This window comes from Ensifer sp. B1-9 (assembly GCF_050474445.1).
Classification (GTDB): Bacteria; Pseudomonadota; Alphaproteobacteria; order Rhizobiales; family Rhizobiaceae; genus Ensifer.
Genome location: NZ_JBCHVG010000013.1, coordinates 223,117 through 273,015 on the forward strand (window position 1 = coordinate 223,117; position 49,899 = coordinate 273,015).

Consider the following 49,899-nt stretch of genomic DNA (forward strand, 5'->3'; position numbering starts at 1 on the left):
GGGATTGGGACAATCCCGATGCGGGCTCTGCGATGGTTGAATTCGGCCGTGCTTTTCCGGACGAGGCGATCCGTGCGCTGCATTCCACCGCGGATCGGAAGGCGATATTCCTGAGGCTGCACGACGGCAAGGCGGGCTTCATCCAATCGCACGGGACGCACTATGTCTGCCATGTGATCCAGCCTGGAAAGGTGCGGGTGAACAGCTCCGAGAGCGGCCGTGGGCTGATCGTGCATTTCCCCGACTTTGCCTATCTGGACAACGCCTTCGAGTTTCAAAACGCGGGCGAGGCGGCCGAAGTTTCCTTGTGGCTGCTCGGAAGCTTCAACCCGAAATCGGAATTTACGCAGGCCGATTCCGAACCGTCCCCGACGGCGCAGGCGAGCGAATAGCGGTTTCATAGATCCATTCAAAATGAAACGGCCCGCTGGCGTCATCGCGAGCGGGCCGTTTTGTTGTCTGGCTTCCTGGTTCGCCGTCAGGCGGGCTTGCCAAGCCATGCGGCGCAATCGGCGAGGGCGCGCGACGCTGTCGCCTGCTTCTTAGCAACGGCTTTTTCCTTGCCACGGAAGCGCTTGGCGCCCTCCGGCTTGGTGATTGCGCCCGGTTCGAGCGGCGGGAACAGGCCGAAATTGACGTTCATCGGCTGGAACGAACGCTTGCCCGGCTCATCGTCGGAGACGATGTGCCCGCCGGTGATGTGGTTGAGCAGCGCGCCGAAGGCGGTAGTGGCCGGCGGTGCAGTCAATGCCTCGCCCTTGCGCTCGGCAGCGGCGAAGCGGCCGGCAAGGAGGCCGATGCTGGCGCTTTCGACATAGCCTTCGCAGCCGGTGATCTGTCCGGCAAAGCGCAGGCCCGGCCGCGATTTCAGCGTCAATGTTCCGTCGAGCAGCGTCGGCGAATTGATGTAGGTGTTGCGATGCAAGCCGCCGAGGCGGGCGAACTCGGCATTCTCCAGGCCCGGGATCATGCGGAAGACTTCCGCCTGAGCGCCGTACTTCAGCTTCGTCTGGAAGCCGACCATGTTGTAGAGCGTGCCAAGCGCATTGTCCTGGCGTAGCTGTACGACGGCATAGGGCTTGACCGCAGGGTTGTGGGCATTGGTGAGGCCCATCGGCTTCATCGGCCCGTGGCGCAGCGTCTCGCGGCCGCGCTCGGCCATCACCTCGATCGGCAGGCAGCCGTCGAAATAGGGCGTGCCTTCCCATTCCTTGAAGCCGGTCTTGTCGCCGGCGATCAGCGCGTCGACGAAGGCGTTGTACTGCTCCTCGGTCATCGGGCAGTTGATGTAGTCCTTGCCGGTGCCGCCGGGGCCGACCTTGTCGTAGCGCGATTGGTACCAGCAGACATCCATGTCGATCGTCTCGGTGTAGACGATCGGTGCGATGGCGTCGAAGAAGGCGAGCGCGTCGGCGCCTGTTTCCTTGCGGATTGCTTCGGCAAGATCGGGCGCCGTCAGCGGGCCGGTTGCGATGACGGCCAGGTCCCACTCCTTCGCCGGCAGGCCGGTGATTTCTTCTCGCACGACTGTGATCAGCGGATGGGCAGCGATCGCCGCGCTGACCGCGTCGGAAAAGCCGTCCCGGTCCACCGCAAGCGCGCCGCCGGCCGGAACCTGGTTGGCGTCGGCGGATTTCATGATCAGCGAGCCGGCGAGGCGCATTTCCGCGTGCAGGACGCCCACCGCATTGCTGGTCGCGTCATCCGAGCGGAACGAGTTGGAACAGACGAGTTCGGCAAGGCCGTCGGTCTTGTGCGCATCGGTGCCGCGCACGCCGCGCATCTCATGCAGGATGACCGGTACGCCAGCCTCGGCGATCTGCCAGGCGGCTTCCGAACCGGCAAGGCCGCCGCCGATGACATGGATGGGAGAGTGGGAAGTGGTGTCTTTGCTCATGGCCGGCTTCCTATCACGGCTCGGCCCTTCGTTCCAATGTCAATAAGTGAAAACGGCGCCCCGAAGGACGCCGTTTTGAAAGTCAGTTCGAACCGTTCGGATTAACGGAAGGAGCGAGCCGCAATGTTGTGGATGTCGTAGCGGGTGATGCCGATGTCATTGAGAGCGTGGTTCGACAGGTTGCCAAGCTCGCTGACGGTGCGGCGGTAGTTGATCCAGCTTTTTGCGATACGAATCGGGTTCATGGCTTTTTTCCTCAAAATCAGTTTGTCGCGACAGCCATCTGTCTGCGTCGTTGAGGTCCTTATACGCTTGTCTAATTAGAACGTGGAGTGCAAAGAAAATGCAGCTGCTATGCATTTGTGCAGTGCATCGCCGCATAGATGGGCACCGCTTCAAAAGGCGGCATCAATTAACGATTGATTAAAATGCTATTTTCTCTGCGCTAAGCATCTGTGTCTTAAATATTTTTTTGAAATCGTGGGCGCGCTCGCAGCACCTTTGACGAGCGTGGCACGTGTTATTCCGCCGATCGTTGTCGCCCCAAATCTCAAGTGCTTCTCGCAAGTGCGAAGGCGTGTTGGGATATCCGCAATTTGGGCAACGAAAAACGCCCCCCGGAATGAACCGGAGGGCGCTTTTACTGGACGTCGGTTGCGCTTGAAGCGCAGCCTGAATTACTTGATCGCCTGGCGAGCAACATACGGGATGTCGCCGCGGCCGATGCCGAGGTCGCTGAGCTCCCGGTCGGTCATGCGGCCGAGCTCGTTGCAGGTCTGACGATACTTGCGCCAATTGTTGAAAGAACGTGCGAGGTTCATGATCCTATCCTTTCTAGGGTCGTTTGCCAGCGCTCTATCTCTCTTGCTGGCCGTCATCTGATGATCTGAAATATAATCGTTTTGAGCAGAAGTTACAGAGATAATGCTGCATCGCACCCATGCATCAAGCGCAAGCCTCGGCGCGGTCGCAGGGCCACGAATGGCGCTCGATACGCATCGCGCAATCGGAATGTGGTGATTGAAGGTCTTGAACGAAATCAAGGGGCAAAAACAAACAACGCTCGCTGGGGGAGGAGGTCCAGCGAGCGTCGCTTTGTTCTGATCGGCAACCGGGAGGAGGAGTGTCGCCGATCCAAATCGAGGGGCGCTGGGAGGAGGAGTGCGCCGCCGCGATCGATGAGTTGAAGATAGTATGGAGCCGGGCGGAAGGGTAGAGCTGTTCCAGAATGGCACCTATGCGACCAATGCATAGCTTCGGGCGGACGCGACCGTAGTGTGCACGAATATTGTGCAATTGCTCTAGGCGCTGGCTTTCTTGTGGGGGGGAAGACTGAAAAACAATAACGCCCGCTGGGGGAGGAGGTCCAGCGAGCGTCATTTGAAGTGATTGGCAACCGGGAGGAGGAGTGTTGCCAATCTGATCGGAGGAGCGTTGGGAGGAGGAGTACGCTCGTCCGAATTCCGTCGGGTTTCGCCCGGGCCTTTCCCTGCATCCTGAGGCGGTTGGCCAGTTCCGCTGGCGATCGTCTGGCCTACTGCCTTCGTTCGCCTTTGATGATTTGAATATAGGGACTTTAAATCGATTTGTGCAGTGCAATATCTGCATGGAAGATATGCGCATCGCGCAAGCCGTTTGGCAGTCCCTATCGGTGCAGCAGTCGCGCTCGCGACAGAGCGGTTGTATTTCCGCGCCGATACGTGGTTAGTTGGTGACGAAACGGGATCATTTCAAGCATCGGATGCTTAAGGCTGAGGGCAGCATGTATCGCGCGCGTCTCGAGCGAGACTTCAAGCACTGGATCGACAAGGGCCTGCTGCAGGACAATGCCGCACGTGCCATGCTGGCCGAGTACGACGGACGGGAGTCGACCTTCCGAGCCGGGCGCGTCCTGCTCATCCTCGCCGCCCTTCTGCTGTCCGCGTCGATCCTGTTGCTTGTCGCCGCCAATTGGGAGGCGCTGCCGCGTCTGGCGCGGGTTGCCGGCATCGTCGCCCTGATCTGGGGCTTTCATTTTGCCGCTGGCTGGCTGTTGCGCGCCGGCAGGGCGGCCTTTGCCGCCGCAGCGCTGGTCTTGGGGGCGGCGGCCTTTGGCGGCGGTATCGCTCTCATCGGGCAGATGTATCACCTATCGGGCGACGCGGCTGATGCCGCGCTGCTTTGGTTCGTCGGCGCCGGTCTCTCGGCATTCGCATTTCGCTCGGCGACGATGGCAACCGCCGCCGGCGGGCTCGCGTGGTTTTATTTCGCTACGATCTTGACGGAAGGTGCGTTCCCCACGATCTCCGACTGGCACTTGTGGTCCGTACCGGTCCTAGCCGTGATCGTCGTTCTCTTGGTTCGTTTCACGGAAGCGGGCAGGGCTCGCCATCTTGCCTATCTGCTCGTTCTTTCCTGGCTGGCATGGCTCTACCTGGATAGCCCATCGCTTGCTTTTGCCGCTGGCCTCGCTGCTCTCGGCCTTGCGGCCTTTCTGGTCGCGACCCTGCCGGGTTCGCCCCTGCGCCAACTTGCGCTCGATGCCGGTTCGGCACCCGCCTTCTACTCCTTTGCGCTCACCCTGCTTGGTTTCACAGGGCTTCAATATGAGGCCGTCGGGGTGACGAGCGAGATCGCGACCGGGGCAGGCACATTGCTGGTGGCGCTCCTCGGCATTGCGCTTGCTGGAGCGCAGAATGGGGCGGTGCGCTATCTTGGCTATGTCGCCTTTGCCGGAGAGCTTCTCTACCTCGCCTTCGAAACCTTGGGATCTATGCTCGGCACATCGGGCTTCTTCCTGATTTCAGGGCTGGTCGTCGCGTGCATCGCGTGGCTGGTCATTCGCATCGAAGGGCACATGGCGCGGACGCGCCAGGCGGAGGTTTCGCAATGAGCGGCGCATCGAATAAGCGTTGGCTGAACCCGCTGCTTGCCGCCCTGCTTGTCGCGGGCGCCCAGACGGCCGCACTCGGCTACATGATCGAGAGCAGAGCCTCGATCCTCAGAAGCGGGCGGGACGTCCTTCTGAAAACCGTGCCCGTTGATCCGCGTGACCTGCTCAGGGGCGACTACGTTATCCTGAGCTACGATATTTCCAGGCTGCAGCCCGAGTTGTTCAAGGGTACCCTTCCGACGCAGTCGGGTGAGGTGGTGCTTTATGTCCGACTGGAAAAGCAGCCCGACGGTTTCTGGACGGCGACGGAAGCGTCGTTCCAACCCTTGCCGCCCGTTGGCGACAGCGTCGTACTCCGCTCGCTTCCATTTTCGTACTATCCGTCGTCGCCTCCTGCCGTAGTGAATGTCGACTACGGCATAGAGCGCTTCTACGTGCCGGAGGGCGAAGGGCGCACATTGGAGGAGGCGCGCAATGCCGAGGCGCTTTCGGTCAACATCCGCGTTGATGGAAAGGGCAGTGCGCAGATCCGCGAGATCGCGGTCAACGGAAGCCCGGTCTACGAAGAGCCGCTCTATTGAGGCTTGGTCGTCGTGCCCCGTCCCAACGTGAAATTCCGCATTTTCCCTTTGATCCCGCGAAAACGAGTGATATAGAGACGCCGCGCTCGGGAAAGCCGTGAACTTTCAGCATGCCCATTGTATCCGCGGGATTCCGCTGGTTGGACTTGCGGGAATACGATCAGGCGGTGCGATTGTCTGAACGCGGGTATGGTGAAATTGGTAGACACGCCAGATTTAGGTTCTGGTGCCGCAAGGCGTGGGAGTTCAAGTCTCTCTACCCGCACCAGACAGGGATCGCGCCTAAAGTCCGGATTCTGCAGGGATGAAGGGGGCTGGAGTGCCATTTTGCTTGCAAAACGGTTGCAGAACTGCGTAAAGCCACTCCCGGCAAATGGATCGGCTCACGTGCTCGCCAGACCTTATGAAGGGGAAGAGCACAGTCAACGTGAAATGAAGGTTTGAACATGCAGGTTATCGAAACGCTCGCTCAAGGGCTGAAGCGCGAACTCAAGGTCGTTATCCCGGCCAAGGACATGGAAGCTCGGATGAACGAGCGCCTGGCCGAAGTGAAGGACCGCGTTCGCATCAACGGCTTCCGTCCGGGCAAGGTGCCGGTTGCGCACCTGAAGAAGGTCTATGGCAAGTCGATCATGGCTGACCTCGTCAACGAGATCGTCCGCGACAAGCCGACCGAGATCCTGTCCGGCCGCGGCGAAAAGTCGGCGACCCAGCCGGAAGTCGCAATGACCGAGGACGAGGCCGAAGCCAACAAGATCCTCAACGCGGAAGCTGACCTCGAGTTCACCGTCGCCTACGAAATCATCCCGGCGATCGAACTCAAGGACGTCAGCGGCATCAAGGTGACCCGCGAAATCGTTGAAATCGCTGACGAAGAAGTCAACGAACAGATCCTGCGTATCGCCGAAAGCGCCCGCAGCTACGAATCGAAGAAGGGCAAGGCTGCCAACGGCGACCGCGTCACCATCGATTACCTCGGCAAGGTCGACGGCGTAGCCTTCGACGGCGGCAAGGACGAGGACGCTGAGCTGGTTCTCGGCTCCAACCGCTTCATCCCGGGCTTCGAAGAGCAGCTCGTCGGCGTCAAGGCTGGCGACGAGAAGACGATCACCGTCACCTTCCCGGCTGACTACCCGGCTGCAAACCTCGCCGGCAAGGAAGCGACCTTCGACATCACCGTCAAGGACGTCGCTGCTGCCCAGGACATCGAAATCAACGACGAACTGGCCACCAAGCTCGGCCTCGAATCGGCTGACAAGCTGAAGGAAATCGTCCGCGGCCAGATCGAAAGCCAGTACGGCAACCTGACCCGCCAGAAGGTCAAGCGTCAGATCCTCGACCAGCTCGACGAACTCTACAAGTTCGAAACGCCGGAGCGCCTCGTCGAAGCCGAGTTCGAAAACATCTGGCGCCAGATCAACACCGACCTGCAGCAGGCCGGCAAGACCTTCGCTGACGAAGAAACCACCGAAGAAGAAGCCCGCGCCGAATACCGCAAGCTCGCAGAGCGCCGCGTCCGCCTCGGTCTCGTTCTCTCGGAAATCGGCGAAAAGGCCGGCGTCCAGGTCAGCGACGACGAACTGCAGCGTTCGCTGTTCGAGCAGCTTCGCCAGTTCCCGGGCCAGGAAAAGCAGATCCTCGACTACTTCAAGAACACCCCCGGCGCCGCTGCATCGCTCCGCGCTCCGCTGTTCGAAGAAAAGGTCGTCGACCACCTGCTCGGCGAAATCTCGGTAACCGACAAGACGGTTTCCAAGGAAGAGCTGACGGCTGACGACGAAGAAGGCGAAGGCAAGGCTGCCAAGAAGGCTCCGGCCAAGAAGAAGGCTGCTGCCAAGGCTGAAGCCGCTGAAGGCGAAGAAGCCGCGGCTCCGAAGAAGAAGGCTCCGGCCAAGAAGAAGGCTGCTGACGACAGCGCCGAGTAATCGGACCGAAGCCTCAGGAATCGAAAAGCCCTGCCGCTCGCGGCAGGGCTTTTTCGTTGGACGCCGGGGAGGCGGATCTATTCCGGTCTCAGCGGCGTGACCTAGCCGATGTCGAGCAGCAGGGCGCGGTGGTCGGACACTTCCGGCTGCGCGACAACCTCGAACCGGGCGGCATCGACGTCACCATTCACGAGCATGTAGTCGGCAAAGCGGCCGCTTTTCAGATAATGCGACGTTCGAGTGTCCGTGTGGCCTTGGGAGACCACAAGGTCGATAAGCCCAAGCCGCCCGAGTGCCTGGAAGGTAACGCTGTCGGGAAGCACGTTGAAGTCGCCGCACACGACGAGCCGCTCGCCTCCCGGCCAGACCTGACGGATGAGCGCCACAAGCGCATCCGCTTGCGCGTGCCGCGCCGCCGTGTCGTTCTTGCCATCGATTTCTCTCAGCCCATGCATCTGTGCAATGGTGATCGCAGCGCCGATGTCGTGATCGAACAGGCGGATGCAATGCGCATTCCGTGCTCGTGGATGTGGTCCCCACCCGCCGGATGAAAAGCCGCCATGCACGAAGCCGAGCGCCTGGCCGATGACGGAATGCGTCCGTCGGACGAAGGTTGCGAGGCCAAATTCCGAGGCCACGGACCTGTCGCCGTCGAAAAGCGTGCCGCGCGCGGTCGGGCAGAAGAAGCCATCATGGCCCGGAAGCGCTGCCGCGATCTCGTCGAAGAGGTTTGCGCGCTGCGGCAGTACGACATCCGCATCGCGATAAGTCAGCCACTCGGCTTCCGTGGCCGGCGAACGCGCGATCTCCTGCAGGCACAGGACATCGGCATCGACCTGCGAGAGATAATTCATCAACGGGGAATGGAGCTTGCCGCCCCAGGCATTGAGCGAAAGGATGCGCATGACGTTCATGTCTCTTTATCAGGAGCGACAAAGCTACCTGATTCGTGAGCAGGGTGGGCATGCGCGCGACATACGCGATCAGTGACAGCGGAACTGCGTTCGTCACTTATCAAATCGGACGCCATGGCCCGCCGTATGGCTTTGATGCGCTCAGATCTGTCGGCTGCGGCTTACGCTTTCGGCAGCTCCTGCTTGATCTCGCCCATGCGGTTCCATGCATCCAGGCCGGCAATCTTGTAGGCCTCGGCAAGTGTCGGGTAGTTGAAGGTGTTCTCGACGAAATACTCGACCGTGCCCTTGAGGTTCAACACGGCCTGGCCGATGTGAACCAGCTCGGTCGCGCCTTCGCCGATGATGTGCACGCCGAGCAAACGGCGAGTCTTCATCGAGAAGATCATCTTCAGCAAGCCGGAATCGAGCCCCATGATGTGACCGCGCGAGGTCTCGCGGAAGCGGGCAATCCCGCATTCATAGGGGATGCCGCGTTCCTTGACCTCTTCTTCCGAAAGGCCGCAGGTGGAGATTTCCGGTACCGCGTAGATGCCGTAGGGGAAATACTTCTGCGGTTCCATCGCGATTGCGCCGACGGCAACGCGCGCCGCGATCCGGCCCTGTTCCATGGAGGTCGAGGCGAGACTCGGAAAGCCGACTACATCGCCGGCGGCATAGATGTTCGGCACCGAGGTCTGGAACGTCTCGGGATTGACCTTGAGCCGTCCGCGGTTGTCGGCATCGAGTCCGGCTGCAGGCAGGTTCAGCGTGTCGGTCGCGCCCATGCGTCCGGCAGCGAAGAGGACCATGTCGGTGACGATCTTTCGACCGTTGTCGAGCGTCAGCAGAACCTTACCGTCATCGAGCCGCTCGACCTTGTCGGCCTTCTGTCCGAGATGCAGCTTCATGTTGCGGTCGCGCAGTTGGTAGGTGAAATCCTCGACGATCTCCTTGTCGATGAAGTCGAGCATCGTGGTCTTGGGGTCGATCACCGTGACATGCGTGTCCAACGCGCTGAAGATCGTCGCGTATTCGATACCGACGACGCCGGCGCCGATGACCACGAGTGAGCGCGGCAGTTCCGCGATGTCGAGCAGTTCGTCACTGTCGAGGACGGTCTTGCCGTCGAAAGGCATGTAGTCCGGACGGAAGGGCTTCGTGCCGACGGCAAGCATGATGTTGGTCGCTGAAACGAGCAGGGTCTCGCCGTCGTCTTTCACGACCTCGAGCGTGGTCGGATTGACGAAGCTTGCCTTGCCGCGCATCTGCTGCACGCGGTTGCGGGCAAACTGGTGCTCGAGAACCTCGACCTCGTGATTGAGGGTGATGATCAGCCGCTGCCTGAGATCGTCGGCGCTGATCTCCTGCTTCACGCGATAGGCACGCCCGTAGAAGCCGCGCTCGCGCCAACCGGAAAGATTGAGTGCCGTCTCCCGTAGGGTCTTGGAGGGGATCGTACCCGTATGTACCGAAACGCCGCCGACGCGCTTTCCCTGTTCGATGACGAGAACCTTCTTGCCGAGCTTGGCAGCCTGGATGGCGCCGCGGCGGCCGGCGGGCCCGCTTCCGACGACGATGAGATCGAACTGGTTCATGGGCATTTCCGTTTGAAGGGAGGAATCGTTGTGCATCGCAAAAATTCTCGCTTGCAAGCGTCTATACCGTCAATGGCACGGTTTGATGAAGTGGTTTTCATAGCCGAAACAGCCGGATGAGAATATAAGGGAATGTGCGTATGCTTGGCTTCGTTACGACATGCCGAGCCCCATCGGTGTCGTATTTGCCTGGGAGGCTGACGATGGGATTGGAGCTTACGAACAGGGCGGTGCCGCCACTCGACGAGGAGGGCACAACTGCACAGCCCACGCATCGACCGGGGGTCGTCGCGGCGGCGGTTTATGAGAACGGCGTAAGGCTGCGCGATATCCGGATCGAAGATGCGGGCAAGTGGCGGTCGCGGCCAGGCGCGGTGATCTGGATTGGCCTGCACGAGCCCGATGCGGATCTGCTTCACCAGTTGCAACGAGAGTTTGACCTCCACGATCTGGCCATCGAGGATGCCGGCAAGGCGCACCAACGGCCGAAACTGGAGATCTATGGCGACTCGATCTTCGTCGTGGCCCGCACCGCCCACATGGTGGGCGATGAGATCGCTTTCGGCGAGACCCATCTCTTCGTCGGCCGAGGCTATGTCGTCTCCGTCAGGCACGGCGCGTCCACGTCCTACATGGCAGTGCGTCAGCGTTGCGAATCTTCGCCGTCTGCGCTCGCCCATGGCGAAAACTACATCCTCTATTCGATCCTCGATTTCATCGTCGACAACTACATGCCGGTGATCGAGGCGATCCATGAGGAGGTGGAGGAACTGGAAGATCGGCTGTTGCGCGAGCGATTGGTCAAGCGTGATGTCGAGCGTCTTTATCTGCTTCGCCGCAACCTCCTGAGACTGCGCAACGCCGTCTTGCCGCTTGTCGATGTCTGCCGCAGGCACGAACACATCGATCTTCCCGGGATGGATGCCGCGCTGCAGCCGCTCTTTCGCGATGTGACCGACCACGTGCGCCGTGTCCAGGAGGATATCGACGCGCTGCGCGAGGTTCTCGCCTTCACCTTCGAGGCGAGCCTGATGATCGGACAATCCGAACAGACGGAGATTTCCCGCAAACTCGCGTCGTGGGCGGCGATCCTCGCCGTGCCGACAGCGATTGCCGGCATCTACGGCATGAATTTCGACGACATGCCGGAGCTGAAGTTCCGCTACGGCTATTTCGTCGTATTGGCGGTGATCATCGGACTGTGCGGCACGCTCTATCGCTTCTTCCGACGCGCGAAATGGCTGTAGGCCAAAGCACTTCCGGAACCGCTTCTCAGAATAGCCGCAGGCCCTTCAGGCTGACATGCCCATCCTTGCCGATGATGATGTGATCGTGGACGGCGATGCCGAGCGGCTTCGCGGTTTCGACGATCAGCTTGGTCATGTCGATATCGGCACGTGACGGCGTAGGGTCGCCGGACGGATGATTGTGGACGAGAATGATCGCGGTCGCGGAGAGTTCGAGTGCGCGCTTGACCACTTCACGCGGATAAACCGGCGTATGGTCGATCGTGCCCGTCTGCTGCACCTCGTCGGCGATCAACGCGTTGCGCTTGTCGAGAAAGAGGATGCGGAACTGTTCCTTGGTCTCATAGGCCATTGCCGCATGGCAATAATCAATGACGGCGCTCCAGGAGGAGAGAAGGTGCTTTTGCCGAAGCTCGCTCTTCAGGGTGCGGTGACCGATGGTGGAGATCAGCTTGAGATCGAGAGCAACGGTCTCGCCGATACCGTCCACCTCCTGCAACAGCCCGATCGGTGCGCCGAAGACGCCGGCAAGCGTTCCGAAACGGCTGATGAGCGCTTTGGCGATCGGTTTGGTATCCTTGCGCGGGATTAGCCGAAACAACAGCATTTCCAGGATTTCGTAGTCGGCAAGCGCCGCGTCGCCGTGCTCGCGGTAGCGCGCCCGCAACCGGTCGCGATGACCATGATAATGCGCTTCGGGCGCCGGCGCCTTCTTGGGCGCAGATTCTCTGTCCAATTGCAGTTGCGGAAAAAACGTCCTTTCGTCCGCCGACAGCGCTTCATCGCCCTCAGGGGAGATCGGACGCTTCGTCATGCGGCGCCGACGTTGTTGAGGCCCGGCTTGAACAGGCCGGCGGGCGACAGCGTGAAGATTTCGCATCCCTCGGCGGTCACGCCGACCGTGTGCTCGTATTGCGCCGAAAGCGACCGGTCGCGGGTAACGGCGGTCCAGCCATCCGAAAGCACTTTCACATGCGGACGGCCGAGATTGATCATCGGCTCGATGGTGAAGATCATGCCCTCACGCAATTCGGGGCCTTCATTGGCGCGGCCGTAGTGCAGGATGTTCGGCGCATCGTGAAAGAGCTTGCCAACACCGTGGCCGCAGAAATCGCGCACCACCGAGCAGCGCTCCGCTTCGGCATAGCTCTGGATCGCCTCGCCGATGGCGCCGGTGCGTGCGCCCGGGCGTACGGCGGCAATGCCGCGCATCAGGCTTTCATGGGTGACATCGAGCAGCCGCTCGGCCGCGCGTTTGATCTCGCCGACCGGATACATGCGGCTCGAGTCGCCATGCCAGCCATCGACGACATAGGTGACGTCGATATTGACGATGTCGCCTTCGCGCAGCGGCTTGTCGTTGGGAATCCCGTGACAGACGACGTGATTGATCGAGGTGCAGGAGGACTTCGTGTAGCCACGGTAGTTCAGCGTCGCGGGCAGGGCGCCATTGTCCATGCCGAACTCGAAGACGAAGCGGTCGATCTCATCGGTCGTGACGCCCGGCTGAACGCGCGAGACGAGTTCGTCGAGGCAGCGCGCCGTTACCTGGCAGGCCTTGCGCATGCCCTCGAAACCTTCCGGTCCGTAGAGCCGGATAACGCCGGTGTTTTTATAGGGGGCAGACCCTGCCTCGATGTAAGTCACCATTCCAAAGCTTTCATTTGTTCCAAGTCGGATTTCATAGAGCAGCGAGGGCCGCTTCGTCCACTGCCATCAACCCGGTCGGACGGATTTGGGTCGGCGAAACCTGACATTTGATCGCATAGGCCTCGACCCCGCGTGCCATGGCGCGATCAAAGGCCTGCGCATAGGCCGGGTCGAAGTCGCGGCAGATTCGCAAGCGGTCGCAGTCGCCGCGCTGTACGAGATAGATCATGACGGCGCGATGGCCGCCTTCGACCATGTCGCCTAGCTCGTCGAGATGCTTGGCGCCGCGTGCCGTCGGGCTATCCGGAAACTCGGCGAGACCGGGCCTGCGGCTGAAATGCACGTTCTTCACCTCGACATAGGCAAGGCCGCGAACGGGGTCGGTGAGCAAGATATCGATCCGCGAATTGCGGCCGTATTTCTGTTCCCGCGCTAAGTCTTGGTACAGGTGCAGGTCGGAAACGAGGCCCAGCCGAATGGCTTCCTCGGCGAGCCGGTTTGGCAAGCCGGTATTGATCCCGACGAGCGTGCCGTCGGCTTCGACGATTTCGAGCATGTGACGGTATTTCCGCGTCGGGCTGTCGTGTTCCGACATCCATATACGTGAGCCCGGCGTCGTCAGACCGCGCATCGAGCCGGTGTTCGGGCAGGATCCGGTCAAGGCTGTGCCGTCCGGCTGGACCGCATCGAAGAGAAAGCGCTTGTAGCGCTGCACGAGGGTTGCCTGTGCGAGCGGCGGATCGAAGATCAAGATATGTCCTGCAACTGTATCATGCCCGGGCGCGAACGTAGGAGCCCGGCGCTTCTTCGAGCGAATTCAGTGGACCACCGGGCTTGCGGGCCGGAACGCGTCTCTTGTCGAGCCTCTCGATCCATTGGTGCCAATGCGGCCACCAGGATCCCGGCGTTTCCTTCGCGGCCTTGAACCAGTCGTCGAACTCTCCCTTGGGCGCGCCTCCAGTCCAGAACTGGTATTTTCCCTTGTCCGGCGGATTGACGACGCCGGCGATGTGGCCCGAGCCGGAGAGCACGTAGGTAACCTTGCCGCCGAAGGAAGAGCTGCCGAGGAAAACCGAGCGCGGCGGAGCGATGTGATCTTCCTTGGTGGCGAGATTGTAGATCGGGATCTTCACGTCGCCGAGCGACACCTGCCGGCCCGCAAGCACCATCTCGCCCTTCGACAGTTTGTTCTCGAGGTAGCAATTGCGCAGATAGAAGGAGTGGTTGGCTGCCGGCATCCGCGTCGAATCGGAATTCCAGTAGAGCAGGTCGAAGGGCAGGGGATCCTGCCCCTTGAGGTAGTTGTTGACGAAATAGGGCCAGATGAGTTCGGAGGCGCGCAGCATGTTGAAGGCGGTCGCCATCTTCGAGCCGTCGAGATAGCCGGTCACGCTCATGTTCTGTTCGATCTGGCGAATCTGGTCTTCGTCGACGAAGACCTTGAGGTCGCCCGCATGGGTGAAATCGACCTGGGTCGTGAAGAGGGTCGCTGAGCGGATGCGGTCGTCGCCTTCGGCAGCGTGCAGCGCAAGGGTCGCCGCCAGCAAGGTGCCGCCGACGCAATAGCCGATGGCGTTGACTTCGCGCTCGCCGGTCGCCTGCTCGACGGTGTCGAGGGCAAAGCCGATGCCTTCGCGGGCATAAGCTTCCCAGTCCTTGGTCGCATGCCGTTCGTCCGGGTTCACCCAGGAGATCACGAACACCGTGTGCCCCTGGTCAACGGCCCATTTGATGAAGGATTTCTGCGGGTTGAGGTCGAGGACGTAGAACTTGTTGATCCACGGCGGGCAGATCAGCAACGGTCGTTTCAGCACCGTCTCCGTCGTCGCTTCATACTGCAGCACCTGGCAGACGTCGCTCTGGGCGATGACCTTGCCGGGCGTGATCGCGATATTCTCACCGATCGCGAACTTGCTGGTGTCCGTCTGCCGCAGCTTGAGGTCGCCACGGCCGGCGGCGACGTCCTCGGCGAACATCTGCATGCCCTTGGCGAGATTGGCGCCGTTCGAAGCGACGGTTTCGCGATAGAGTTGCGGATTGGTGGTGACGAAATTCGTGGGGGAGAGCGCGCTCGAAACCTGTCGGACGTAGAAGGCCGCCTTGTGCTTGGTGTGATCGTCGAGCCCTTCGGCGTCCTCGACCATTCGCTCGGCCCAATCCGATGTGACGAAATAGGCCTGCCGGATGAAATCGAAGAACGGGTTCTTCACCCAATCCTCGTCGGTGAAGCGTTTGTCGTTTCGCTGGAGTGCAACCGGCTGCGCCATCCCGACGTCGCCGGACATGCGATGGAGCGTCCGCGACCAGATCTCGAAGAAGCTGCCCATCAGATGGGTCTGTGCTTCAAGCGTGCGGCGCGGATCGGAAAGCCAGTATTCGGAGACCTTGGACAGCGTTTTCACCATATCGGTGACCGGCTCGGCGAAGACGTCCGATTTCTGCCCCGATTCACGCGGTGCCAGCCAGGCGGAGGCCGCCTTGCCGAGTTGCTCCATGGCGCGGGCGAGGTTGACGGCGAGGCTTTCCGGGTCCTTGACGATGTAAGGCTCGACGGATTTTGGGTCGAAACCCGTGAAGCCGTCCTTGCCATTGGTGCCTTCCGTTTTCCTCTCTGCTGTCACCCGGCTTCCCTCCACAGCATCTTGTTTGTTTTGTATTTTTACATTCTGCCCGAAAATGATTACAAGGGCTAGGCGCATCGTCGCGCCGTCAGATCAGAGGTTCTCTTCAGTATGCTTGCCGTCGGAAAACAGCGTTCCATCACCTGGCTTGCCGGGATCGTTCTGCTAGGTACGCTTGCAGGCTGCAACAGCCAGACGACGAACTTCGAGAACTATCCCTCGGTCTACGGCCAAAAGCCGGCCGCGACGACGCAGATGACCAACGAGGAGGCGGCCGACATGCAGGCACGCCTGACATCGCTTGGCGCTGCGCGCAAGTCCGGCGCGATCTCGGAAGCTGAATATCAGCGTCGCCTGAAGGAAATGCGCGCGCTCGCCGAACAGCACGGTGCCGACACCCTGAAAGAGATCCAGAATTAGCGCTTGCCTTTCCGGTGATTTGGACGCAAAGCGTTCAATGGCCGCAAGGACGGCCGTTCACCACAGCGCACGGTTTCGCGAAGGCTTGAGCCGCTGGCGGGAGCGTGCGCCAAACGAGGTTTGGAGATGGAAGAGTTTCACAAAGTCCGGCGTTTGCCGCCCTATGTTTTCGAACAGGTCAACCGTTTGAAAGCAAGCGCGCGAGCGGCCGGTGCTGACATCATCGACCTCGGCATGGGCAATCCGGATCTTCCCACACCACAGTCGATTGTCGACAAGCTCTGCGAGGTCGTTCAGGACCCGCGCACGCATCGTTATTCGTCGTCGAAGGGCATTCCCGGGCTGCGTCGTGCCCAGGCCGCCTACTACGCCCGTCGCTTCGGCGTCAAACTCAATCCGGAAACGCAGGTCGTCGCCACCCTTGGCTCCAAGGAAGGCTTCGCCAACATGGCCCAGGCGATCACCGCGCCGGGTGATGTGGTCCTGTGCCCGAACCCGACCTATCCGATCCACGCCTTTGGCTTCCTGATGGCCGGTGGGGTCATCCGCTCGATCTCGGTCGAGCCCGATGAGACCTTCTTCCCGCCGCTCGAGCGCGCCGTGCGTCACTCGATCCCGAAGCCGCTGGCGCTGATCCTCAACTATCCGTCGAACCCGACGGCGCAGGTCGCGACCCTCGACTTCTACAAGGACGTAATCGCCTTTGCGAAGAAGCACGACATCATCGTGCTTTCGGATCTCGCCTATTCGGAAATCTACTTCAACGACGCACCGCCGCCGTCCGTGTTGGAGGTTCCGGGCGCGATCGACTGCACGGTCGAGTTCACTTCGATGTCGAAGACCTTCTCGATGCCGGGCTGGCGCATGGGCTTTGCCGTCGGCAATGAGCGGCTGATCGCGGCGCTGACCCGCGTGAAGTCGTACCTCGACTACGGCGCCTTCACGCCGATCCAGGTGGCGGCAACCCAGGCGCTGAACGGTGATGGCAGCGACATCGCCGAAGTCCGCAACGTCTATAAGCGCCGCCGCGACGTGATGGTCGAGAGCTTCGGCAAGGCGGGCTTCGACGTGCCGCCGCCGGCGGCGACGATGTTTGCCTGGGCGAAGATCCCGGAGAAGTTCCGCCATCTCGGTTCGCTCGAGTTCTCGAAGCTCCTGGTCGAGAAGGCTGATGTCGCGGTTGCTCCGGGCATCGGCTTCGGCGAGCAGGGCGACGACTACGTGCGTCTGGCCCTCGTCGAAAACGAGCACCGCATTCGCCAGGCGGCGCGCAATATCAAGAAATTCCTGTCGACTGCCGACGAGACGATGCACAACGTCATCTCGCTCAACGCGCACAGGTAAATAAGACGGGAGGCGCGCTTTTGGGTGCGCCTCCTTCCACACCGGCCCCGCGGTTCTCGCGGCTCGCCCCTTACATGTTAGGAAATGGCTATGGCAGATGCCCTCAAAATCGGCATTGCGGGCTTGGGTACCGTCGGTGCCTCGCTCGTGCGAATCCTCCAGGATCGTCACGAGATGCTTGCGACAACGTGCGGGCGGGCAATCGAGACCACGGCCGTAACGGCGCGCGACCGCAACAGGGATCGCGGCGTTGACCTTTCGCAAATCAAATGGTTCGACGACGCCGTCTCGCTTGCGCGTGACGCCGATATCGACGTCTTCGTCGAATTGATGGGCGGCTCGGGCGATCCAGCCTATTCCGCCGTCAAGGCTGCCTTGCAGCGTGGCATTCATGTGGTCACCGCCAACAAGGCGCTGCTTGCGGCCCATGGCATCGAGCTCGCCAAGATCGCCGAGGAAAAGGGCGCGCTTCTGAACTACGAGGCGGCCGTTGCCGGCGGTATCCCGGTGATCAAGGCTCTGCGCGAGTCCATGACCGGCAATACGATCTCGCGCGTCTACGGGATCATGAACGGCACCTGCAACTACATCCTGACGAAGATGGAGAAGGAAGAGCTTTCCTTCGAAGCCTGCCTCAAGGAAGCGCAGCGTCTCGGTTACGCGGAAGCCGATCCGGCCTTCGACATCGAGGGCAACGACACGGCGCACAAGCTGTCGATCCTGACGAGCCTCGCCTTCGGTACGGCGATCGCTGCCGACGACATCTATCTCGAAGGCATCACCAATATCTCGATCGACGACATCCATGCGGCGGCCGATCTCGGTTACCGGATCAAGCTCCTGGGGGTCGCGCAGCGTACCGACAGCGGCATCGAGCAGCGCGTCCATCCGACGATGGTGCCCTATGATTCCGTCATCGCCCAGGTCGACGGCGTGACCAATGCAGTCGCGATCGAATCCGACATTCTCGGCGAATTGCTGATGGTCGGCCCCGGCGCCGGCGGCAACGCGACCGCCTCGGCCGTTCTCGGCGATATCGCCGATATTGCCAAGAGCCGTCCCGGTGCTCAGCACGTTCCGGCCTTCGGCCGTCCGACCAATGCGCTGCTTCCCTACAAGCGCGCGCAGATCCAGAGCCATGAGGGCGGCTATTTCATCCGCCTGAAGGTCGTCGACCGCACCGGCGTTTTCGCCAGCATCGCCACGCGCATGGCGGATAACGGCATCTCGCTGGAATCGATCATGCAGCACTCCAAGCACCTGATGGAGAGCGGCGAACCGCAGACGATCATCCTGGTTACACATGCGACGTCGGAGCACTCCGTTCGCGATGCGATCAAGGCGATCAAGAGCGAGGGCTATCTCGTCGGCGAGCCGCAGGTCATCCGCATCGAGCGTCCGAAGGCGAACTGAGGGCGGCACAGACCTCAACCGCAAGGCATGGCGGCGCATGGCGCCGGCTTGCCGCCGATAATTTGGAAGCCTCGCCGCGCAAGCAAGCCGGCGAGGCTTTCTCGTATGGGCATGTCAGCCGAGCGGCGCCGAAAACGGGGCTCGGACCGTGGATCTCTGTGTATGCCGTTCCAAAAACGGTCACGATTGTCGGGGTTATGCGCTAAGAAAAGTTAAGCGCAGGCGGGTGGACGAACATGGAAGAATTGGTGGATCCGGTACAGCGGGCCTTTCTCGGCGTCGAGCAGTCGGTCAGCGGTCAGCGCTGGGTGTCACGGCTTGACCAGGCGGGTCAGAACCGGGCGCTCGCCATCAGCCAGGTCCACGGCTATTCCGATCTCCTTGGTCGCGTGCTTGCCGGCCGTGGCGTCGTGCTCGACGATGCCGCGAGCTTCCTCGATCCGACGCTTCGATCGCTGATGCCGGATCCGGATACGCTCACCGATTGCCGCAAGGCGGCCGATCGCCTCGCGATGGCCATCAAGCGGCGTGAGAAGGTCGTGGTATTCGGCGACTACGACGTCGACGGTGCCGCTTCGTCGGCGCTCATGACCCGGTTCCTCCGCCACTTTGGCATCGATGCGGAGATTTACATTCCCGATCGGATTTTCGAGGGCTACGGGCCGAATCCGGCAGCGATCGAACAACTGATCGACAAAGGCGCCGAACTTATCGTCACTGTTGACTGCGGCTCGACAAGCCATGAAGCACTTGCCGTTGCGGAGAGGCGTGGCGTCGACGTCGTCGTCGTCGACCACCACCAAGTGGGGTCGGCCCTGCCAGCCTGTCACGCGCTGGTCAATCCCAATCGGGAAGACGATCTTTCCGGGCAGGGGCATCTCTGTGCCGCTGGCGTCGTCTATCTGGTTCTCGTCAACACTTTGCGCGTGTTGCGCAGTGCCGGCGATGGCCGCACCGCATCCTTCGATCTGCTCGCGCAGCTCGACCTGGTGGCGCTCGCGACCGTCTGTGACGTCGTGCCGCTCAAGGGGCTCAACCGCGCCTATGTCGTCAAGGGACTGATCGCTGCGCGGCATATGGGCAATGTCGGGCTTGCGGCGCTGCTGCGCAAGGCGGCGATTGGTGGCCCGGTCACGCCCTATCACTTGGGCTTTCTCGTGGGACCGCGAATCAATGCCGGCGGCCGCATCGGCGATGCGGCGCTCGGCAGCCGTCTGCTGGCGATGGACGATGCCGGTGCGGCGGAAAAGATCGCCGCGCAGCTTGATGAACTCAACCGCGAGCGGCAGGCCATGGAAGCCGTCATGCTGGCCGAAGCCGAGGCCGAGGTTCTCGCGGAGTACGGCACGGGCGAGGGCGCGTCGGTGATCGTCACGGCGCGGGAAAACTGGCACCCTGGCATCGTCGGACTGCTCGCCGCCCGCATCAAGGAAAAATTCCGCCGGCCGACCTTTGCCATCGCCTTCGACCCGAACGGCCGCGGCACCGGCTCCGGCCGCTCGATCAACGGGTTCGACATGGGCAAGATGGTCCGGGCCGCGGTTGACGGCGGCCTGCTGATCAAAGGCGGCGGCCATGCGATGGCTGCCGGCCTTACGGTGGAGCGCGCGAAGCTCGGCAAGCTCAGGCAGTTCTTCGAGGAGCGGGCGGAGGCGGCAGTACGCGACCTCGTCGCCATCCAGACACTCAAGGTCGACGGTGCGCTCGCTGCCTCCGGCGCGACATTGGAGCTCATCGATCTCCTGGAACAGGCAGGCCCCTATGGCTCGGCGCATCCGCAACCGGTCTTCGCCTTTCCGCAGCACCGGCTGCGCGACAGCCGACAGGTGGGTGCCAACCACATCAAGGTGACGTTGGAAGGCCAGGACGGCAGCCGGCTCGACGGGATTGCGTTCCGGGCAACGGAAACTCCGCTCGGCGATTTCCTGCTCGCAAGCCGCGGCGCCTCGATTCATGTTGCCGGCTCGGTGTCGGCGGATCTGTGGCAAGGCCAGCGTCGTGTGCAATTGCGCGTCACGGATGCTGCGAAGGCGCTGTAAAATCGCTGCCCGAGAACCGCTCGGGTTCACCCATCGATGATTGAATGACGGGCTGGTGCTCTTACGAGCAGGGATTGGCACGCCCAACGGGACTCGAACCCGTGTTACCGCCGTGAGAGGGCGGCGTCCTAACCGCTAGACGATGGGCGCCCATGCTTCTCGCTAATGACTTGCAACGCAGTCTGGCGACCGTGAGCAATTCACCGGCGCATATTATCCTCTTTCAGCTCAAACCTCGACATCAATTCAGAGGCATCGCTTCCAGGGTGCCGAGACGCGATCGAGCATGAGTTGCAATCGCGCGGATACTGCGGCCCTAATATTGGAAATGTGGGGGAAAAGGTCAACACAGTGGCACGCCCTAGGGGAGTCGAACCCCTCTTCCCAGAATGAAAATCTGGTGTCCTAACCGATAGACGAAGGGCGCACTCGCTGTGTGGGCGCCTTATATCCAGCGACTCTGGAGACCGCAAGCGCCAATCGCAGGATTTTTGTGCTTTCCTGTTAAAAACAGCAGGAAAAAATTCAACGCCTGAAGAGCTGGAATCGGAGACGCGTCCGACACAGCAAGTTGCTGTTTCAGATGAGAAAAATGTCGAATTTCATAGGAAAGGAGATCAACACAGTGGCACGCCCTAGGGGAGTCGAACCCCTCTTCCCAGAATGAAAATCTGGTGTCCTAACCGATAGACGAAGGGCGCACTCGCTGTGTGGGCGCCTTATATCCAGCGACTCTGGAGACCGCAAGCGCCAATCGCAGGATTTTTGTGCTTTTCCTGTTAAAAACAGCGAGAAAAATCCGACGATCCACCGGGCGGAATCGGATGCGCCGCTGAGACAGAAAGTCCCGCCGCAGGCGAGGAAAATAGCGATATGGATGTGGGGAGGAGATCAACACAGTGGCACGCCCTAGGGGAGTCGAACCCCTCTTCCCAGAATGAAAATCTGGTGTCCTAACCGATAGACGAAGGGCGCACTCGCTGTGTGGGCGCCTTATAGCCAGAGGATTTGAGAACCGCAAGCGGCAAACTTCATATTTCTGTAAAAATTCCACAGGCGGGAGTCGGCGGGCTGAATCTGCGGAATAGCCCATGGAAACAAGCGGTTGGCTTCAGCCCTTGCCGCGCCGGCAACGCCAGTTCCAGTCTCGTTGTGCGCCGATATCGATATGGACCGACTCCGTATGGCAATAGGTACCGACGCCGCCGCGGCCAGGAATGCTGCGCAGAAACTCAGCCAGATCCCACTTGCTGACGCCCTGGACCTGGATGTCCGCTGCCTCGCAGCGCGTATGCAGCGACTGCTTCGCGCGGTTGACCTTGATCGGCCTGAGGCCTGAAGTCACCATGACCTGCTTGCCATAGTGCGCTTCCACCTTCTTCAGCATCTGCATGAGTTCGGGCTTGAAGCAGCCGGCCTCGACCTTTTCCGTCTGTAGAATCAGCCCGCTTGGCGCCAGTCGCGCCAGGCCCGAAAGGGAGGCGACCTGAACCGGCGCGCCGTCGTCATCGTCGCCGAGATGCTCTTCGTGCTCGAAATTGTAGAGCGAATTCAGTTTGACACCCGGAAGCGTGTAGGCGAGGGAGGCCGTCTGCGGCTGGCTCGCATTACTGGTGGTAATCGTCTTCTTTTCCGCCGGCTGGGCGGCCCGCTCTGCTTCCTGCTGCTTTTCCTTGCGCTTTCCGGCAAAGAGCGCTGCGAGCGTCCAGGCCTTCGGCTCTTGCTTGTCGCCGTCGCTTTCCTTGGCCTCGGCGGACGCCTGCGTTGGCTCTGCCATCGCGACGTCGGTCGCGGCCGGCTCAACCTCCGCATTGGCCACGGCCTGAAGTGCAGCCGATTTTTCGCCGCCGGCGGCAGCCTCGGCGGTGAGCGGCACGGGAACCGCTGCGGGAAGAGCGTCCTGCGCCGTCGGAGCGTAAGCGGCGACCGCCGTGTCTGCCGTCGCGGCGCTGGCCTCGTTCGCGGCACCTTGTTGGGGCGTCATGATGGCTTGAGGCTGTCGCTGGGTACCGCTGAACAGGCTGTTCGTGGTCGCGTTCATGGCGGGTTGGCCGGCCGGTAGCGGCACGGTTCCATTGGCCTGCGGCTGGGTGGTCGGCGTGCCTTGCGGCGCCGCAGCCTGCCCGTAGATGCTGGAAGAAGCGGCGCGCAGGCCCGTGTTTTGCATGGTCAGGGATTGCGCTTGCCCGGAATCCTGCGCATCGGCGGCCTGTTGCGCTTGTGGATCGCTGCCGAGCGCGGCCACCTGCGCATCGCGGACCGTGCCTTGCCCGGCCGGTTCGGCCGCTTGTTGCGACGCCGTCTGCTCTTCGGGGGTCAGTCCCGCGGTGACGTCACCGTCGGCGACGGCCGACACGCAGCCGCTGAGCGCCAGCAGCGAAACGGATAAAGCTGCCGCCCGCGCAATGGCAGCGAGCACTGCGCCCTTGGTGTCCGGATGTTGCAACGTCCTATCCCCGCTCTCCGTGCATGACCGGCGAAATCTTCGCCTTGTCGTGCATTAAGTCTCAGTTCCGAAACATCGCTCAGAACAAACAAACTCAAGCTTCTCGCGGCGGTCCAAAAGAACGCCACGGGAAAAGATCAGGCCAAGTACAAAGGGGGTCGCCGCCACGAGACATCGCGGAAAGACCCGGCATCAACGTCCCGCGCGAAAAAATACTCAACGACACGTGATTTGTAAACCGGCGCTAACCTTGAGCCCGCATGTTTCAAACATGCAAAGGCCCGGATCGACCGGGCCTCAGATCATTCATAGCTGCTGCTGATCGGCGACTCGGCCATGCCGACCGGAATTACCGGCCGCATAGGGTCATCTTCGCCGGTCAGAATTGCGCGGGGCTTACCATGCGCCGGTATTGCCCATCGAAACCCAGGGCTCTTGCGGCGGACGGTTTTCACCCTTCTGCAGGATCTCGATCGAAATACCGTCCGGCGAGCGCACGAAGGCCATGTGACCATCGCGCGGCGGACGGTTGATGGTCACGCCATTGTCCATCAGGTGCTGGCAGAAGCCGTAGATATCGTCGACCTCATAGGCGAGGTGGCCGAAGTTGCGCCCGCCGGTGTAGTCTTCCGGATCCCAGTTGTAGGTGAGTTCGAGGCACGGCGAGAGCTCGCCGCGTGCGCGGTCGATGTCCCCGGGGGCGGCGAGGAAAACCAGCGTGAAACGGCCCCTCTCGTTCTCGTACCGGCGGATCTCGGTCAGGCCGAAAAGGGTGCAGTAGAAGTTCAAGGCCTCGTCCAGATTCTTGACGCGAACCATCGTGTGCAGATAGCGCATTGCAATGTCCCTGTTTTGCAGAAGATGGCGTATACTGAGCTGCCAGCAAGCCAGAGGCAAGGCTGCGTCCGCATATTAGATCTCGGCCAAAATATGCCGAGGGTCTTGCGTATCCGCGGCAGGACGATGTTATTCTGGTCAATAAGAATCAGTTAACCGTATCGGTAGTCGCGCGTAAACGAGGGGCTGGGAGAGAATGGCGGATAGGACATCTTCAAAAGACGTCATGCATGGTGACGACTTTGGCAGTGACGCTCTCGACCTCATCGAAATCACGGGCGTGATCAAATGGTTCGATGTTGCCAAGGGCTTCGGGTTCATCGTGCCTGATAACGGCATGCAGGACGTACTGGTCCACGTGACCTGCCTGAGGCGCGACGGCTATCAGACCGTTCTCGAGGGCGCGCGGGTCGTGGCTCTCATCCAGAAGCGCGATCGCGGCTACCAGGCGTTCCGTATCCTGTCCATGGATCAGTCGACGGCGGTGCATCCGTCTCAGCTTCCGCCAGTGCGCACCCATGTCCAGGTGACGCCGACCAGCGGCCTCGAACGGGTGCTCGTCAAGTGGTTCAACCGCACCAAGGGCTTCGGCTTCCTGACGCGTGGCGAGGGCACCGAGGACATTTTCGTTCACATGGAGACCCTGCGGCGCTTCGGCCTCACCGAGCTTCGTCCCGGACAGGTTGTCCTGGTGCGCTTCGGCGATGGTGAAAAGGGCCTGATGGCCGCGGAGATTCATCCGGACGGCCCGTCGCCGACCAGCCGGTCGCACTGATGCTCACGGTCCGAAACCTTGCCGGAAAAAGCGCCCTGTCGGCGCTTTTTTTGTTGTTCGCCTTGGCTGCTGCGGCGCTCGCCGATGTCGCCTTCACGAAGGACAAGATGCGCCTTGTGACTGCGAAGGGGAAAGTCCATGAACTGACCGTCGAACTGGCCGTCGATCCCGATCAGCGCGAGCAGGGGCTGATGTTCCGCCGGTCGATGGCGCCGGATCACGGCATGTTGTTCGATTTCGGCGAAACCCGTCGCGTGATGATGTGGATGAAGAACACATACCTTCCGCTCGACATGCTGTTCATCGACAACAAGGGCACCGTGCGCACGATCCGCGAAGATGCCGTACCATTGTCCGAGGCGATCATCGATTCCGGCGAACCCGTCGCCTTCGTTCTCGAACTCAATGCCGGCGCCGTCAAACGGCTTGCCATTCGGGCCGGAGATCGCCTCGAAGGCGCTCGAATCCCGCACCGCTGACCCGGGCCCACTGCATGGCTCCTTTAATCGTAGCCGGTTAAAGGACAAAGGCATGCAGCAATTCAAAGTGCTACAGCGACCTTTGCGCGTCTGATAAGACGCGCGGCGCTGTAGTGACCGCAAATCGTCAGATGGCTTCCGTCGCCGCCTTGTAGTTTGAGGATCAGCCCCTAAATCACCCGTATCGAGACGAATCGATCCTATCGATGACGACTGCAAAGCCTTTTGGGCAGACTTCAGCTTAATAAATTGCTAATGTTCTGCCGAAGACGACGGGAGGCATCTGTGATGATCCGGAATGTGCTTGTTGCCATCGTGGCGGCCTCGGCATTTACCCAAACCGCAATGGCGGCAGACCTTACGCAGCCGGCTGAGCCGCCGCCAGTGGTCGAAACACCGCCCGTTTTCGTATGGACCGGCGGATATGTCGGTCTCCAGGGGGGCGGCGGCTGGCTGAACGGTGATTTCAGCGCCCCCGGCGGCAGTGCCTCTGAAGATTTCAACGGCGGCCTTCTCGGTGCCTTTGCCGGTTTCAACTATCAGCAGGGTGATTGGGTCTACGGTATCGAGGGTGACGTCAACTACAACTGGAACGACAAGACCGTCGATATCGGTGGAACCTCGGCCGAAGTCGGCACCGATGTCTCCGGCGCGATACGCGGGCGTGTCGGTTATGTGCTGAACGACAAGGCGTTGCTCTACGGGGCAGGTGGCTGGACGGTGACCCGGGGCTTTGTCGATGTGCCCGGCGCGTCGAAGGAAAAAGAGACCTTCAACGGTTGGACGATCGGCGCCGGCGTCGACTACTCGTTCACCGACAACATCTTCGGACGCGCCGAGTATCGCTACAACGACTATGGCGACAAGGACATCGGCGGTATCAATGTCGATCTCGACCAGCACCAGTTCACCGTCGGCGTCGGCGTGAAATTCTGACCTATAAGCAGGAAGCGCCGGCATGGCCGACGCCTCTTTGAGCCGTTCATGCAGGTTGGAACAAGCCGCGTGCGCGATCGGCGATTGCGCCTTGATCGCGTGCCTCCGAGAGATCGAGAACCACACGCATCCCGTCCCTGATGGGCCGTTGCAGCGCCTTGCGTGCTCCGGCTAGAAGCTTGATCCGACCGGCTTCCGCAAGCCGCACGAGGTGGCTGCGCGACAGTCCGAGTTCCGCCGACAGCAGGCGATCGGCGCGCATGCTGATCGGCAGCGGCACCGCAAGGGCGATCTCAAGCTGGATGCAGACCTCAAGCGGGTGGGCGATGACGCGCCTGGTCACGCGGCATTCGGCGAACTCTTCGATCCTATCCGTGTTTCGGCGAAGCCCCTCGACATCGAAGGAGACCTGGCGGATCCAGTCCGAGTCGTTGTTCTGAAGCGCGTCGAGCGTTTCGGGCGCAATGTCACGGACAGGCTGACGCTCGAAGATCGGGCGATTCCAGGTGTCGTCGCAGTCGGCGCAGCGATAGATCAGCCAGGCATCCAGCCGTCGCCCGTTGGCGTTCAGCCGTGTCTTGCCGCTGCATTCGAAAGGGCGTGCGCCGCGGCAGCGGCTGCAAGCGAGCCAAGGGCGCGGAGGGGTTTGTGGTTCAATGGTCCACAGGACCGTCAGTGTGTGAGACATGTCGTCTGGTTCTTCCAAATGGAAGTCCATCGAGACGACGGTCTGATTACCCGTTCCGGGGACACGGTCTGGCAGCGTTCTTAGGTGATGGTTCCGCCTGGCGACGTTTTCGCCTGGCTCGAGATCGGCCATGCCATTCCGGTCTCGAACCGTCACCTCAACGAACGCGCGAAAAATCAATCCGAAGCGGCGGGCGCTATCGGCGTGCGGGGTGAAACTAGCGAGACCGGATTTTACAAAGGCAAAGCCAAACTCCAGGAGAGACAGCACGATGGCAGCTGCATATCCGTTCTATACGACGGTGCCTGCAGCGCAAAGTGTGGCGTCGCGATGCGCTCGCGCGATGGTGGCTTTTGCTCGGCATAGGTGAAAATTGGCCACAGGCAATTTCTCTCAATAGGAGTAAAATGAGGCATTACTACACCTCCAGCCTGGGCGGCCCCCCTCCGTATAGGATGGCCGCTTCCTTTTTTGGGGCTCGCCCGTCCGCCTCGGCCTCACCCGGTGCGACTGAGGCTACGTTTCATTGGCTTCGAGCCGCTTGCGGCCGCTGAAGAAAATGACGTGACGCGGTTGCGGCCGCTGCGCTTGGCTTCGTAGAGCGCTGCATCCGCCCTGTTGAACAAATCTTCCCACGTACCCTCGTCACCGCCGGCAAAGGCCAGTCCCATGCTGACACTGAGCGCGATGCACTGGTCGTTCCTTTTCACTACGAGCTCTTCGACCGCACGACGGAGCCGCTCGGCGATCGCCAGCGCCTGTGCTTCGCTCGTCTGCGGGAGGTAGAGGCCGAACTCCTCTCCGCCGAGCCGGGCAAAGCAATCGCCCTTTCTGAGATTCTTCCTGATGAGATCGGCAAAGGCGATCAAAGCCTGATCGCCGGCCTGGTGGCCGTGGCGATCGTTGATGCGCTTGAAGAAATCCAGATCCATGACGACGAGGCAGTCGCCGTGCCAGTTCGATCTGGGCAGTTGCGCGAGAAACCAGCGTCGGTTGCAGGCGCCGGTCAGGGCGTCGGTATCGGCCGAATATCGGAGCTCGGCTTCAGCTCTCTCCTTGACGAGGACCAGAGCGAAAAGGGCGATCGCGAAGTGGCAGATGATCGAGAGGAAAAAGGCGTAGGTGGTGGTAATCGGTATGATGCCGGGCTTCACGAGCCCGATGACCACCGCAAGGCAAAGGTTGGCGCCAACGGCCATGGCCGCCGCAAACAGGGCGCGTACCGGCAGCGGTTCCCTGCGGCGATCAGATATGACGGCAAGGGCGGAGGCGGCCAGGAAGACAAAGGCGGTGGCGTTGAACACGCTGGCGCGGATGTAGTTGACCACATGGAAATGCGTGGCAAGGCCGATTGCTGCGCCCGCGATCGGTATTGAAAGCGCCAGCCAGTCCGTCTTGCGTCGACGGCCGGCGCTCAGGCGGCGCACGCCGATCCAGAACAACGCATAACCGCCAATCCCGAGCGTGAAGCTTGAAAGCGTCCACAGATAGCCCGGCAGCAGCTTCTGTTCGCCGTAGCCGGCAAGCGTCGAAGCGAGAGCCAGGAAGAGGAAACCGCTCGCAAGAATTCCAAGACCTTCGTCGCGCGGCGATTGCCAACGGGCGTAGAGGAAGCAGAACGCACCGACAAGGAACGATGATTTGTGAAGCAGCAGGACGGTGGCGAGATCGAGTTGGGTGTTCATGGGATGATGCTCGGGCGGGCTTGGAACGCTGGCGCGGCGCGGTAGTGCACTGCCTGGCTCTAGCCGCAATGGATTTAGTGATTACTAAGTTCGAATGACAAACCGGCATTTTTGTCCCGCTTCGGGACATTTCTGTCGGCAGCGGACCGTCGCTGGGCCGAAATCCGGTTTTCCTTTAGTGCAGGCATCAACGAAATTTCATGTTGCAGCCCAAGGGCGAACCGTGTATCTCCGGCGCCGTTGGTACGGAGTGTAGCGCAGTCTGGTAGCGCATCTGGTTTGGGACCAGAGGGTCGGGAGTTCGAATCTCTCCACTCCGACCATCTAACTATTTGAAATCACCTATATTTTATCGGTCGTTTCACGCCGCGCAATGCATTGTGGGCGGAAGAGGGCTGTGCGCTCTCGTCCCGTAACTGATGTTACCTCTCCACGTGGCCCGTCCGGCGCACGACGCTTTTGCTCAAACCGGCGCACTCACCGGCCGTATTCGGCGTGCTCCGTTCCCGGGCAGGGAGGAAGGCCCCATGCCTAGGTAGGGGGCGGCCAGGATCAAGCGCGATAGACGGATTGCCGATCTCGAAGAGGGCGGTTCACGTAGTCGTGATCATGAACTGCGGAATAGAAACGTTGGGCGGTGTGTCGCTCGATCGGGGGCAGCAAAAGTGGAGCTTACCATGATGATGCACACCCGAGTTGCCGCAGTCGCGGCCTTGCTGATCGTTTCCGGCGTCGTTGCACACGCGGACGATCATCTTTTCCAAGCGCAGCAGAATGGACTGGCGCCCGGCAGCAGGGCGTCTTCTATGACGCACGCCTTTACGACCAACAAGGCCGGTCACAGTGGTACCCTGGCTCCTGGGCAGGGAAGTCCCTTCACCGGCCATGACACCCAGACGCCGGCCACCGATACCGAGTCCGCCAATGAGCACGCCAACGTAAAGATACGCGTTCCGTAAACCAGAAGGGGACGTGAGACCCATTGGTCAGTGCCGGGACGGGCCAGTTTTAGACCGTTTCGCAAAGTGAAGATGAACAGGCGAGGACATAGGGTGCTCGCCTGTTTCAACATTTCCGCCTTTTAGGGCCGGAGGCGCACAGCCGAATCTCTCGACGTCAGCCATCGTCCAGCGTGAGATCCGTCACTTGTTGCCGTTTCCTTCGATACCGCGCCGGCTGCGTTGCGCGATCACCGCGGTAGCGGATCGCCCGGTCCGCCCGCCGAACGTTTGGCCCGGCCGGATCTCCCGCTGAAAAGCCAAATTTATCCGGCTGAAAGTCATTCCGTTTTAAATCATTCTGCGTTATGGGAAGACGGAATGCTGGCGCCCGTGAATGTTGCCGGCGAAAGTATGGAGCCGTTCGAAACCATGTCCGCAAAGATCTATCGTCCAGCAAAGACCGCCATGCAGTCTGGCAAGGCCAAGACGAATCTGTGGGTGCTGGAGTTTGATCAGGAAAAGCCGCGCACCATCGACCCGATCATGGGTTACACCAGCTCCGGCGACATGAAGCAGCAGCTGCGACTGACTTTCGAAAATGCCGAGCAGGCCATCGCCTATGCGGAGCGCAACGGCATCGAATACCGCGTGATCGCGCCGAAGGAATCAACGCGCAAGAACGTGTCCTATCCGGACAACTTCCGTTTCAACCGGATGCAGCCCTGGACCCACTAAGTCCTCCGGCCGCATTCGACGGGCCTGGCCCGGGACGGCCCCTTAGCTCAGTTGGATAGAGCACCTGCCTTCTAAGCAGGTTGTCGCAGGTTCGAATCCTGCAGGGGTCGCCATCTCCTATAAATCGCCACATCCTCTCGGTGAATCGTCACGCCAATCGGAGCATACGTCAAGTCGACGCGGATTCCGCCGACGAAAATTGACGGGCCAAAGCCTCAGGTTCCAGGGCGGCATTGGCTCGGCGGCGAATACATCCGGGGCTAAATCAATATCGCAAGGATCAAAACCGGTACAACCATCAGAAAGAGCATCAAGAGGCGTCGGCTCCCCCTTCGCTTGATATTCTTAATGGCCGCTTCAGGATCGCGTGCATCAAATTCCCGGCTGGTTAAGTCATCTCGAAAAGCATTGATATGATCGGCAAGCTCTTGTGCTCTCTGAAAGTTGTTTCCGATGATTGGAAAAACAGGGACGTATTTGGCTGCATTCAAGCCGTTGGGCTTGGTGAGATCACCTTTTGCTGCCATTGCCCACTCTTCTTCCAGCGTGAAAAAGGCGAGCCACGTGCCACGGCCGGATTGGAAAACAGTAGCCTTACCTAGTTCGCCCAGATTCAAGATCAATGATCGGCCGAGAATGCCCACGAAAATAAGATGGTTACTGCCAAGCTTGAGGCGTGGATACCCGAGTGTCGGCCCCAATATCAGGGCTACACCGCCGCAAACGAGAAAAGCTCCGAGGGCCAGTACGAGCAGACTAAGAACATATTCCCTTATCGTTGAAGACGCTGGCAGCCAGAGGTATGCGCCGATCAAGACTATTCCGAGACCGATATTGACGATACGAAGAAGGAGGTTTCGCAGGGATAGTTTTGCATGACAGAGCAGCTTTACTCTATCGTTTTCCGAGGAAGTGCGCCCGGTATTAGTGCTCACCGATAACCTTTCCACTTGTTAAACGTCGCTTCGGCCCTCCCGCCTATCGCGCCGCGTTTCCCTCCATAGTTGCAATCATGCCGTGGCCCGACGATTTAGTCCAGCTAACTTCGAGGGCGTGGAGCCCACACCCATTCGTCGATTTGAGGGCGGTGAGCTGAGGTCTCCTTCCCACACCCGTCTGCGACGGTGGCGAACGTGAAGAATTGACCCCAAGGCGGGCAGCGGCTGAAAGCTGCGTAGCGCCGTTCAGGCCCCACTCAGGCCGTTTCGCGCGATGATCAAGCGCCGACAAAAATACGGTCGAGGCAAACGCAGATCGAACGAACGCTGTGTCCAGGCCGGGAGCCGAGAAACCTAGAGACAACAATATACACCGACGGCCGAATCTGAGCGGAGTCCCCCGAAGGTGCAAATTGTCCGTTTCAGCGACTCTGAAGCGATCTGACAAACGTCGTCGCGACTCCGAGGGGACACGACGACGAATCCGAGCGGCCAATTTTATTGTGATTTTACAAGGGTTCGGAATCCGACCAGATGTGTCGGCGTATAATCTCCTAATTGTCTGTTTTTTCAATGCAAATCCGAGAGTCCAGCCTTCTCGTTGGGCGGGGATAGCCTAGGTCGCATCCGGTTTCAGCGCCTCCACGAAGTGGATCACTTCGCTCACCGTCTTGTCGTTCCAGATGTCGTTGTGACCCGAGCGCTCGTCGACCAGCATCTGCTTGGGTTCAGCAGCGATCCGATAGAGCGCCTCGCCCGACGACAGCGGAATGCTGTCGTCCAACCGTCCGTGAATAAAGAGCTTTGGCTGTTTCACCGCCGCTATTTTGAGGTCGGAGCGGAAGGAATCCTTGATGAGAAGCGAGACAGGAAGGAATGAGTAGCGCGCCTGGGCGACCGACTGAACCGACAGATATGGAGAGACAAGGATCATGCCGGTTGCTGGTCTTTGTGTCGCCGTGTTCACGGCGACGCCGGTGCCAAGCGAGCGGCCGAGTACGACGATGCCCCCTTTAATGCGGGGCGCCAGCCAGTCAAAAGCCGCGATGCCGTCCGTCAGCAGACCGTCCTCGCTTGGTGAACCGGTCGATCCCGGATAGCCGCGATAGGATATCGCGAGCAGCCCAATGCCCCGCGCGGCCAAGGCCTGTGCGAGAAAGCGGTAGTTGTCGACCCGATCGCCATTCCCGAAAAAGAGCAGCACACCCGGCTTGTCGGTGTTGCCTTGGCTGTAAAGCCCGTGCAGCGTCTCGCCATCCGGCGTTTTGACGGAGACATTCTCGCCCCAACTCGCTTGCTCCGGCGCTGCGATGTCTTCGGCCCCGGGATAGAGAAGCGTGCGCTGAGATAGATAAATGAAGCCCAGAAGCAGAAGATAGATAAAAACCGCAGATAGCGGCAAGATCAGCAAAAGTCTTGGGATGTTCATGACGTCATGTCCGGCCGCAGAGAGAGGAAGGGCGACGGCAAATGTACTGCGATTTCAGCGGGATTGCGAACCGACTGGAAAAACGTGCGGAAATTCTCACTAATGTCCGGCCGAAATTGTAAGGGACGGACGTCCTGTCCTATCACTTGCCGATCGTCGATCTCAAACAAGCTGGATCGAGGTCTCCGATGTTGAATGCGGCCAGGACGGACTCGGCGTTCCCCTACGGCGTTTGCTCTTCCGCATAAAAAAACGGGCCGGTGGATGGCTCCGACCGGCCCGTTCCGGCAAAGGCGGAAAGGGGAACGTCTCTGCGCGGGGCTGCAGCGCCGCGCGTAGGGAGATCGATACGGTCTGATAATGCCCGAACGTCATTTCCGGAATTGACATTTATCGCTCAAAATTTGACATTTCCCGCATGCCTTCCGATGGACGTCCACAATCTGTGATCGAAGTTTCCGTCGTCATCCTGCCCGAGTCGTCGATCATGTCGCTTGCCTCGGTGCTGGATCCGATGCGGGCCGCCAACCGCATCTCTGGACGCGACGTGTTTCGCTGGCGGCTGCTTTCGGCTGACGGGAAACCGGTGACATTGACCTGCGGGGTGCCGATCGTGGTCGACGGCAAGTTCGCCCAGCCACTTGCCGGCGATGCATTGCTGGTGATCGGGGGCTTCAACCTCGATCGGCATGTCGGCAAGAAATTCATCGGAATCCTGCAGGAGTCCTCCCGGCATTTCGATATCATCGCCGGCATCGAATCAGGCTGCTGGCTACTCGGACGAACCGGCCTGCTCAATGGTCGCAGGGCGACCGCCCATTGGGAAGAACTCGAGGATTTCAGCCAGGCCTTTCCGGCCTTGACCGTGCTTGGTGATCGCTTCGTCGCCGATGGAAAGTTCTGGACGTCAGGCGGTGCCTCGCCGACCTTCGACATGATGCTGCACTGGATCACGCAAAGGCTGGGTTCGGCGCTGGCCCTCGATGTCGCCAGCATTTTCGTCTATGACCAGACGCACAGCGCCACCGATGTCCAGCCATTCGTTTCGCTCGGGCGGATCGAAACGCGCGATCCGGAACTCGCAGACGCGATTCGGCTGATGGAGCGCACGCTCGAGCGCCCGTTGACGATCGCAGCTTTGACGAAGCGGCTGTCGATTTCGCAGCGCAAGCTGGAGTTGCTTTTTGCGCGCGGGCTGTCGACCAGCCCCGGCGCCTACTATCTTCGGCTCCGCCTCCAGGTCGCGCACCGTCTGGTGCGCGATTCCGGCAGCCCTATCCGCGAGATCGCGATTCGTTGCGGCTTCGATAGCCTCTCCGCCTTTTCCCGCGCCTACAGCCGCGAATATGGCATGAGCCCACTGAAGATGCGTGCGGCGCGGAGGGTGGCTGCGGCGTAGCGGATTTGCTGAGCGGGTGAATGCCGCCTGCAGCGCTGTGCGTGTTCGGGCGTGCAAAGGTCGCTGGAGCGCTTCCCTTTAGCCGGCTGCGATCAGAGGAGAGATGCGGCCGCGCCAATCAATCTACAGGTCAGGATTGGAGCTAGTGAACGGTCTGTGGCGGCTCGTCGGTAAATGCCTGGATACCATCTCGCTGGACGGTCGCAATGAATTCCTCAAAGGCTTCTCGATCGGTGGGGAAGGGCTCCTCCCACGTGGTGGAGAAACCTTCCTCATCGATCACCTCGAGTACCCAATCGAGATTCGTGCCCGCCGGCCGATAAATCCGCAATTCGACGATGACGCCATCGTCACTGAATTGGCCGGAAAAATCCGAGTATTCGTAGGTCTGCTCTTCGTCAGTCATGTCAGCAGTGTAACACGCTTGATAAAGGACGTCTCATGCTGTTCGGCCGTTATCGCTGTACCGGCGTGCAACGATGCGCGCCGTTGCTGGCACTCTTGCTCTCGTCCTTCTACGGCGCCGCGCGTGTGATCAGCCGCGCAAAGGTCGCTGTAGCACTTTGAATCCTTTAATCGGCTACGATTAAAGGAAACATGCATTAGCGGTATGTTCCGCCTGGATAGCGGCTTGTCTACGACGAAAGGCTGCCGAGATGCTGGTGTCGGAATGGCTGGGCACCACCATCCGTAAATCGGACGCCGACCGCCAGGCGAGCGACGTGTGGCGGCCAGGTTGTTTGCCATCGCAAGGGTTTCTTGCCAGGTTCGAAGTCACGCGCCTTGCAGGAAAGACGCCGTTCGCTTCGGGAAGGCGGCTGTTATCGGCAGCGCGCTTCGTATCGGCGGCCATAGCGATCGCGATAGATGCAATAGCCTTCGCGCTCGCGGGAGCGACCGATGAGGTTGCCCATGATGCCACCGGCCACGGCGCCGATCGCCGCGCCGCCCCAACTGTCACTCACGACGCCTCCGATGATGGCGCCCGTGCCGGCGCCGATGGCGGTTCCTTTTTCGGTCTGCGTGCAGGAAGCAAGCGTACCAACCATTCCAATCGCAATGATAAGCTTTTTCATGCTTTTCACCCTTTGCTACAAATCAACCCGGGAGTTCACCGCTCTGCATCCTTAGCGTGAGGTGCAGCATCTACGCAACGCGCGCAATTGTCGATAGGGGTGATGCCAGGGGAGCAAGGGGATCGCAGGCATTCACGGCAATCGGGCAACCGCAGCTCCGGCGGTCGATCTCGTCAACCGGTTGCAGACGTTGCGGAGCGGGGGCGGTCATAGCCAGCAGCTTTGCCCGTGACGGCCAACGATCGGTCCATAACGTAGCCGATCATAAGCGCGCGGAAGCTGACAGTGAGCGTTAGGCCGCTTGCGGTGTCCGAGTGATCGGCAGCGCCGAGCGCGGCCAGCGCCTGCCTTACCGCCCACAGCACCCCGAGCCGGTTCGGTCGATTTTCCGACAAGGCCCGCTTCAGATCTTTTCCCATGTCGTTGTCCCTAGGGGGCCAAGAAGGGAACCGTCGGCCCGATGGGAACGTTCCGGAATAGTAAGCCGGCATCGCACGGCACCGCCCATAGGGGCGGCGCCAGCGGTGCCAGGCTACCGGCCGTGCGGCTCCCGCATTCATCGGAGGTTCAGGCTGAGTAGCCCAAAATAATTACAAGATAGGAGGAATTACGATGAAAAAGCTCTTATCCGCCTTCGCAGCGATTGGTTTGGCTGCGTCTTTCGCCGTGCCGCTGAGCGCCGCTCCGATTTTCGTGCCAAAACCCGCGCAAGTACAGGCTGGGACTGTCGAACAGGTGAGTCACCGGAGTCACCATCATTGGCGCGCGGAACACCGGTGGCATCATCGTTGGGATAGGCGATACGCTTGGCGTTCTTGTCACTATTACGGCAGGTGCTATCCGCGGCATTACGGGTACTACAACGGCTATCGTGACCGCGGGTACTATGGCTACTATGATCCGTACCGCTACCGTCGATCTGGCGTCTCCGTCTATCTCGATTTCTAGCGGCGATTGGCGCCTGAATCAGCGGGCTGCTTGAGTCCCCGGCAGGCGTCTCCGGCTGCTCGAGCGTTAGCGGTAATGTCCAACCGCTCGATTTTTGCAGATCGGGAAGCGATGCTTTGTTTTTGGCGGATGCCGACCGTGGCGGATCCGCCAAACTAGGACAGACGCTTGGTTTATTGCTGTGCTATTGAAAATCCGTGGTGAGCGCGCAGGGATTCGAACCCTGGACCTACTGATTAAAAGTCAGTTGCTCTACCGGCTGAGCTACGCGCTCCCTGGCCGCGGCCGTGAAGCCCGGCGGAAGTGGGCGGACATATGCACGCGTGTTTCCTGTCGGTCAACCTAAAAATTGCGGGTTTTGCGAAGAAACCGTGCATGGCGCGATGATCGCCAAAAGGTGATTGGTATCATCGTGATCCTGCGGCTAAGGAATGGCCCAAATGCCGCATGCCGGAGTTCTTGCCGTTGTCGATCGCCGATATTTCCATCTGGACCGCCATTCTTGCCGGCGCCCTGTCGTTCCTTTCCCCCTGCGTTCTGCCACTGGTGCCGCCCTATCTTTGTTACATGGCCGGCATTTCGGTCGATCAATTCCGAGGCGGTGATGCGGCAACGATTGGCAGCACCCGGCGCGCGGTCCTGCCGGCGGCGCTCTTGTTCACGCTCGGCTTCGCAACCGTCTTCGTGGCGCTTGGGGCAGGGGCCTCGTCGATCGGCATGCTGCTCCGACAGCACATGGATCTGCTGTCGCGCATCGGCGGCGTGATCATCATCGTCATGGGCTTGCATTTCCTTGGCGTGTTCAAGATCGGGTTGCTTGCGCGCGAGGCGCGCTTCCAGGGCGGCGGCAAGCCGGCGACGCTCTCTGGCGCCTATATCATGGGGCTTGCCTTCGCCTTCGGCTGGACGCCGTGCATTGGTCCTGTGCTCGGCACGATCCTCGGCGTCGCCGCTGCACGCGACACTGTGTCCGACGGCGCCATGCTGCTTGCCGTCTATTCGCTCGGACTTGCCGTTCCGTTCTGGATCGCAGCCGGTTTCTCCGGCGCCTTCATGCGCTTCCTGTTCCGCTTCCGCCGCCATCTCGGCCTGGTCGAGAAGCTGATGGGCGGGCTCCTCGTGCTTGCCGGCCTTGCATTCCTCTTCGGATTCATCAGTTCGATGGCCATCTGGTTCCAGCAGACCTTCCCGATCCTGATGAAAATCGGCTAGGGCATTCCCTCGTATTTCGGAATCACTTTTCGCTGGGGCCGGCCTAATCGCCAGGTCGATTTCCGGGCTAGAGCATCCCGTTTTCAAGTGGAACCACTTGCAGCGGAAAGATGCTCTGGAAACAAAGTGCTAGAGCGACCTTATGCATTCATTTGAATGAAGGCGCGTGAAGGCCTGGCGCTGGCGCGCGGAAGTGAAAGATGCGGGGGGAAAGATGACGGAAATCGCGGGGCTGGTACTGCCGTTCTTCGGCCTGATCTTTCTCGGTTATCTGACGGCGCGCTTCGTCCATCATCCGGGCGAGGCGATGGGTTGGCTCAACACCTTCATCATTTACCTTGCTCTGCCGGCGCTGTTCTTCAAGCTGGTGTCGCGCACGCCGATCGAACAGTTGGCGCGCGCCGATTTCATCCTGACGACCGTCGGCGCGACCTACATCGTTTTTTCGCTGATTTTCCTCATCGGCGTCCACGTGCGGCGCAACTCTATTGCCGAGGCGACGATCCAGGGCTTTGGCGCGGCCTACGGCAATATCGGCTATATGGGGCCTGGACTGGCGCTTCTTGCTCTCGGTGACGCGGCCGCGGTGCCGGTGGCGCTGATCTTCAGTTTCGAGAATGCGGCGCACTTTGCCGTCGCGCCGGCGATGATGGCGATATCAGGAGGCCGGCAGGAAAAGCCGCTGGCGCTCGCCGCAAGCGTCGCACGTAAGATCATCCTGCATCCGTTCATCCTTGCGACGCTCGCAGGCGTCGTCGCCGCCTTCTTCGCGGTGCAGCCGCCGGTGCCGGTTCAGCGGCTCATCGATTATCTCGCCCAGTGCGCGGCACCGTGCGCACTCTTTGCCATGGGCGTGACGCTGGCGCTGCGCCCGATCAAGCGCATTCCCGTCGAGATCGGCTACATCGTTCCGGCGAAGCTGCTGTTGCACCCGCTGGTCATGTTCACGGCCATGAGCCTGACGGGGAACTACGACCCGATCTGGGTGCAGACGGCAGTGTTGCTTGCCGCGCTGCCGACGGCAACGAACGTCTTCGTCATCGGCCACCAATACGGTGTGTGGCAGGAGCGGGCCTCGGCGACGATCCTCATCACCACGACGCTTTCGGTCGCGACCGTCACCGGCCTGCTTTATCTCATCCGCTCAGGCGCTCTTCCGCCCGATCTTTTCCCGTAAGCTATCCTTGAAGGCGTGAAGCGCGCTGCCGGGGTGAACGCCTTCGCGCATCAGGAGGCTGCGAAGCGGCCCGACGGCGGAAAGCACATGCAGTCCAAGCGCGCGCAGCGCCTGCACCGGCAGGAAGCCCGAAAGCAGCGAGCGATTGAGAAGATCGACGCTCGCAGTGCGGCTGACAATGTCCAGCCGGCGGCGACTGTCGAAGCGGTCGCCGATATCGTCGGCAAGCGTCTCTCCCTTCGATGCACCGACGAGATCGACGAGCGTCATCACGTCCCGCAGGCTGAGATTGAGCCCCTGAGCCCCGATCGGCGGAAAGGCGTGCGCCGCTTCGCCGAGAAGGACGACGCGGCCTTTGCCGAAGCGTTGTGCCGTCATGCCGGAAAGGGGGAAGGATTGTGGCGCGCCCTCCACCGTTACCTTGCCGAGAATCGATTGCATCCGGTCCTCGACCGCGCGGGAGAGTGCGGGAAGGTCGAGCGTCAACGTCTGCGCAGCATCGTCGGGCTTGCGCACCCACACGAGGCTGGAGCGATTGCCGGGCAGGGGAACCTGGGTGAAGGGGCCGCTTTCGGTGTGGAACTCGGTCGAGATGTTCTGGTGTGGCAGTTCGTGCGCGAAGTTCAAAACGACCGCTGTCTGCGGGTAGGACCAGGTGCTGACGGAGATCTTCGCCGCTTCGCGCACCGGTGAGCGACGACCATCGGCACCGACGAGGAGATGGGCGCTGCATTGGCTGCCGTTCGCCAGGTCGATGGTTGCGACAGTGTCCGAAAGGTCGAAGCCGATTGCGGAGGCGGTGATGCGCGTCAGCGTCGGGCTCTCTTCGGCCCGCTGGCGGAGAATGTCGATGAACGGCGCGTTCGGGATGTTGTAGCCGAAGGCGTCGAGCCCAACTTCCGAGGCGCGGAAATTGACCGGCGGCGCCCGCAGCAGCCGGTTGGTTCCGTCGAGAATGCGCATGGTCGCGAGCGGCGCGGTCAGCGGCTCGACCTTTTCCCATAGGTTGAGCTTCTTGAGATACTCGATCGATTGGTCCATCAGCGCGGTGGTGCGCCCGTCGGCGACCGCCGGCTCGGGACCGATCAGGGCGACGCGGTAACCGGCGTCGGAGAGCGCGATGGCCGCGAGCGATCCCGCGAGGCCTGCACCGATAATGGCGATGTCATAGTGATCCATGATGCAACCAAACCCTTTTGCACACGCTGTGAGGCGTCTTGGTCCAACCTCGATCATACCTCTAGTCGCGGGCGAGAGCGAAATAAATGGGTAGAATCAGCGCAGAAGCAATTTGCAAGTGTCCACAGAACAATGTGGCAAGCGGAAGCTGAGAACCTTGAATTTTAGTGGCGATGCGTTGCAAAGGGTGCATATTACCGGCAATGCGCCGCAAAGCGGTTGAGGCGGGTGTGAGGCCCGTACGGGGAAAACAGTAGGGGTGGGCGGCGTCCGCAGATGAAGTTTTTTAACTACAGACGAGTTCCCTACGCCGAGATCCGCGCCTTTTCCGTGCATATCTTGACTGCCTCGGGGTCGTTTCTCGCCTTCCTCGGCGTCGTCGCCGCCGCCGAGCATCGCTTCGTCGACATGTTCTGGTGGCTGGGTCTTGCGCTGCTCGTCGATGGCATCGATGGCCCGATCGCCCGCAAGGTTCGCGTCAAGGAAGTGCTGCCCAACTGGTCGGGCGACACGCTCGACAATGTCATCGACTACGTGACCTATGTGCTGCTGCCGGCCTTTGCGCTCTATCAGAGCGGCATGATCGGCGAGCCCTGGTCCTTCGTCGCGGCAGGCGCGATCGTCGTTTCGAGCGCGATCTACTATGCCGACATGGGCATGAAGACGGACGAGTATTTCTTTTCGGGCTTCCCCGTCGTCTGGAACATGATCGTGTTCACGCTGTTCGTCATTCAGGCAAGCGAAGTGACGGCGTCGATCGTGGTCTTCGTCTCGGTGGTCCTGACTTTCCTGCCGATCAATTTCCTCCACCCGGTTCGCGTGCAGCGTTTGCGGCCTCTGAACCTCGGCGTCTTCTTGATCTGGTCGGCACTCGGCGTTTACGCATTGCTCTTGCACTTTGCGACGCCGGCCTGGGTCGTGACCGGCTTCGTCGTGGCAGGCATCTATCTCTACGTGATTGGCTTCGTGCTGCAGATTTTTCCAAGTCTCGGCCGGAAATAGGAGTAGGCAATGGCACAGGCGATAGTGGTACGCGAACTCGGTGGACCGGAGGTCCTGAAACTCGAAGGCGTCACGCTCTCGCCGCCAGGCCCGGGCGAGGTACAGATCCGCCAGGTCGCCGTTGGCCTGAACTTCATCGACGTCTATTTCCGCACCGGCCTCTACAAGTCCGCCTCGGGTCTGCCTTTCGTACCGGGCAAGGAAGGGGCTGGCATCGTCACGGCGGTCGGCGACGGCGTCCATCTCTTCTCCATCGGTGATCGCGTCGCCTATGCATCGGCCGACGGAGCCTATGCCAGCGAACGCAATGTCGATGCCTCGCAACTGGTGAAGGTGCCGGACGGCATCACCCTCGAGACCGCTGCGGCGATGATGCTGAAAGGCATGACGGCCCAATACCTGCTCAACCAGACCTATCAGGTTGGCCCCGGCACGACGATCCTCTTCCATGCCGCCGCAGGCGGCGTCGGTTTGATCGCCGGCCAATGGGCAAAGGCGCTTGGCGCCACCGTGATCGGCACCGCGGGTTCGCAGGACAAGATCGATCTGGCCCTGGCGCATGGCTACGACCACGTGATCAACTACCGCACGGACAACTTCGTCGCGCGGGTGAAGGAACTGACCGATGGCCGGGGCGTCGACGTCGTTTACGATTCCGTCGGGCGCGACACCTATCCGGCGTCGCTGGATTGCCTGAAGCCGCGCGGCTTGTGGGTGAGCTTCGGCAATTCATCCGGCCCGGTGGAGGCTTTCAGCATCGGTATCCTGGCGCAGAAGGGCTCTCTCTTTGCGACGCGTCCGACACTCTTCGGTTACGTTGCCACGCGGCCTGCGCTGGAAGCGTGTGCAAATTCCCTGTTTGATATTGTGCAAAGCAACAAAGTGCGTATCAATATAAATCAGACTTATCCGCTCGCTGATGCAGGGCGGGCGCATACGGATCTCGAGACAAGAAAAACAAGTGGAACAACACTGCTGATTCCGTGATCGAAGCCTTAAGGCGGACGCGGATCAGCAGAGGGGAAAGAGGGCAGCGTGCCTGTTGAGGGAGTAGCGGCGAACGGTCATCTATTGGCTGTGAGCAACTTGACGAAATTGTTTGGCAGCTTCGCGGCCTGCAATGGGATCGATCTGCAGATCAAACAGGGCGAGATCCACGCCCTTCTCGGCGAAAACGGTGCCGGAAAATCGACCCTGGTGAAGATGCTGTTCGGCGTATTGGCGCCGACGGCCGGCGAGATCCTCTGGCAGGGCCAGAGCGTGCGCATCGCCAATCCCGCCGCCGCGCGCAAGCTCGGCATCGGCATGGTTTTCCAGCATTTTTCGCTGTTCGAGGCGCTAACCGTCGCCGAGAACATTGCACTTTCGATGGACGCGAACATCTCGCTGGCAAAGGTGGCGGAGGAAGCTTCACGCCTGTCGCATGCCTACGGTCTGCCGCTCGATCCGAAGGCGCATGTGGCCGATCTTTCCGTGGGCGAGCGCCAGCGCATCGAGATCGTGCGCGCGCTGCTACAGAACCCGCGCCTTATCATCCTGGACGAGCCGACCTCGGTCTTGACGCCGCAGGAGGCCGATCGCCTGTTCGAAACGCTCTACAAGCTGAAGGCGGAGGGACGCTCGGTCCTCTACATCAGCCACCGGCTCGAAGAGGTTCAGCGCATCTGCGACCGCGCGACGGTGCTGCGTCACGGCAAGGTCACCGGCGCCTGCGATCCGAAGACGGAGACGCCGTCATCGCTGGCGCGCATGATGGTCGGAAGCGATGTCGCGGTCGTGACGGCCGAAGGCACCAGCGCCAAGGGCCAGGTGCAACTGGAGGCGCGTCACCTGACGGTTCCCGCGCGCACACCCTTCGCGGTATCGCTGAAGAACATCTGTCTCAAGGTTCATGCCGGCGAGGTGCTGGCGATTGCCGGTGTAGCCGGCAACGGCCAGGGCGAACTCTTCGATGCGCTGTCGGGCGAGTACCCCGTCGCTGATCAAAATGCCGTGCAGATCCGCCAACGACCCGTCGGCAGCAGAAACATCAATGCCCGCCGCCTGATGGGTGCAGGGTTCGTTCCGGAAGAGCGCCACGGCCATGCCGCCGTGTCGGCGCTGCCGCTCTCGGACAATCTCGTGCTTGCCCGCAGCCGCTCGGACGCCAAGGCCCTTCTCGGCGGAGGTTTCCTCAACATCATCCGGCGGGATGCGGTGGCGAGCGCCACGAAGCGCATTTCCGAGGCGATGGACGTGCGCAAGAGCGGCGAAGACCCGCCGGCGGGGTCGCTGTCGGGCGGCAACCTGCAGAAGTTCATCGTCGGCCGTGAACTCGACCGCCAGCCGAGCGTATTGGTCGTCAATCAGCCGACCTGGGGGGTCGATGCCGGGGCTGCCAGCCGCATTCGCCAGGCACTCGTCGATCTCGCCAAAGCAGGATCCGCGGTGCTCGTCATCAGCCAGGATCTCGATGAGATCTTTGAAGTCGCGACGGAGATCGCCGTCATCAGCGATGGCAGGCTCTCCGATCCCTATCCGGCGAAAGAACTCTCGCGTGAAAAGATCGGCCTCCTGATGGGGGGGATGTACGGCAAGACGGAAGGCACGGAGGCCGCACATGCGCATTGAACTGGAAAAGCGCGCCAAGGTCTCGACGCTTTTTTCGATCCTGTCGCCGTTCATCGCCTTCCTGCTGACGATCGTCTTCGGCGGCATCATGTTCGCGCTGCTCGGCAAGAACCCGGTGATGGCGCTCTACAGCTTCTTCGTCGAACCCCTGAGTGAGGTCTGGTCGCTGCACGAACTGGCGATCAAGGCCGCGCCCTTGATCCTGATCGGCGTCGGGCTTTCGGTCTGCTTCCGCTCCAACAACTGGAATATCGGCGCCGAGGGCCAGTTCATCATGGGCGCCATCGCCGGCTCGATCCTGCCGGTGGTCTTCTACGATTGGCAGTCACCGCTGGTGCTGCCGCTGATGATGCTCATGGGCATGCTCGGCGGCGCGCTCTTTGCCGCGATCCCCGCCTTCCTCAAGGCGCATATGAACACCAACGAGATCCTGACGAGCCTGATGCTGGTCTATGTCGCTCAGCTCTTTCTCGACTGGCTGGTGCGCGGTCCCTGGCGCAACCCCGGCGGCATGAACTTTCCGGAGACGCGCACTTTCGCCGTCGATGCGATCCTGCCGGAAATGATCGCTTCTGGACGCACGCACTGGGGCTTCGCTTTTGCCATCATCGCGGCTGTCCTCGTCTGGTTCATGATGCGCTATACGCTGAAGGGATTCGAAATTTCGGTTCTCGGCCAGTCGGAGCGGGCAGGACGCTTTGCCGGTTTCTCGTCGCGCCGCATGATCTGGTTCTCGATGCTGCTGTCGGGCGCCTTTGCCGGGCTCGCCGGCATTTCGGAAGTCAGCGGCGCGATCCAGCAATTGCGCCCGGTCATCTCGCCCGGTTATGGTTTCACCGCCATCATCGTCGCCTTTCTCGGTCGCCTCAATCCGCTTGGCATCGTCGCCGCCGGTCTCGTGCTCGCCTTGACCTATCTCGGCGGCGAGGCGGCGCAGCTTTCGATCGGCGTTTCCGAAAAGGTCACGCGCGTCTTCCAGGGCCTGTTGCTTTTCTTCGTGCTTTCCTGCGACACGCTGATCCACTATCGCATCAAGCTGGTCTTCGACCGGCTGACCGCGACAACCACCGAGGGGAGCCGCTGATGGGTATCGTCGAAGCGATCCTGCTGAGTGTCATCACCGCCGCGACCCCGCTGGTGCTGGCCGCAATCGGCGAACTGGTGACGGAACGGTCCGGCGTGCTCAATCTCGGCGTCGAGGGCATGATGATCATGGGGGCGGTCTCCGCCTTCGCGATCACCCAGATCACCGGTTCGCCCTATCTCGGCATGCTCGCGGGCGTCGCCTGCGGCGCGTTGTTCTCGCAGCTTTTTGCCTTCCTGACCTTGACGCTCGTCGCCAACCAGGTGGCAACGGGCCTGGCGTTGACCCTGCTCGGGATCGGCGTCTCCGGCATGATGGGCGAGACCTTCCTCGGCATGCAGGGCATCAAGCTGCAGCCGATTACGATACCGCTTCTGGCGGATATTCCAGTGATTGGTCCGCTGCTGTTCCGGCAGGACATCATCTTCTACCTATCGATTGCGATTGTCGCGGCCGTAAACTGGTTCCTGTTCAGCAGCCGCGCCGGCCTGAAGCTGCGCGCCGTCGGTGACAGCCACGCCTCCGCGCATGCACTCGGCGTCAACGTTATCCGCACACGCTATCTTGCGGTGATGTTTGGTGGCGCCTGTGCCGGCCTCGCCGGTGCGCAGCTGTCGCTCGTCTACACGCCGCAATGGGTGGAGAACATGTCGGCCGGGCGCGGGTGGATCGCGCTGGCGCTGGTGGTTTTTTCCTCGTGGCGACCCTGGCGGCTGGTGGCGGGCGGCTATCTTTTCGGTGCCGTTTCGATCAGCCAGTTGCATGCGCAGGCCTTTGGCATCGGCATTCCCTCGCAGTTCCTGTCGTCGCTTCCCTATCTCGCGACGATCGTCGTGCTCATCCTCATCTCGCACAACCGGCGCATGACCTTGATCAATACGCCGGCATCGCTCGGCAAACCGTTTGTGCCGGACCGGTGATTTCAAGCCTTTCAGACGGACGTTTCTCAAACCGACAGAGGTCAAGAAAATGAAAAAACTACTGCTCGTCCTCGCAAGCACCGCGGCCGTGATCGGCTTTGCCCCGGCTGCGAGCGCCCAGGAGAAGGCCAAGATCTGCTTCGTTTACGTCGGCTCCAAGACCGATGGCGGCTGGACCCAGGCGCACGATCTCGGCCGCCAGGCGCTGGAAAAGCAGCTCGGCGACAAGATCGAGACCCAGTATCTCGAAAGCGTGCCGGAAGGTCCGGATGCGGAACGTGCGATCGAGCGTCTGGCGCGCTCGGGTTGCGGCCTGATCTTCACGACGTCCTTCGGCTTCATGGATGCGACGATCAAGATTGCGCAGAAATTCCCGGACGTGAAGTTCGAACACGCCACCGGCTACAAGACCGCGCCGAACGTCGCAACCTACAACAGCCGCTTCTATGAAGGCCGCTACATCCAGGGCCAGATCGCCGCGAAGATGTCGCAGAAGGGCGTCGCCGGTTACATCGCGTCCTTCCCGATCCCGGAAGTGGTGATGGGCATCAACTCCTTCATCATCGGTGCGCGCTCGGTCAACCCGGACTTCAAGATCAAGGTCGTCTGGGCAAACACCTGGTTCGACCCCGGCAAGGAAGCTGACGCCGCCAAGGCACTGGTCGACCAAGGCGTCGATATCCTGACGCAGCATACCGATACGACGGCTCCGATGCAGGTTGCCGCCGAACGTGGCATCAAGGCTTTCGGCCAGGCCTCCGACATGATCGCCGCCGGCCCGAACACGCAGCTGACGGCAATCGTCGATACCTGGGGCGCCTACTATATCAAGCGCACGCAGGCCTTCCTCGACGGCAAGTGGGAATCGACCTCGAGCTGGGACGGCCTGAAGGACGGCATCCTGACGATGGCGCCCTATACCAACATGCCTGACGACGTGAAGAAGATGGCCGAGGAAACCGAAGCCAAGATCAAGTCGGGCGAGCTGAAGCCCTTCACCGGCCCGCTGAAGAAGCAGGACGGCAGCGAATGGCTCGCAGCCGGTGCAACGTCTGACGACGGCACGCTGCTCGGCATGAACTTCTACGTCGAAGGCGTCGACGACCAATTGCCGAAGTAAGGGCTCACACCAGTGAAGTTAAGCAAACCCCGCCCTCCGGCGGGGTTTGTCTTTTGAGGATGGGCGAGCAGGCGTAGCGACGATTGGAGAATGTCGCAAACGCTGATTCTGCCTGTCTTTCCGGGGGCTTTCCGGAATCGGTGGATCAAACTACACTCGTTTGCGCAAGTTTGAGGCAAGCGGCCGGCGGTGCTTTGGCACACCGATATCCGCGTGTCGGCAGGAATCAGGCAGGGGAGTGCCTGGAGGAGATGGGTTGAACAGGAGTTTGCTGGAAACCGTTGTGTCCGGCTCGCGCAAACGCACGAGCCACGCGCATGTCGTCGATCAACTTGGAAAGGCGATCATATCCGGCGAGTTCCCCGTGGGCTCGATTCTTCCAGGAGATCCGGAGCTCGCGGCGCGCTTCAAGGTGTCGCGGACGGTTCTTCGCGAGGCGATGAAGACGCTGGCCGCCAAGGGACTGGTCGTGCCCCGCGCTCGCATCGGCACGCGTGTGACGCCGCGCAACGACTGGAACCTGTTCGACAGCGATATCCTGACCTGGCATTTCGAGTGCGGGGTCGATGAGGATTTCCTCTATCACCTTAGCGAAGTGCGTCTCGCATTCGAGCCGCATGCGGCAGCACTCGCCGCGCGAAACGCTTCGGAAGCGGAAATCAGCCGCATGATGCGTCTCGCCGTTGCCATGGGCGAGGAGGGGCATACGGCAGAGAGCCTTGCCGTCGCGGATCTGAAGTTTCACCTCGCGGTCGCCGAGGCCTCTGGAAACCCGTTCATGCGAACGGTCGGCGGGCTGATCGAGGCGGCGCTGGTTGGCGTCTTCAAGCTGAGTTCGCCGACCGCTGAAAGGGGCGGCATAGACGAGGTCGCCCGCAACCATATCCGCATCGTTGAGGAGATCGGCCGGCGTGATGAGGTCGGCGCCCGGCTCGCCATGGAGAATGTCATCAAGATCGGTCGCGAGCGGGTGCGCAGCGCCTTGCATAACAGCGCCTGACCTCGGCCTCTCTGGGATTGTTCAAAATTCCGTCGTCGGCCAGCTTCAATGTTCGCTAGATCGCATCGATTTCAATGCTTGCGCTTGCTCAGATCGTCCGCTGGCCTTATCTGGTGATTGGTCGTTCCCCAGCGGAGCGGCTTTCGTCAACGGTGACCTGGAGACCATGTCCGAGTTTTTTGTCATTTTCGTCCTGCTTTTGATCAACGCATTTTTTGCTCTCTCGGAAATGGCAATCGTCTCGGCAAGCAAGCCCATGCTTCGCCAGATGGCAAAACAGGGAAATCGCCGCGCCGAGGTTGCGCTGAGGCTGGCGGAAGATCCGGGCAAATTCCTGTCCACGGTTCAGGTCGGCATCACGCTGGTCGGTACGCTGGCCGGCGCCTATGGCGGCGCGACCATCGCTGCCAGGATCGCGCCGATCCTCGATGAGATCGCCTGGATCCATCCCTACGGCAACACGGTCGCCGTCGCGCTCGTCGTCACCCTGATCACCTTCCTGTCCGTTGTCATCGGTGAGCTGATCCCAAAGCAACTGGCGCTGAAGAATTCCGAAGCGCTGGCGATGTTCGTTGCAAGGCCGATGCTGCTCCTGTCGCGGATCGCCGCACCGATCGTCTATCTCTTCGAAACGGCCGCATCGGTCGCCATGCGTCTGCTCGGCATGCGCGCGGACGACCCGGACCATGTGACGGAAGAAGAGGTCCAGGCGATCATGGCCGAGGGCGTCGAAAGCGGCGCCATCGAGAAGTCGGAACATGAGATGCTCAGACGAATCATCCGGCTCGGTGACCGCAACGTGAAGTCGATCATGACGCACCGGACGGAGGTGAGCTTCATCGACGTCAACGACAGCCTGGAGATCGTCGGTCGCAAGATCGACCAGTTCGGCCATTCCCGCTATCCGGTGGTCGATGGACCGAGCGGTGACGTGCTTGGCGCGGTCCTGGCGAAGGAAGTTCTGAACGCCCCGGCCTCCGCACCGTTCGACGTGCGCAAATATATCCGGGAGATCCACACTCTGCCGGAAACCGCGTCCTGCCTGAAGGCGCTCGATGCCTTCAAGTCGTCGAGCATCAACATGGCGATGATCGTCGACGAGTACGGAAGCACCGAAGGCATCATCACCATTGCCGATATTCTGGAGGCAATCGTTGGCGTTCTGCCGTCGAACTACGACGACATCGAACACGCGCTGATCCGCCTGCGTGAAGATGGCAGCTATCTCGTCGATGGCCGGACACCGATCGACGAAATCCATCTGACGATCGGAATCGAAGGTATCGACGCCGACGGCAACTTCGAGACGATCGCCGGATTCCTGGTGCAGCAACTGCGCAAGACGCCGGAGGAGGGCGACATTGCCATCGCCCACGGTTACCGTTTCGAAGTGGTCGACATGGACGCACGGCGGATCGACAAGATCCTCGTCAGCCGCAGCGACGAGGCGGCCAACTGAGCCATCCCATGACGTTGTCGAGGGAGCCGGAGACACGTCTGCTTCGGCTCGAGGCGGCAGCGTTGTCTGGACGACCCGGACCTGCCGCGCAAAAGCAAAAGGCCGGGCTGAACCCGACCTTTTTCCAGATCACCGCGGATCCGCTAGAGCGGTTCCGGCTTTGACTGAATCGGAGAGGATTCCGTTTCGGTCCATTTTGTGATTCAAGATGCTGGCTGGAGGGGAGGCCAGCATCTGATGACGCGACCTCTTTCGAATGATCTTCGTGAACGTGTTGTGTGCGCCATTGAGGCCGGCGAAAGCTGCCGATCGGTTGCGGCTCGTTTCGGCATTGCCGTATCGTCGGCGGTGAAGTGGTCTCAGCGCTACCGTTCGAGTGGGTCTGTGGCGCCCGGCAAGATGGGCGGCCACCGCAAGCATCTGCTGGAGCCGCACCGTGCGTTTATCGCGGAGAGGATCAACCAGATGCTGCATTTGTCGCTGCATAGGCTGCAGGAAGAGCTGGCGGCGCGTGGGGTGAAGGTGTCGCACGATACGGTCTGGCGGTTCCTGCGCCGCGAGGGGCTGCGGTTCAAAAAAAACGCTGTTCGCGCTTGAGCAGGCCCGTGCCGATATTGCCCGCCGGCGGCAACGCTGGCGCTCCTGGCAGTCCGGTCTCGATCCGAGACGGCTGGTGTTCATTGACGAAACCTGGATCAAGACCAACATGGCGCCGCTGCGGGGGTGGGGGCCGCGAGGCAAGCGCCTGCGCGGCTTTGCCCCGTACGGCCACTGGCGCACGCTGACCTTTCTCGGCGCTTTGCGCCACGACCGGCTAACCGCGCCTTGCGTCTTCGACGGACCGATCAACGGTCAGTGTTTCCGCGCTTATGTTGAGCAACTGCTCGTGCCCGTGCTCGAACCCGGCGACATCGTCATCATGGACAATCTCGGCTCCCACAAGTCGGCCGCCATCCGGCAGATGATCCAAGCCGCTGGCGCAAGGCTCTGGTATCTACCCCCATACTCGCCCGATCTTAATCCGATCGAGCAAGCCTTCGCCAAAATCAAACACTGGATGCGGGCGGCGCAGAAGCGAACCATCGAGGAGACATGGCAACACCTCGGCAGCCTCGTCTCCTCAGTTCAACCCGACGAATGCAGCAACTACTTCGCCAATGCCGGATATGCTTCCGTCAAAACCTGAAACGCTCTAGTTGTTTAGTCCCGGCATTTGCTGGAGCGGATTGAGGGTGAAACGTTGGGGTTGTGAAGCCCATGCTTTGCAGATGAACTCGTAGGGCGTGAGGCCCTTGAGGGTCTTGAGCCTACGGCCGAAATTGTA

46 protein-coding genes, 8 tRNA genes and 1 pseudogene (1 of these 55 only partly in view) are annotated in these 49,899 nt (G+C 60.9%); 30 read left to right on the plus strand and 25 right to left on the minus strand.

From position 1 onward, the window contains the following. Positions 1 to 392: the 3' portion of a hypothetical protein gene (locus ACQ5BM_RS24680; RefSeq protein ID WP_429817079.1), read on the plus strand. The gene continues 76 nt to the left of window position 1, outside the view; the window shows 392 of its 468 coding nt (coding positions 77–468); the start codon falls outside the window, past its left edge; the stop codon is at positions 390 to 392. Positions 393 to 478: 86 nt separating this feature from the next. On the opposite strand, the gene trmFO is transcribed toward ACQ5BM_RS24680, so the two are convergent. The 3 genes from trmFO to ACQ5BM_RS24695 all read right to left on the minus strand — a co-directional run bounded on the left by trmFO (position 479) and on the right by ACQ5BM_RS24695 (position 2,718). After that, on the minus strand, positions 479 to 1,897 hold the full coding sequence (gene trmFO / locus ACQ5BM_RS24685) for a methylenetetrahydrofolate--tRNA-(uracil(54)-C(5))-methyltransferase (FADH(2)-oxidizing) TrmFO (protein ID WP_429817082.1): 1,419 nt from the start codon (positions 1,895 to 1,897) through the stop codon (positions 479 to 481). A gap of 101 nt (positions 1,898 to 1,998) precedes the next feature. Next, on the minus strand, positions 1,999 to 2,142 hold the full coding sequence (locus ACQ5BM_RS24690) for a DUF1127 domain-containing protein (protein WP_429817085.1): 144 nt from the start codon (positions 2,140 to 2,142) through the stop codon (positions 1,999 to 2,001). Positions 2,143 to 2,574: 432 nt separating this feature from the next. Further along, positions 2,575 to 2,718, minus strand: a complete 144-nt coding sequence (locus ACQ5BM_RS24695) for a DUF1127 domain-containing protein (RefSeq protein ID WP_064816990.1) — start codon at positions 2,716 to 2,718, stop codon at positions 2,575 to 2,577. A 941-nt stretch (positions 2,719 to 3,659) separates the two neighbouring features. Between ACQ5BM_RS24695 and ACQ5BM_RS24700 the strand changes: the two genes are divergently transcribed. The 4 genes from ACQ5BM_RS24700 to tig all read left to right on the plus strand — a co-directional run bounded on the left by ACQ5BM_RS24700 (position 3,660) and on the right by tig (position 7,275). Continuing rightward, positions 3,660 to 4,769, plus strand: a complete 1,110-nt coding sequence (locus ACQ5BM_RS24700; RefSeq protein WP_429817087.1) for a DUF2157 domain-containing protein — start codon at positions 3,660 to 3,662, stop codon at positions 4,767 to 4,769. Next, positions 4,766 to 5,350 carry a GDYXXLXY domain-containing protein gene (locus ACQ5BM_RS24705; RefSeq protein WP_429817090.1) on the plus strand — a complete coding sequence of 195 codons (585 nt, stop codon included), beginning with the start codon at positions 4,766 to 4,768 and terminating at the stop codon, positions 5,348 to 5,350. Before ACQ5BM_RS24700 ends, ACQ5BM_RS24705 begins: the two co-directional genes overlap by 4 nt. Before the next feature lie 183 nt (positions 5,351 to 5,533). Then, positions 5,534 to 5,618 (plus strand) — tRNA-Leu (locus tag ACQ5BM_RS24710). Between the two features lie 178 nt (positions 5,619 to 5,796). Further along, a complete protein-coding gene (gene tig / locus ACQ5BM_RS24715; RefSeq protein ID WP_429817093.1) occupies positions 5,797 to 7,275 on the plus strand; it encodes a trigger factor in 1,479 nt (492 codons plus the stop codon). A 101-nt stretch (positions 7,276 to 7,376) separates the two neighbouring features. Here tig and ACQ5BM_RS24720 read toward each other — a convergent pair whose 3' ends face one another. Both ACQ5BM_RS24720 and sthA read right to left on the minus strand, forming a co-directional pair. Further along, entirely contained in the window at positions 7,377 to 8,180 is an 804-nt protein-coding gene (locus tag ACQ5BM_RS24720; RefSeq protein ID WP_429817212.1) for an endonuclease/exonuclease/phosphatase family protein, read from the minus strand. 170 nt (positions 8,181 to 8,350) lie between these two features. Then, complete coding sequence (sthA, locus tag ACQ5BM_RS24725) at positions 8,351 to 9,766, minus strand: Si-specific NAD(P)(+) transhydrogenase (protein ID WP_429817096.1); 1,416 nt, start codon at positions 9,764 to 9,766, stop codon at positions 8,351 to 8,353. Between the two features lie 203 nt (positions 9,767 to 9,969). On the opposite strand from sthA, the gene ACQ5BM_RS24730 reads away from it, so the two are divergent. Then, entirely contained in the window at positions 9,970 to 11,013 is a 1,044-nt protein-coding gene (locus tag ACQ5BM_RS24730) for a magnesium and cobalt transport protein CorA (protein ID WP_429817098.1), read from the plus strand. Between the two features lie 25 nt (positions 11,014 to 11,038). Here the strand turns inward: ACQ5BM_RS24730 and radC are convergent, their stop codons facing one another. From radC to phaC, 4 genes are read right to left on the minus strand one after another with little or no spacing between them, the layout of a single operon-like run. Continuing rightward, positions 11,039 to 11,827: a RadC family protein gene (gene radC / locus ACQ5BM_RS24735; protein ID WP_429817100.1), complete on the minus strand. Its 789-nt coding sequence runs from the start codon at positions 11,825 to 11,827 to the stop codon at positions 11,039 to 11,041. Next, positions 11,824 to 12,663, minus strand: coding sequence for a type I methionyl aminopeptidase (gene map, locus ACQ5BM_RS24740; RefSeq protein WP_429817102.1), 840 nt, complete (start codon positions 12,661 to 12,663; stop codon positions 11,824 to 11,826). The genes radC and map overlap by 4 nt, the downstream gene beginning before the upstream one ends. A 31-nt stretch (positions 12,664 to 12,694) precedes the next feature. Further along, positions 12,695 to 13,414, minus strand: coding sequence for a DNA/RNA nuclease SfsA (gene sfsA, locus ACQ5BM_RS24745; RefSeq protein WP_429817105.1), 720 nt, complete (start codon positions 13,412 to 13,414; stop codon positions 12,695 to 12,697). 19 nt (positions 13,415 to 13,433) lie between these two features. Continuing rightward, positions 13,434 to 15,284: a poly(3-hydroxyalkanoate) polymerase subunit PhaC gene (phaC, locus tag ACQ5BM_RS24750; protein ID WP_429817108.1), complete on the minus strand. Its 1,851-nt coding sequence runs from the start codon at positions 15,282 to 15,284 to the stop codon at positions 13,434 to 13,436. A 111-nt stretch (positions 15,285 to 15,395) separates the two neighbouring features. On the opposite strand from phaC, the gene ACQ5BM_RS24755 reads away from it, so the two are divergent. From ACQ5BM_RS24755 to recJ, 4 genes are all read left to right on the plus strand, one after another. Continuing rightward, positions 15,396 to 15,704 (plus strand): SHOCT domain-containing protein, encoded by a 309-nt coding sequence (locus ACQ5BM_RS24755; RefSeq protein WP_429817111.1) that lies wholly within the window; start codon positions 15,396 to 15,398, stop codon positions 15,702 to 15,704. Between the two features lie 126 nt (positions 15,705 to 15,830). After that, a complete protein-coding gene (locus tag ACQ5BM_RS24760) occupies positions 15,831 to 17,048 on the plus strand; it encodes an LL-diaminopimelate aminotransferase (RefSeq protein ID WP_429817114.1) in 1,218 nt (405 codons plus the stop codon). 90 nt (positions 17,049 to 17,138) lie between these two features. Next, on the plus strand, positions 17,139 to 18,461 hold the full coding sequence (locus ACQ5BM_RS24765) for a homoserine dehydrogenase (protein WP_429817117.1): 1,323 nt from the start codon (positions 17,139 to 17,141) through the stop codon (positions 18,459 to 18,461). A gap of 236 nt (positions 18,462 to 18,697) precedes the next feature. Continuing rightward, the gene (recJ, locus tag ACQ5BM_RS24770; protein WP_429817120.1) at positions 18,698 to 20,500 is read left to right on the plus strand and encodes a single-stranded-DNA-specific exonuclease RecJ; all 1,803 of its coding nucleotides are present in this window, start codon (positions 18,698 to 18,700) and stop codon (positions 20,498 to 20,500) included. A 75-nt stretch (positions 20,501 to 20,575) separates the two neighbouring features. On the opposite strand, the gene ACQ5BM_RS24775 is transcribed toward recJ, so the two are convergent. The 6 genes from ACQ5BM_RS24775 to ACQ5BM_RS24800 form a co-directional block, all read right to left on the minus strand. Then, positions 20,576 to 20,650, minus strand: a tRNA-Glu gene (locus tag ACQ5BM_RS24775). 202 nt (positions 20,651 to 20,852) lie between these two features. Beyond that, positions 20,853 to 20,927 (minus strand) — tRNA-Glu (locus ACQ5BM_RS24780). A gap of 199 nt (positions 20,928 to 21,126) precedes the next feature. Beyond that, positions 21,127 to 21,201: transfer RNA gene (locus ACQ5BM_RS24785), tRNA-Glu, on the minus strand. A gap of 199 nt (positions 21,202 to 21,400) precedes the next feature. Then, positions 21,401 to 21,475, minus strand: a tRNA-Glu gene (locus tag ACQ5BM_RS24790). 136 nt (positions 21,476 to 21,611) lie between these two features. After that, on the minus strand, positions 21,612 to 22,946 hold the full coding sequence (locus tag ACQ5BM_RS24795; protein ID WP_429817123.1) for a D-Ala-D-Ala carboxypeptidase family metallohydrolase: 1,335 nt from the start codon (positions 22,944 to 22,946) through the stop codon (positions 21,612 to 21,614). A 396-nt stretch (positions 22,947 to 23,342) separates the two neighbouring features. Beyond that, on the minus strand, positions 23,343 to 23,783 hold the full coding sequence (locus ACQ5BM_RS24800) for a VOC family protein (protein ID WP_429817125.1): 441 nt from the start codon (positions 23,781 to 23,783) through the stop codon (positions 23,343 to 23,345). 196 nt (positions 23,784 to 23,979) lie between these two features. Here ACQ5BM_RS24800 and ACQ5BM_RS24805 point away from each other — a divergent pair, with 196 nt between their 5' ends. From ACQ5BM_RS24805 to ACQ5BM_RS24815, 3 genes are all read left to right on the plus strand, one after another. Further along, positions 23,980 to 24,558, plus strand: coding sequence for a cold-shock protein (locus tag ACQ5BM_RS24805; protein WP_043623636.1), 579 nt, complete (start codon positions 23,980 to 23,982; stop codon positions 24,556 to 24,558). Beyond that, complete coding sequence (locus ACQ5BM_RS24810) at positions 24,558 to 25,037, plus strand: DUF192 domain-containing protein (protein ID WP_429817127.1); 480 nt, start codon at positions 24,558 to 24,560, stop codon at positions 25,035 to 25,037. Before ACQ5BM_RS24805 ends, ACQ5BM_RS24810 begins: the two co-directional genes overlap by 1 nt. Before the next feature lie 288 nt (positions 25,038 to 25,325). Continuing rightward, positions 25,326 to 25,973, plus strand: coding sequence for an outer membrane protein (locus ACQ5BM_RS24815; RefSeq protein WP_429817129.1), 648 nt, complete (start codon positions 25,326 to 25,328; stop codon positions 25,971 to 25,973). Positions 25,974 to 26,019: 46 nt separating this feature from the next. Here the strand turns inward: ACQ5BM_RS24815 and ACQ5BM_RS24820 are convergent, their stop codons facing one another. Continuing rightward, positions 26,020 to 26,661, minus strand: a complete 642-nt coding sequence (locus ACQ5BM_RS24820; RefSeq protein ID WP_429817132.1) for a DUF1062 domain-containing protein — start codon at positions 26,659 to 26,661, stop codon at positions 26,020 to 26,022. 497 nt (positions 26,662 to 27,158) lie between these two features. Then, positions 27,159 to 28,346 (minus strand): GGDEF domain-containing protein, encoded by a 1,188-nt coding sequence (locus ACQ5BM_RS24825; protein ID WP_429817135.1) that lies wholly within the window; start codon positions 28,344 to 28,346, stop codon positions 27,159 to 27,161. Between the two features lie 246 nt (positions 28,347 to 28,592). Between ACQ5BM_RS24825 and ACQ5BM_RS24830 the strand changes: the two genes are divergently transcribed. The 4 genes from ACQ5BM_RS24830 (at position 28,593) to ACQ5BM_RS24845 (ending at position 30,135) form a co-directional block, all read left to right on the plus strand. Beyond that, a tRNA-Pro gene (locus tag ACQ5BM_RS24830) sits at positions 28,593 to 28,669 on the plus strand. A 354-nt stretch (positions 28,670 to 29,023) separates the two neighbouring features. Beyond that, positions 29,024 to 29,305, plus strand: a complete 282-nt coding sequence (locus ACQ5BM_RS24835; protein ID WP_429817138.1) for a hypothetical protein — start codon at positions 29,024 to 29,026, stop codon at positions 29,303 to 29,305. A gap of 411 nt (positions 29,306 to 29,716) precedes the next feature. Then, positions 29,717 to 30,022, plus strand: a complete 306-nt coding sequence (locus ACQ5BM_RS24840; RefSeq protein ID WP_429817215.1) for an ETC complex I subunit — start codon at positions 29,717 to 29,719, stop codon at positions 30,020 to 30,022. A 36-nt stretch (positions 30,023 to 30,058) separates the two neighbouring features. Further along, positions 30,059 to 30,135: transfer RNA gene (locus ACQ5BM_RS24845), tRNA-Arg, on the plus strand. 147 nt (positions 30,136 to 30,282) lie between these two features. On the opposite strand, the gene ACQ5BM_RS24850 is transcribed toward ACQ5BM_RS24845, so the two are convergent. Both ACQ5BM_RS24850 and ACQ5BM_RS24855 read right to left on the minus strand, forming a co-directional pair. Next, positions 30,283 to 30,957, minus strand: a complete 675-nt coding sequence (locus tag ACQ5BM_RS24850; RefSeq protein ID WP_429817141.1) for a hypothetical protein — start codon at positions 30,955 to 30,957, stop codon at positions 30,283 to 30,285. Between the two features lie 619 nt (positions 30,958 to 31,576). After that, positions 31,577 to 32,389 carry an alpha/beta hydrolase gene (locus tag ACQ5BM_RS24855; RefSeq protein ID WP_429817145.1) on the minus strand — a complete coding sequence of 271 codons (813 nt, stop codon included), beginning with the start codon at positions 32,387 to 32,389 and terminating at the stop codon, positions 31,577 to 31,579. A gap of 418 nt (positions 32,390 to 32,807) precedes the next feature. Between ACQ5BM_RS24855 and ACQ5BM_RS24860 the strand changes: the two genes are divergently transcribed. Then, positions 32,808 to 33,788: a GlxA family transcriptional regulator gene (locus ACQ5BM_RS24860; RefSeq protein ID WP_429817148.1), complete on the plus strand. Its 981-nt coding sequence runs from the start codon at positions 32,808 to 32,810 to the stop codon at positions 33,786 to 33,788. A 142-nt stretch (positions 33,789 to 33,930) separates the two neighbouring features. Here ACQ5BM_RS24860 and ACQ5BM_RS24865 read toward each other — a convergent pair whose 3' ends face one another. The 3 genes from ACQ5BM_RS24865 to ACQ5BM_RS24875 form a co-directional block, all read right to left on the minus strand. Beyond that, a complete protein-coding gene (locus ACQ5BM_RS24865) occupies positions 33,931 to 34,194 on the minus strand; it encodes a hypothetical protein (protein WP_429817151.1) in 264 nt (87 codons plus the stop codon). A gap of 415 nt (positions 34,195 to 34,609) precedes the next feature. Continuing rightward, a complete protein-coding gene (locus tag ACQ5BM_RS24870; RefSeq protein WP_429817154.1) occupies positions 34,610 to 34,864 on the minus strand; it encodes a YMGG-like glycine zipper-containing protein in 255 nt (84 codons plus the stop codon). 173 nt (positions 34,865 to 35,037) lie between these two features. After that, complete coding sequence (locus tag ACQ5BM_RS24875) at positions 35,038 to 35,283, minus strand: hypothetical protein (RefSeq protein ID WP_429817157.1); 246 nt, start codon at positions 35,281 to 35,283, stop codon at positions 35,038 to 35,040. 193 nt (positions 35,284 to 35,476) lie between these two features. On the opposite strand from ACQ5BM_RS24875, the gene ACQ5BM_RS24880 reads away from it, so the two are divergent. Further along, a complete protein-coding gene (locus tag ACQ5BM_RS24880; protein WP_429817160.1) occupies positions 35,477 to 35,812 on the plus strand; it encodes a hypothetical protein in 336 nt (111 codons plus the stop codon). A 198-nt stretch (positions 35,813 to 36,010) separates the two neighbouring features. Here ACQ5BM_RS24880 and ACQ5BM_RS24885 read toward each other — a convergent pair. After that, positions 36,011 to 36,086 (minus strand) — tRNA-Lys (locus tag ACQ5BM_RS24885). A 191-nt stretch (positions 36,087 to 36,277) separates the two neighbouring features. Here ACQ5BM_RS24885 and ACQ5BM_RS24890 point away from each other — a divergent pair. After that, positions 36,278 to 37,024 carry a cytochrome c biogenesis CcdA family protein gene (locus ACQ5BM_RS24890; RefSeq protein WP_429817218.1) on the plus strand — a complete coding sequence of 249 codons (747 nt, stop codon included), beginning with the start codon at positions 36,278 to 36,280 and terminating at the stop codon, positions 37,022 to 37,024. Positions 37,025 to 37,238: 214 nt separating this feature from the next. After that, positions 37,239 to 38,201 carry an AEC family transporter gene (locus ACQ5BM_RS24895; protein ID WP_429817163.1) on the plus strand — a complete coding sequence of 321 codons (963 nt, stop codon included), beginning with the start codon at positions 37,239 to 37,241 and terminating at the stop codon, positions 38,199 to 38,201. Here the strand turns inward: ACQ5BM_RS24895 and ACQ5BM_RS24900 are convergent. Then, complete coding sequence (locus ACQ5BM_RS24900; protein WP_429817166.1) at positions 38,169 to 39,380, minus strand: UbiH/UbiF family hydroxylase; 1,212 nt, start codon at positions 39,378 to 39,380, stop codon at positions 38,169 to 38,171. The two genes, ACQ5BM_RS24895 and ACQ5BM_RS24900, sit on opposite strands and share 33 nt — an antisense overlap. A gap of 276 nt (positions 39,381 to 39,656) precedes the next feature. Here ACQ5BM_RS24900 and pcsA point away from each other — a divergent pair, with 276 nt between their 5' ends. From pcsA to ACQ5BM_RS24945, 9 genes are all read left to right on the plus strand, one after another. Beyond that, complete coding sequence (gene pcsA / locus ACQ5BM_RS24905; protein WP_429817169.1) at positions 39,657 to 40,382, plus strand: phosphatidylcholine synthase; 726 nt, start codon at positions 39,657 to 39,659, stop codon at positions 40,380 to 40,382. A 9-nt stretch (positions 40,383 to 40,391) separates the two neighbouring features. Then, positions 40,392 to 41,369, plus strand: a complete 978-nt coding sequence (locus tag ACQ5BM_RS24910; RefSeq protein WP_429817172.1) for a quinone oxidoreductase family protein — start codon at positions 40,392 to 40,394, stop codon at positions 41,367 to 41,369. A 48-nt stretch (positions 41,370 to 41,417) separates the two neighbouring features. After that, positions 41,418 to 42,992, plus strand: a complete 1,575-nt coding sequence (locus ACQ5BM_RS24915; protein WP_429817174.1) for an ABC transporter ATP-binding protein — start codon at positions 41,418 to 41,420, stop codon at positions 42,990 to 42,992. Then, on the plus strand, positions 42,982 to 44,076 hold the full coding sequence (locus tag ACQ5BM_RS24920) for an ABC transporter permease (RefSeq protein ID WP_429817176.1): 1,095 nt from the start codon (positions 42,982 to 42,984) through the stop codon (positions 44,074 to 44,076). The genes ACQ5BM_RS24915 and ACQ5BM_RS24920 overlap by 11 nt, the downstream gene beginning before the upstream one ends. Continuing rightward, positions 44,076 to 44,996, plus strand: coding sequence for an ABC transporter permease (locus ACQ5BM_RS24925; RefSeq protein ID WP_429817179.1), 921 nt, complete (start codon positions 44,076 to 44,078; stop codon positions 44,994 to 44,996). Before ACQ5BM_RS24920 ends, ACQ5BM_RS24925 begins: the two co-directional genes overlap by 1 nt. Positions 44,997 to 45,045: 49 nt before the next feature. Further along, positions 45,046 to 46,116, plus strand: coding sequence for a BMP family ABC transporter substrate-binding protein (locus tag ACQ5BM_RS24930; RefSeq protein WP_429817182.1), 1,071 nt, complete (start codon positions 45,046 to 45,048; stop codon positions 46,114 to 46,116). A 256-nt stretch (positions 46,117 to 46,372) separates the two neighbouring features. Beyond that, a complete protein-coding gene (locus ACQ5BM_RS24935; protein ID WP_429817185.1) occupies positions 46,373 to 47,116 on the plus strand; it encodes a FadR/GntR family transcriptional regulator in 744 nt (247 codons plus the stop codon). Between the two features lie 166 nt (positions 47,117 to 47,282). Further along, positions 47,283 to 48,575, plus strand: coding sequence for a hemolysin family protein (locus tag ACQ5BM_RS24940; RefSeq protein ID WP_429817188.1), 1,293 nt, complete (start codon positions 47,283 to 47,285; stop codon positions 48,573 to 48,575). A 237-nt stretch (positions 48,576 to 48,812) separates the two neighbouring features. Continuing rightward, a protein-coding gene (locus tag ACQ5BM_RS24945) for an IS630 family transposase (protein WP_429817191.1) occupies positions 48,813 to 49,761 on the plus strand; the annotation gives its coding sequence in 2 pieces (ribosomal slippage) (positions 48,813 to 49,148 and positions 49,150 to 49,761; 948 coding nt in all). A 6-nt stretch (positions 49,762 to 49,767) separates the two neighbouring features. Here ACQ5BM_RS24945 and ACQ5BM_RS24950 read toward each other — a convergent pair. Further along, positions 49,768 to 49,899, minus strand: a pseudogene (locus tag ACQ5BM_RS24950) (IS481 family transposase); the annotation flags it as partial.

Excerpts from the sequence above, each read along its gene's own strand:
- ACQ5BM_RS24700 (WP_429817087.1), top strand. The coding sequence starts at position 3,660 with ATGTATCGCGCGCGTCTCGAGCGAGACTTCAAGCACTGGATCGACAAG.
- ACQ5BM_RS24705 (WP_429817090.1), top strand. The coding sequence starts at position 4,766 with ATGAGCGGCGCATCGAATAAGCGTTGGCTGAACCCGCTGCTTGCCGCC.
- ACQ5BM_RS24765 (WP_429817117.1), top strand. The coding sequence starts at position 17,139 with ATGGCAGATGCCCTCAAAATCGGCATTGCGGGCTTGGGTACCGTCGGT.
- map (WP_429817102.1), bottom strand. The coding sequence starts at position 12,663 with ATGGTGACTTACATCGAGGCAGGGTCTGCCCCCTATAAAAACACCGGC.
- ACQ5BM_RS24865 (WP_429817151.1), bottom strand. The coding sequence starts at position 34,194 with ATGACTGACGAAGAGCAGACCTACGAATACTCGGATTTTTCCGGCCAA.
- ACQ5BM_RS24695 (WP_064816990.1), bottom strand. The coding sequence starts at position 2,718 with ATGAACCTCGCACGTTCTTTCAACAATTGGCGCAAGTATCGTCAGACC.
- pcsA (WP_429817169.1), top strand. The coding sequence starts at position 39,657 with ATGAAGTTTTTTAACTACAGACGAGTTCCCTACGCCGAGATCCGCGCC.
- ACQ5BM_RS24820 (WP_429817132.1), bottom strand. The coding sequence starts at position 26,661 with ATGTCTCACACACTGACGGTCCTGTGGACCATTGAACCACAAACCCCT.
- ACQ5BM_RS24910 (WP_429817172.1), top strand. The coding sequence starts at position 40,392 with ATGGCACAGGCGATAGTGGTACGCGAACTCGGTGGACCGGAGGTCCTG.
- ACQ5BM_RS24900 (WP_429817166.1), bottom strand. The coding sequence starts at position 39,380 with ATGGATCACTATGACATCGCCATTATCGGTGCAGGCCTCGCGGGATCG.
- radC (WP_429817100.1), bottom strand. The coding sequence starts at position 11,827 with ATGACGAAGCGTCCGATCTCCCCTGAGGGCGATGAAGCGCTGTCGGCG.
- trmFO (WP_429817082.1), bottom strand. The coding sequence starts at position 1,897 with ATGAGCAAAGACACCACTTCCCACTCTCCCATCCATGTCATCGGCGGC.
- ACQ5BM_RS24730 (WP_429817098.1), top strand. The coding sequence starts at position 9,970 with ATGGGATTGGAGCTTACGAACAGGGCGGTGCCGCCACTCGACGAGGAG.
- ACQ5BM_RS24800 (WP_429817125.1), bottom strand. The coding sequence starts at position 23,783 with ATGCGCTATCTGCACACGATGGTTCGCGTCAAGAATCTGGACGAGGCC.
- ACQ5BM_RS24870 (WP_429817154.1), bottom strand. The coding sequence starts at position 34,864 with ATGAAAAAGCTTATCATTGCGATTGGAATGGTTGGTACGCTTGCTTCC.
- recJ (WP_429817120.1), top strand. The coding sequence starts at position 18,698 with ATGGAAGAATTGGTGGATCCGGTACAGCGGGCCTTTCTCGGCGTCGAG.
- tig (WP_429817093.1), top strand. The coding sequence starts at position 5,797 with ATGCAGGTTATCGAAACGCTCGCTCAAGGGCTGAAGCGCGAACTCAAG.
- ACQ5BM_RS24690 (WP_429817085.1), bottom strand. The coding sequence starts at position 2,142 with ATGAACCCGATTCGTATCGCAAAAAGCTGGATCAACTACCGCCGCACC.
- ACQ5BM_RS24720 (WP_429817212.1), bottom strand. The coding sequence starts at position 8,180 with ATGCGCATCCTTTCGCTCAATGCCTGGGGCGGCAAGCTCCATTCCCCG.
- ACQ5BM_RS24895 (WP_429817163.1), top strand. The coding sequence starts at position 37,239 with ATGACGGAAATCGCGGGGCTGGTACTGCCGTTCTTCGGCCTGATCTTT.
- ACQ5BM_RS24925 (WP_429817179.1), top strand. The coding sequence starts at position 44,076 with ATGGGTATCGTCGAAGCGATCCTGCTGAGTGTCATCACCGCCGCGACC.
- ACQ5BM_RS24805 (WP_043623636.1), top strand. The coding sequence starts at position 23,980 with ATGGCGGATAGGACATCTTCAAAAGACGTCATGCATGGTGACGACTTT.
- ACQ5BM_RS24835 (WP_429817138.1), top strand. The coding sequence starts at position 29,024 with ATGATGATGCACACCCGAGTTGCCGCAGTCGCGGCCTTGCTGATCGTT.
- ACQ5BM_RS24810 (WP_429817127.1), top strand. The coding sequence starts at position 24,558 with ATGCTCACGGTCCGAAACCTTGCCGGAAAAAGCGCCCTGTCGGCGCTT.
- ACQ5BM_RS24840 (WP_429817215.1), top strand. The coding sequence starts at position 29,717 with ATGTCCGCAAAGATCTATCGTCCAGCAAAGACCGCCATGCAGTCTGGC.
- ACQ5BM_RS24940 (WP_429817188.1), top strand. The coding sequence starts at position 47,283 with ATGTCCGAGTTTTTTGTCATTTTCGTCCTGCTTTTGATCAACGCATTT.
- ACQ5BM_RS24825 (WP_429817135.1), bottom strand. The coding sequence starts at position 28,346 with ATGAACACCCAACTCGATCTCGCCACCGTCCTGCTGCTTCACAAATCA.
- ACQ5BM_RS24875 (WP_429817157.1), bottom strand. The coding sequence starts at position 35,283 with ATGGGAAAAGATCTGAAGCGGGCCTTGTCGGAAAATCGACCGAACCGG.
- ACQ5BM_RS24815 (WP_429817129.1), top strand. The coding sequence starts at position 25,326 with ATGATCCGGAATGTGCTTGTTGCCATCGTGGCGGCCTCGGCATTTACC.
- sthA (WP_429817096.1), bottom strand. The coding sequence starts at position 9,766 with ATGAACCAGTTCGATCTCATCGTCGTCGGAAGCGGGCCCGCCGGCCGC.
- ACQ5BM_RS24930 (WP_429817182.1), top strand. The coding sequence starts at position 45,046 with ATGAAAAAACTACTGCTCGTCCTCGCAAGCACCGCGGCCGTGATCGGC.
- ACQ5BM_RS24855 (WP_429817145.1), bottom strand. The coding sequence starts at position 32,389 with ATGAACATCCCAAGACTTTTGCTGATCTTGCCGCTATCTGCGGTTTTT.
- ACQ5BM_RS24860 (WP_429817148.1), top strand. The coding sequence starts at position 32,808 with ATGCCTTCCGATGGACGTCCACAATCTGTGATCGAAGTTTCCGTCGTC.
- ACQ5BM_RS24880 (WP_429817160.1), top strand. The coding sequence starts at position 35,477 with ATGAAAAAGCTCTTATCCGCCTTCGCAGCGATTGGTTTGGCTGCGTCT.
- ACQ5BM_RS24760 (WP_429817114.1), top strand. The coding sequence starts at position 15,831 with ATGGAAGAGTTTCACAAAGTCCGGCGTTTGCCGCCCTATGTTTTCGAA.
- ACQ5BM_RS24920 (WP_429817176.1), top strand. The coding sequence starts at position 42,982 with ATGCGCATTGAACTGGAAAAGCGCGCCAAGGTCTCGACGCTTTTTTCG.
- ACQ5BM_RS24755 (WP_429817111.1), top strand. The coding sequence starts at position 15,396 with ATGCTTGCCGTCGGAAAACAGCGTTCCATCACCTGGCTTGCCGGGATC.